Genomic DNA, 57671 nt, shown 5'->3' on the forward strand with positions numbered 1-57671 from the left:
TGTATTATCAAATCTTTAAAATTTTATAAATGTCTAACTTTTCTATGGCACTTCAGTTAGAGCATTTATGCTCTTTTTCTTTTTAAAAACATTATTAGATAGAAGACAGCTGTCACTAGCTGAGCCAGCCCTTCAAGAATAATGGCTGGACGAGCACCGTATTTTTTAACAATAAATCCTCCTAAAAATGATCCAATCGGAATCATGCAATTAACAATGCTGCTGTTAATCGTGATAATTCGCCCTAATAAACTAGAAGGAAAACTTTCTTGAACTAGAACCTTAAAATTAATGTTCATAATGCTAATCCAGAAAGTACTACATAGGGCAAATATTAGAATTAAAATAGGCCGGATTGGAGCAGCTATCACTTCTAAAACAATTGCTAATCCAGAAAGCATTAAGCAAGTGACAATTAATAGCCTTAGTTGACTGTCTTTCACGTAAAGTCGCTGTACGATAAGGCTGCCTAGTAATCCTCCAATTGAAGAGGCAAGTTCTAAACTTCCATAGCTAACTGCACTATTGTTTAAGTATTTGGTGGCAAAGTAAGGTAAACCAACAGATGATATTCCATAAAATAAGTTGGTTAGAGCAAAAGGTAAGATTAAAACTAAAATATTTTTATTAGTGCGTAATGCTTGCCAACCACTCACTAAATCTTTGAAATAGCTAGTATTACCTTCAGGTGATGAGGCAGCTGGAAGTTTAAAGTGTAAACGCGTGTAGAACAAAAGTGCAAATGCAAATACTAATGCTGAAATAATAATTGTATTTTTTATAGATAAAAAGGTAATTAGGATTGTTGCTCCAGCATTGAGAAATAAATCTAAAGTTTGATAAGACATCTGAAAAATCCCATTAACTTTAGGTAATTCTTTCTTTTCTACTATATTGGGCAGTATCTTGTCTTCAGCAGGATAGATTAATGTTGAGCCGATAGTTGACAAAACATAGACTACTATCAAAAATGTAATTCCTAAAAAGTGTAATTTTTGATTATTAAATAGTGGAATAATGATTATACTCAGCATTGCTTGAATAATTGTCACTAGTTTTAATGCTTTTTTGATATCTATGCGATCAATTATAGGTCCTAAAGTAAACGAAAACATATCAATGCTAGATTCAGCTATGAATATCACTGAAAGAAGCATTGGTGAATTAAAATGGGTTTTAAAGTACCACAATATTGCCATATAGAAAAGAGAGTCAGCAACATTTGTTCCGATCCGGCCAATTAAGAGGCTTATAATATTATAGTTATTTTTGTTAGTCATTTTCCCGTTCCTTTTTAATACTTAAATTTATTGAGTACATGAAAGTTTAGGGAAAAGATAGCTAGATTTTAGTTAACAAACCCCAAACTTTCATCAAATTTGGGGATATTTATTAAATATAGCTTAATAACTGAAAGAAAATAATTCAGTTTTAAGCTTAATCCTAAGTTATTTAGAATAAACACTTAGTAATCACCTCGATTTATCATAGATAAAATAAGTATAGCATACTTGCTAAGTCCGAAAATATACCACTTAGTGCATAAATTTGTCCGCTTATAAAAATATGATTGTAAATTAAAAAAATATTAGTATAATTAATAACAAATAAAAATAGGAGGGGTAAATAATGACGTTTAAAGAGTTGGTTAAAATTAATGTTCCCCGTTCAATATTGATTTTTTGTTTGTATATTTTATATGCAGTTGCGGGTTCAATGGGAGAATATCTTTTTAAAGATTCATTAAACAATATTCTTAAAGGTAATTTAAATGGATATCTTTTTTGGACTTTTATTCAGGCTGGGATGGAAATAGGGACGGCAGTTTTATTACCAATTGCAACAATTGCTTTCACAAGACAAACACAAGACTATGTTCATAGGATTAGAGAAGAAATTATTGAGCATTACTATGCTTCTTCAGAAGATGAAAAAACTTCCAAAATGCAAAATCAATTAACAGCAAATCTTAAGCTATTAACTACCAACTTTGCTACTCCATGGCTATCAATTTTGAGTGGAACTCTTGAAATTTTAATCGCAGTTGTTTTGTTATTTACTATGAACTGGAGCTTAATTTTAGTTAGTGCGATATTACTAGGAATTAATTTTCTTCTACCTAAAATTATGGAAAAGAAAACAGCTCAGGCAACTAAGAACGTAAATGATAAAAATGAAAAGTTGCTAAATACGATTGAGCATTGGTTTGGTGGACTGCAAGAGTTAAGACGCTTTAGTGCATATGAGAGATTGAGAAGACAGCTACATAAGGCAAGTGACGATTACACGAAGGCAAATAAGAAAAACTATCGGTACCAAACTACTTCCTACTTATTCAATGGTTTCGGAAATGCCTTAGCACAAATAGGAATATCATTTTTTGCAGGAATTTTATTCTTAAATCATGTGATTTCTTTTGGAGAATTCGCTGTAGCGGGTGGATTTGGATCAACTATCTTTTCAGCAGTTTGGGAAATTACCCATTCAATTACTTTAGTTAAATCAACCAAAACATTAAGAGAGGAAATTTTAACTTTACGCAAAAAAGAAAAGCAGACTGTAAAGACAGCTGCTTATGGTGTATCGGTTGAAAATTTGAAATTTACATACGACGAAGGAGAAACTATCACTTATCCAAATTTCACTATTAAACCTGGTGAAAAAGTACTTTTAACTGGAGATTCGGGAACAGGTAAGTCCACCTTATTTAAAGCATTATTGGGAAAAATTGAGACTAAATGTGGTAAGATTACTTATTTTGATAAGGAAAGTCAGCCAATAACCAATGCTAGCCTGGGTTATTTACCGCAAGATCCAATAGTTTTTCCGATTTCAATTAAAGATAATATAACGATGTTTGTTAAAAGAACAGAAAAACAATTAATGAATGTTGTTAAGAATGTCGAATTAAAAAGTGATTTAGATAAAATGCCTTCTGGAATTGATACAGTAGTTAATCTAAAGAAAAATAATTTATCGGGAGGACAACGCCAGAAAATTGTATTAGCTAGAAGTGAAATTTATAATCAGCCATTTGTATTGATGGATGAGGTAACTAGTGCAATTGATCAAAAAGCTACTGAAGAGATTATTACTGCTTTGCTTAAAACAGATCAGACAATTTTAATGATTGCCCATAATTTTACACCAGAGTTAAGAGCTAAGTTTGATCAAGAAATAAGATTAGCTAAGAAAGGGGAAGAGGAATAATGAATTTAAGAAATTTTATTCGAATTAATAGGGCACGTTTTTTTCTGTTTTCAATTTTAGCTATTCTTTCTCCTCTTTTAACAATTGCGATGACGGCCTTAGTTCAAATAGAGACGAATATTATTCTTTCAAGAAATTTACCAAATTTTTTGATAATTTCAGCTATTAGTTTAACTGTGTGTATAATGTTTTATGCACTATTTAGTCTGACACAATATCTACTTCTTGCTCAAACGCAAGATTTAAATAATAGTGTAAGAGAAAAAATAGTAGATCATTATTTCCATGATGATAGAGATCATCCGGTTTCAAAAATTCAAAATAGACTAACTAATGATTTAGAATTAATTAATGATAATTACTATGGCTCTCTTCTAAATCTAATTTTTGGAGTTGTTCAACTTATTGCAATTATCATATATTTAATTATGTTAAATTGGGTTCTATTAATTACAATTTGTATAATTGTAGCCATTTCTCTAGCTTTGCCAAAATTGATTGAAAAACCACTCCAAAAAGCTAATAAACTTATTTCGACTAGCAATGAAATATATTTAGATACTTTAAACGACTGGCTACGCGGTTTAGATCAATTAAGACAATTTGCAGCTGGTGCAAAGCTATTTTCTGTCACTCAAAATGCTAGTAAAAAACTTGAAGACGCAACTGTTAAGCAAACTACTTATACTAAATTACTTAATGCGATTAACGGGATAGCTTCTGCATTGTTTGGGTTGATCATATTTGTTTTGACCGGATTTTTAGTCAAAAATGGCTTAGTACAAATGAGTACTCTATTAATAGTGGGAAATTTTAGATTTTATTTAAATCAAGCAATTAATCAAATCTCTCAGGCTAGGGGAGAAATGAAGGGAGTAAAGAGTCTAATTGAAGAAGTAAATGAAGCAGCGGAAAAAGTTCAAGTTTCAGATAAGCAAAAAACAAATATGCCTACTGTAATTAAAACAGAATCATTAAGACTCGATTTTCCAAATGGCGAAAAACTAAGTTATCCGGATATTCAGATTAATCAGGGTGAAAAGATTCTCTTAACAGGAGATTCTGGTACTGGTAAATCAACTCTATTTAAATTGATATTGGGAGAATTAGCACCTAGTGCTGGAAAGATTATTTTTGAAGATAAGGATGGAAATGAAATTAATCCAGATTTGAAAGCAATTGGATACTTACCGCAAGATCCGGTTATATTCCCAGCCTCCATTAAAGAAAACATTACTATGTTTAACAATAAGCTCGATAATAAAGTTGAAAGGTCAGTAGAAGAAGTAGATTTATCTTCTGATCTGCAAAAATTTGATGAGGGCATTAATAAAAAACTGGATCTTGATAAATTAAACATCTCTGGAGGACAGAGGCAGAAAATTGTTTTAGCAAGGGCTCAAGTTCATGAGAGTGATATTATTTTAATCGATGAGGGGACGAGTGCGATTGATCAAAGTGGAACCATTGATATTTTAGACAAATTATTAAAAAGTAAAACGACAATTGTATTTATTGCCCATAATTTTACTGAAGAAATGCATGAATTATTTGACCGCGAAATTCATTTGATAAAAGAATAAAACCAATATCAATTGACTTTTGATATTTAGGAGAATGAAGTTCATTAATTAACTTTTGGTATAGATCAAAATTTGATTTAATGAACTTTTTTACTTTTATATTTAAATTAATAAAATTGTTACTTTAACATTAGTATCATAAAAAAATAAAAAGGATGGCTGCTGTAAGCAGCCATCCAAAGAAATAGCACTAATTATAGAGTTGTCGAGTGAAATTGTAAAGATCAGTATCCAAATAATATTTAACTTCATCGGCTTTAGAAATATGATCTAAACCAAATAGAGCAGTTAAAAGTTTTAATTCATATTTTAAGTTTTGAATAGCAGCAATTAAAGTCTCAGAATCTTGACTAGCAAACTGCAAGAAATAGTTTGCTATACCAACATACTGTGCTCCTAAAACTAAAGACTTAAAAATATCAAGTGCATTTGTAATACCACCAGCCGCAATAATAGTCTTATTGACGGGGATAGTACGTGCTGCAAGCAGCGTTTTGACAGTAGAAAGACCTATATCTTCTAAAAAGTTTAATTTTTGAGTCTTTCGTCTTTCATTTTCAATTTGGGCAAAATTAGTTCCGCCGCTTCCACCTAAATCGATAATTGAAAAGTCATTGATTAAAAGGGTACGAAGAGATTCAGGATCAATTCCCATTCCAACTTCTTTAATAATAATTGGCACATCGACTGTATCTCTAATTTCTTTTAGATTGTCTATCCAATGAAAATCTCGATCGCCTTCAGGCATTACAGCTTCTTGAACACTATTAAGGTGAATCTGTAATGCATTTGCATCTAAAGCGTCAACAATCTTTTGAGCTGCTTTTGGATCAGTAGTTGGATTAACATTTGCAAAAATTAGTCCATCAGGATTTTCTTGACGTGCAACTTCAAAGCTCTTTATTTGATCAATTTCTTTTTCAAGAATGCTAGCGGATCCTAAAGCCATCGGAATGTTTTCTGCAGCAGCCGCTTTAGCTAAACGTTGATTGATGGTATAGGAAGTATCAGAGCCGCCAGTCATTGCATTAATAAAGAAGGGAGCACTAATTTGGTGACCAAACATTTCAGTTGAAATACTATCTCTACTTACTGCACTTTCTGGAAGAGCAGGGCGGATTAAATGAACATGATTAAAATCATTATCTTTATTACTATTAAAAAACATCTTAGCTAATGCTAGATGTTCTTCTTTTCTTTGAGATCTTTGTGACATAATTTTTCCCACTAAGCAATTGAGTGAACTAGAAAGTTCAATGGCATAATTCCATTTTTACGCCAATTATTTTTCATTTCTTCGATATCAGTTTTTTCATCTGCAATCACAATACCACAATCGCCATTTCCTGCACCAGAAGTCTTAGCAGCGCCATTAAATTGTTCGGCAATATTAATTAATTTAGTTAAACGTGGAATTTCGATAGCAATATGGTTAAGAGAAGCAAAGTCTTTTAATAACTGACGATTTAAACGAATTTGTTTTTGAATTAAAGAAATATTTTTTTCATTAAAGCCCCTAATCATATCAAGAACACATTTTCGGGATTCATCTAAAAAGGTGTCGTATTGCGTCCTAATGAACTTTTTCTTTGCATTAGTCTTATCAACTAATTGAGAAGTTGAAGCAGGCTTTTGACTCCAACCAATTACTAGGTTTAATCCTTCGGGAGGAGTTAATAGTTGAATCTTAAGACCAGGCCAAGCTTCATTTAAAACTTCGCTAAGAGATTTAGTAGCTAATTCTGTCTTAAGCCATGCTTTATCAAAAGTTTGATAAGCAAGCCAACCACCATAAACACTTGCTGCAATATCACCAGCAGATCCATTACCTTGAACGCTGTAGTGAGAAATAGCAGAAAGTTTAAAAATAAGATCTTTTGTACAGTGTAATCCATAGAAATTAAGGATAGCCTTCACTGTAGCAACTGTTACAGCAGCTGAAGAGCCAAGACCATATTTCTTACCATCGGCTGAATCAAGATCTGAATTAACATGTAGGTCGTATAAAGACATTGGAACTTTTTGTTCAAGACAAAAACGTTCTGTAAATTTAATAGCAGATAAAATGTATTCAAACGGATTATCACGATTATCAATAACCATTTGGTTACCTTTACGGATCCAGTGAATTGAATCTTGAGAATACTGTTTAGAATGAATTAACCCACTTGTACCTGTACTTTTTGCAATTGAAACACGTACAAATTCATTTACTGCTACTAAAATGGCAGGGCAGTTTTGCTCAAGAACTGCATACTCTCCCGCAATATACAACTTTCCTGGTGCTTGTTCTGTAATCAACGAATATTCCTCTAATCTTTTTATTTTCAAATTACTAAAGCAGAGTAACGCCTGGGCCGAAACTCGCAACGACTATTTTAACATTAGTCAAGGTTTTCTGAACAGCTGAAATAATATCTTTTCTATTTCTTAAGGTGCAGATAATTTTTACGTTTGGACCGGCATCAATTGTATAGTAACACTCGATGCCATTTTTTCTTAATTCTTCAACTAATTTAATAATTTTAATGGTTTCCGGTTCAAAATAAGTAAACGGTTCTTTAGCGGTTAAATTGCAAGCGTGCATTTCGTTAGCACTTAGTTCGCTAAGTTCACCAATCTTAGTAAAGTCATTATTTTGAATAGCTTGCTTGATTTCAGTAATTTCTTGTTCGTTTCTAGCTAACCAAGGCTGATAAAAAGGAGAAGTTTGAGCTAATTGCATTCCTTTTGTTGAAGAAATTTTTTTCTGCTTTGTATTAATTTCGATTGCTAGGAGAGAAAGATCAAGATCAGGATTTTCATCAATTGGAACTGCATAGGAGCTCTCATCATCAAATCCTTTTTTCCATTCAACAAAGCCACCATAAACTGATCTAGTCGCTGAGCCTGACCCAAGCCGTGCAAGTCTTGAGAGTTCTTTTTTAGAAAGATCTAATCCATAGCTTGCAGCAAAGCTTGTTGCAAGAGCCGCAAAAGCTGACGCTGAGGAAGCAAGACCAGCAGAAGTAGGAACATGGTTTGTAGACCGAATTGTAAAGTGGTCAGTCATGCCAAACTTTTCTTGTAATAAATGAATATAATTAAAAACTCGCTTGCTGTCTTCTACTGATTGTTTTTGATCATTTAAAATAAATGTATTTTCAGTTAATGAAGAATCATGTTCAAATGTAGTATCAGTATAAAAAGCATCTAATGTCATTGAAAGACTAGACATTAACGGTGTCTTTAAAGCTTGGTCAGCTTTTCCCCAATATTTAATTAAGGCGATATTAGTGTGGGCACGAGCAGTTTTTTTCATTAAATTTCCTCAATCCAGTCATTATCAAAATTAGCTTTAGCCTTTTCGGCAATTTTTTGAGCAACTTCTTGATTAGGACATAGGGCAATTACAATGCCACCTAAGCCACCACCAGATAATTTAGCTCCTAAAGCGCCATTTTCATTGGCAATTTTACAAATATTATCGATTCTTTCAGTTGAAAGCTTAAAGGAGGCAAGGATGTTTTCGGCTTCATTAAAAATCTTTCCGATCTCTTCTGCATTTTGGTTAAACCAATTTTGTCGTGTTGCGGTAGCTAATTCTCCAAGCCGTGCAATTTGTTTCTTTTTAAGATCACTTTCATCCATTTGCTTTTTAACTGATTTAACTGCGACTTTGGTATTTCCAAGTTCACCCGTATCCATAATTAATAAGGTAGCACCTAATTTTTGAGAAAGCTGTTTTGGTCCATCTTGTTTATTGAAGAAAACTAAGTAATCGGAATTTACGGTAGCAGCGTCAAGGCCGGAAGCTTTTCCATGATTAATCATTTCTGCATGATTAGTGATTTTCATGATCTCAGATTCAGAAAGAGTTAATCCTAAAAACTGTGAGACAGCCTTGGTAGTTCCTAAAGCTACAACAGCACTTGATCCAAAACCCCGTTCCATAGGAATTTCACCAGTATAAGTAATTTTGAGATTAGGAGCGTTCTTTACTCTTTCAAGTAAAGTTTTCACAATATATTTAATACCATCATATTCAGCAGGTGCATCAAAAAAAGCACCATGATAATGAGTTGTATCCATCCAAGTAGGACCATCAGTTTCTTCAACAGTTGTGGTGATATTTAAGGCCTGGATTGGAAGAGCGAGGGCATCATAGCCATAAACTACAGAATGCTCACCAATAAGAATTACTTTTCCATGTGCTTTGACTTCTATTTTTTTATTCACAATTATCCTTCCTAGATTATAAATTTCATTAAGTCTAATTGCCTTGTCTCATATGCTAAAATATTTGCTAAGGAGACTAGAGACTTATGATTAATGTAATTACTGGTAGACAAGTAGACAACTTGCAAAATGAAATAATTGATCAAGCTGTTAAGTCATACTACCAAGATAAAAGACACGATGTTTTTATTATTGTGCCAAACCATATTAAGTTTACCACAGAAGTACGCGCACTTAGCAAGCTCTCTGTTTTAACAAATAAAAAACAAGTTGCAGTAAATAAATTGCACATCCTTTCTTTCTCACGGTTAGCTTGGTATTTCTTGAGAGATGAGGCAATTAAACTACCACAAATTCTAGATGATGCCGCTAGTGTCATGCTACTAGAGCAAATTGTTAAAGATCATCAAGGTGAATTAAAACTATTTCAGAATCAAACTCAAGTTACATCCGGTGCCTTAAGACAAATGTATGAGGCTATTTTATCTGTACGAGCCGGCAATATTGAGTTAGACAATATTGATGAAAAGAAATTAAATGAAGAGACCAGCTATAAAATTCATGACTTAAGAATTATTTATGATGAGTTTATTGAACGTTTATCAGAAAAATTTGCTACCAAAGATGAAATGCAATTATTGCTTAATGAGTTCTTAGCAAAAAGCAATAACTTGAGCACGATGGAATTTTATTTTTCTGATTTTTCACATTTTTCTTTGCAAGAGTTAACCTCGGTTCGTTTAATTTCAAAAAAAGCAAAAAATACAACTTTAGCTTTTAAGACAAAAATTGGCAAAATTGATAATAATGCTGAACCAGGTGACTATGACTACGTAGTGCAACGTACAATCGGCCAATTAGAGCATTTTTGGCAAAATCAGCAATTAGATTATCAAACTCAAGAGTATCCACTTACTCAAACAAGTCCTAGCTCTTTACTAAATGGGGTTTGGACAAAAACGAGTGGGTTTGATGAACGTTTAAGTAAGTTTTTGCAGCCAGTCAAAGCAGATTCGCGGTATGCAGAAGCCTATTTTGTTGCGCGGACAATTTACCAACAGGTAGCCTTAAATAACTATCGCTATCAGGATTTTCTAGTTTTAGCACCTAATTTAAGTGAATATGAAACATATTTAACTCCAATTTTAAGGCAAAACCAGATTCCTTTCTTTAATGATTTGCAAAGAGAAATGAAATACCATCCCCTAGTAGTTGTTGTTGAAAATCTACAGCAAATTTTTAAGCGTGGTTTTCAAACAGATAATGTAATTGCTTTAATGAAGACCCAGTTATTCATCCCTGACTGGTACAAAAATTCTGCTCGCTATCAAAATGATGTTGACCTACTTGAAAATTTTGTCTTAGCTCATGGTATCAAAGGTAAGCTATGGACTAAATCACTAAAGAGTTTTGTAGATGCAGATGTAATTGCCTTAGATAAATCTGAGAAAGAAGTAGAAGAACTTGATCGACTACGAGAGTACTTTATTGATGCTTTAACTAAGTTTTTTGAGCAACTTGATAAAGAAGAGGATCCCCAAGCTGGAGTAACAGTTTTCTGGAATTTTCTAATTAAAAATCATGTTGCAAAACGTCTAGAAAGTTGGCGCAAAGAAGCTAATGATACTGGTGATTTACAATTAGCCCAGCAACCAGAGCAAGTTTGGTCAACTTTAACTGATTTATTAAAGGACTACTTACTGGTAGCAACTAAGTTTTCTATAGATCAATTTTTTGATCTTTTAATCAGCGGCTTTAGCGAGGCTAATTTCTCGCAAATTCCGTCTACTCTTGATGCAGTTAACATTTCTGAATTAGGTATGGTTCAAGGCCAAGGATATAAACGAGTTTTCATTATTGGTGCAACTAGTACTAACTTGCCCCAAATTGAAAAAATACCAGGTTTCTTTAGCTCTGAAAATTTAGAGCAGCTAAATGAAGGAAATGAAGCTAATGGATACTTAGAAGATCAGCAAAAGATCAATAACTTAGATCAAAATTACCAATTTGGAAATGCTTTGAGCTTGGCTAGTGATAAGATTTATATTTCTTATCCAGTAATTAATACTGCAAATGAACAATTAGAGCCTTCAATTTTTTATAAGCAGCTATTAAAGTTGACCCGCGCTGATGAATTTTCCCAACATGATTTACCTCAGAATAATGGAGATGTCTTAACTTTTATAACTAATCCAGAAGCAAGTTTAGGTTATCTGACTTACTTAAAGAATAAAGCAGCTACTGATATAGAGTCTCTGCTAGATATGACGGAAGAAAAAATTGGTGAAATCGCGAAAAATGTGCTTGAAGGGAGCAGTTTTAAGAATATACCGCAAGATCTTTCGCCTGATCTAGCCCAACAGCTGTACGGTGATCGGATTGAAACTTCTGTTTCACAACTAGAAACTTATTATCAAAATTCTTTTGAATACTTCCTAAATTATGGCTTACATTTGAAGAAACGCTTTGAAAATGAACTTGATGTAATTCAGGCCGGAAACTACTACCATGAAACTTTTGATTATCTAGTTAAAAGAATTAAAGAAAAGAAGTTAAACTTTGCTGATTTAACAGAGGAGAAGTTAGGCGAGCTTTTAATTGAAGTAAGAGAAGAATTAAAAGAAAAGGGCAGATATCGTCAGCTTTTAAATGATCCATTCAATAAATACCTATTCCATAAGTTAGATCAAACTACAGCTAATGTAGCTCATTACTGGCATAGCAATGTAAATAAGACGATTTTTAGACCGCAGTATTCCGAATTAAGTTTTGGTAAAAATCAAAAGGTAAGTGGTCTTTCATATAGCTGGAAAGATGATAATAATAAAAAGAAGATTGTAGATCTTCGAGGAAAGATGGATCGAGTTGATTTGGCTCAAGTAAATGATCGAGTTTTAGGTGAAGTGATAGATTATAAGTCATCCGCAAAAAAATTTGACCTAGGTTTATTTGCAAACGGAATTTCAATGCAGATGATTTCCTACTTAGAAGTTTTAAAAAACAATAACAAGTTTTTTGCTCAAGGTAAGGATTTAGATGTTTTAGGTGCATTTTATCAAAATATTACCAGTAGTCTTGAACGTTTGAGTAGTGAAAAGATGATCTTAAGCAATTATCAAATTAAGGATTTAGCTAAAGAGAGTACTAAGAAATTGATGTATAACGGCATCTTAATTGCAGATGAAGAAATGCTGGATCTAATAGAACCTGGAATGGAAAAAGATCGTGCTGTCTCTGATCTATATACCAGTGTTAAACGAAAAGTAAACGGCGATATTAGCTGGCCACAAAACCAGAGTTTTACTCCGGATCAACTAGACTTGCTATTAGCTTATAACTCCTACCTAATAAAAAATGCCGGTAATGAGATTTTGTCAGGAAAGATTGAGCTAGATCCTTATTCTTATGGTCAACAAACATCCCTTACTTATTCTGACTTTAAAGATATATTCTTCTTTGATGCAATGCTTAAAGAAAATAATTATCATAAGATTAAATCTATTGATAAAAAGACACTTTTGACCCTAATAAAAGAAAAATTAGACTTGGATGGTGAAGAATAGTTGACGAATTTTACTAAAGAACAAAATCAAGCAATTAACGATTATGGGAAAGATATCCTAGTTTCAGCATCCGCTGGTTCAGGAAAGACCACAGTATTAGTTGAACGTGTTTTGAAACGCGTTTTATCTGGTACACCAGTTTCGTCGCTTTTGATCATCACTTTTACTAAAGCTGCTGCTCGTGAAATGAAGGAACGAATCAAGCAAAAAATAAGTGATCAAATTGAAAAAGAGCCGAATAATCAATTTCTTCGTAGCCAATTACTTGATGTGGATACTGCTAATATATCTACAATTGATTCTTTTTGTTTAGATGTAATTAGACGTTTTTATTATGTGATTGATCTTGACCCACAATTTAGTGTTTTAACGGATGAAACCCAAGCTGAGCTTTTAAAAGAGCGTGCCCTCCATGAAATAGAAATTGAGTACCTTGAAAAAAATGATCAAGATTTTCAGGATTTTTATGATAATTTTTCTGGTGACAGGGATGCGGAAGGAGCTCGAAATCTTTTATTGCAGTTGTACAATACTGTAGTTACTGAGCCTAATTATGAAAAATTTCTCAATAATTTACCCAATTCTTATCAAGTTCAAGATGATTTAATTGAATCTGATCTGTGGCAGACTCATATTAAGCCGCTTTTAGTAAAAGAGATCGGGGATCTGCAAAATGAGATAAAACAGCTATTTGAAAATCCTCAAATGGAAAATCCGGATTTAGTAAAGGTTAAAGAAAACTACGATATTTTTGCCAGCCGCTTGGAGCAATTGTTGAATGCTTTAGAAGATAATCATTCTTATAACGAAATTCGAGCTAATTTAATGAATTGTAAGTTTGAAAAGAATATTCGCAAGTCTAAAAAGTGGTCAGAGGAAAGTCTTGAAACTTACCAAGAAAGTCAAAAACTAAAATCTGATTTAAATGATCAACTTAAGAAGATTTTTGCTAACTTTTTTGTAGTAGAAGAAAAAGAACAGGTAAATATTCTCAAAAAGTCAGAAAAAATAGTTAAGACCATTGTTGATACCGAAAAAAAATTAATTAAGAGATTTGGTCAATTAAAACGAGAACAGAATTTAATTGACTATAGTGACATGGAGCAATTCGCTTTTAGCATTCTTACCACCGATACTTCAAATGCTCATATTGCACAAGAATACTATCAAGAAAAATTCAATGAAATATTAATTGATGAATATCAAGATGTTAACGCTTTGCAGGAAAATATCATTGCAGCTATCAAAAAGAAGGGACAAAACAACCTATTTATGGTTGGAGATATAAAACAATCTATTTACGGTTTTAGACAAGCACGTCCTGACTTGTTTTTAAGCAAATATCATGCTTATGGACAGAATGATGATAGTGAAAAAATTATCTTATCAGATAATTTTCGGTCAACAAAAAGAGTTACTAAGACAGTTAACTCTTTGTTCAATCCAATTCTAACTGCAAATTTTGGTGGAATTGATTATAAAAAAGAAGGACAATTACAATTTGGCGCGACTTATTATCCTGCTGACTTGCCTACTGCAAGTGAATATATTTTCACGGATAAAAAACAAACGCAAGCTTCATTTGAAGAAAATTTCGGAGACGAAATGGACTTCAGTGAAATTCAAATGGTTATTGCCAGAATTAAGCAACTTAAGAAAGAAAATTTTCAAGTCTGGGATCGAAAAACACAGCTTAAACGCCCGCTAGAATATTCTGATATTGCGATTATTACGCGTACTAGAAGTGACAACTTACAAGTAATGCAAGAATTTGCAAAGGCAGATTTACCTTTATTTGTAACTGATGCTCAGAACTATTTTCAAACATTTGAATTAGTGATGATCATGAATTACTTAAGATTGATTGATAATCCACAACAGGACATCCCTCTAGTGGCGGTCTTACGTTCACCGCTTTTTAACTTTAAAGAGCCAGAATTAGTGCAAATTAGGGTCAAAACTAGATCCGGAAATTTTTATAATGCTTTAACCAGCTTTGCATCAGTCAATTCGGATCTTGGTCAAAAATGTAAAAACTTCCTTCAGCAATTAGAATCTCTGCGCTCATTTGCGGCAACCCATCGAATTTCTGAGTTAATTTGGAGTATTTACGAAAGAACTCACCTGTTAGAAATTGTGACTGGCTTGCCTAATGGACAACAGCGTAGAGTAAACCTAGAATCTCTATATGAGAGAGCCACTTCTTACGAAAGTGCTGGTTTTAAAGGATTATATCAATTCATTAGTTTTATCGAACGTATGCGTAAAAATCAAAAGGATTTAGCACAACCACTTTTAAGTGATAAGGCTGATAATGCTGTAAAACTAATGACTATCCATGCTTCTAAAGGTCTCGAATTTCCAGTAGTGTTTGTCATGGGACTAGGGCACAAGTATCAGACACGTGATTTAAGTGGTAATTTTACGATTAGTAAAGATGGACTAGGATTAACAATTAAAGAAAAAGATTATCGGATTGATTCACTAGTTAAATCTTTAGCCGATGTCGAAAAAAGACAACAAATGCTTGAAGAAGAAGCTAGAATCTTATATGTTGGTTTAACACGTGCTCAACAAAAGCTCATCTTAGTTGCTAGTGTAAGTGAGATGGAAACTAAGCAGAAAAAATGGAAAAGTGAAATTGATCAAAAAACGAACATCCTTCCATTAATAAGAAAAATCAATGCCCAGTCTCCACTAGATTTTCTAGGACCTAAGCTAGAACAAAAGCATGAATTTGATCAAACGATTGAAGACATGACCTTAGCTTTAGAAGAGCAAGATAAGATATATTACTTAAAGTTTGCTGTGCAGTCAGATATAGAAGAAAAGGATGAACAAAAAGATGATACTCAAAAATTAAGTTCCAAAATGAATGATGTAGTTAAAACCCTTTATAATTTTGAATATCCATTTGCGGATGCCACTAAGACTACAGCCTATCAGTCTGTTTCTGAAATTAAAAAAGTATTCAATGATCCTATGGATACTGAACTTGAGAATTCACGTCTTATTTCTTCAAGTAATCGATATTTACAACCGATTGATGAGACTCCCGTATTTTTAGAAAAACAAAAATTTACTGGGGCAGAGATCGGAACAGCGATGCACCTAGTTTTACAATATTATGATTATCAGGGTGATAAAACTGAGTTAAATTTAGAACAAGAAATTGAAGAGCTTGTAGAATTAGGTAAATTAAACCCATTGATGGTGCCACATTTATCAAAAGAAGCTTTAAATTGGTTTGTAATGAGTGAATTTGCAGCAGAATTTTGGCAAAAACCAGAAAAATTACATAGAGAAAGTCAATTCTCAAGCTTAGTGAATGCTAGTGAACTGTTTAATGATTTTTCTGACTCAGCAGCTAAAATTCTAGTTCACGGAACAATTGATGGATATTTTGAAACAGACAAAGGTTTAATTTTATTTGACTATAAAACTGATTTTGTTGACAAAACTCATGAAGAACAAGCTATAGACAAGATTAAGCAAAAATATACTGGGCAACTACGTTTATATGAACAAGCATTAAACGAAATATCGGAAAATAAAAAGGTAATTGGAAAATATTTAATTTTGCTTGACGCAAGGAAAGTGGTCCCAGTAGACTAGAAACAGAATAGAAGGGAGATTATTATGAAAAAAGCCTTTACAGATGATGTTTTTGCGGTCGTTGATCTTGAAACTACGGGCACCCAGCGTAATCAAGGCGATCATATTATTCAATTTGGCTGTGCAATCATCAAAAAGCGTAAGGTAGTAAAAACATATTCATTCTTAATCAATCCTCATCGTGAAATCCCTCAAGCTGTTGAAAACTTAACTCATATTAGTAATGAGGATGTTGCTAAGGCTCATGATTTTAGCTACTATGCACCAAAAATACGAAAAATTTTAGAAAATACAATTTTTGTTGCACATAATGTAAACTTTGATCTTCCGTTTTTAAACTATGAGCTTGTAAATGCAGGCTTAGAGCCACTAACTGGAAAAGCAGTGGATACGGTAGAACTAGCACAAATTGTTTTTCCAACTTTTCCATCTTATAAATTACGAGATTTAACAGCTCGTTTGAGAATTAAACACTTAAATCCGCACCGAGCTGATTCAGATGCACTAGTAACGGCAAAATTACTACTAAAAGCAATTAAGAAACTGGAAAATCTTCCTCAGGCAACTCTCAATACTTTGACTTCCTTATCAAAAGGATTGCTACGAGATACTGACTATATTTTTTATGAAATTGGTCAAGTTGCTCGGCAGACTAAGAGACCGTTGCCTAAAGATTTGGTTCAGGTAAAACATTTAATATTGAAAAAGCAAAATATAGCTCCACGTCGTAATGATGTAGCAAGTCCTGGATCATTTCCTCAAAGCGATAATGAAAAGAAAGAACTATTTAAAAAGAATCTCCGCTTTAGACGGGGACAAGTTAGTTTAATTAATAGACTCCACGACTTTGTTTACAGTGACTCAGATAACTCACTAGTTGTTGAAGCACCAAATGGTAGCGGAAAAACGTTTAGTTACTTAATGGCTTATGCATATGAGCTATATTCTGGGAGAAAATTAGTCGTAGCAACGCCCACTAAGGTTTTACAGGAACAAATTCTAAAGCAGGAAATTCCACAACTTTTACGGGTTACTCGTTTAGACTTAGATGCCCAAATTGTTAAATCAAGCAGTCATTATTTAGATTTAGATGGATTTTACAATTCTCTTTATCAGACTGATAATCCGATTCAGCAAACTTTAATTTTACAAATGGGGATTTTGATCTGGCTTACTGAAACAGAAACTGGTGATTTAGATGAACTCCAGTTAACTAACTATCAGGCACCTCTCTTTGCAGCAATTGAACATCCTGGAGATGCGAGAATTGGAACATCTTTTGCAGAATATGATTTCTGGAATTTAGCACGTAGTAGACAAGAACAAGCTGATATTTTAATTACTAATCATGCCTATTTAGCTAATCACTATATGGACTCAATTTGGGGCCAGAATCCGTTCCTAGTTGTTGATGAGGCGCATCGTTTTGTTGAAAATGTAGCAAGTTCAAGAAACGATTCACTCCAATTTGAAAGTTTCTGGGGAATGTGTAGTCACTTACGTAACTTGCTTTTTTATGCCGAAGATAGTGCTAAAGCACGTTTTGGTAATAATTTAGAATTCAAATTGATCTTAGATAAACTTGAAAAAGATACAAATGATTTAATTCATTCTATTAACAAGATCCAGCAAGCCCTTTATGATAATCGAAAATTTGCTACCAGTTGGGAAGAGAAGCGCCAAAATGCTATTAGTCTCGGATTTCAGGGACAGGATTTATTCAATAATATTAAGCACTTCAAGCATTTGTTAAATCTTATGCAAGATAATATTGAAATTGTGCGCCAAGAGACTAATCAACTCCTCTTTTTGCTATATCATCAACAAAATAATCTTTTAACGAGCGATGATGTTTTAATAAGAGATCTTCAAGAAGAAATAGATCAGTTAGATTATTACTCAGAGCAAAACTATCTTTTACTTGATCAATTAAGTGACCCTAAAAAGTTAGATCATGAAGGATTCGTTTTAGAAATAAGCAATGAAGATGATCCATTATCTACTAATTTAACTTGGTTAACACTTGATCCTGAAGAAGAAGTTAAACAGTTATATCATTACTTTGATAAAAAATTATTTATTTCTGCTACTTTAGCAGAACAAGACGACTTCTCATATACTATCAAAAACCTATATTTAGATCCTAAAAAAACACTTACTTATCGAGCAAAACCTTCTTTCAAGGTTGAAAAGCATTTAAAAGTATATGCACTTTCAGATAATAATGCGCCGGAGGATCCAAACAGTCCTGAATATGAAACATTTATTAGTAATTTACTTACTCAAATTAAAGACTATAGACATGTGTTAGTTTTATTTACTAATTTAGATGTTATCCGGGATGTTTTTAGCAGATTAAGTGAAAACAGTAATGCTTTAAAGGACTATGAAATTTTAGCTCAAGGCTTAACTGGTTCTAATGAAAAAATTGCTAAACGTTTCGGAATTGCTGAAAAAGCCATTTTACTTGGAGCAAATAGTTTCTGGGAAGGAATTGATTTTAAACATAATGGAGTAGATCTTGCAATTGTTACGCGTTTACCTTTTGAGTCCCCAGATCAACCTGAGGTAAAATTACGAACAGAATGTTTAAAAAAGCAAGTTGGAGCTGATAAAATTTTTGAAGTGGATACACTTCCACGAGCAATTTTAAGATTTAGGCAGGGCTGTGGGCGCTTGATCAGAAATGAGCGTGATCATGGAGTCTTTGTAGTTTTAGATCAACGAGTTTGGAATAAATCTTATGGCGAACAGTTTTTATCAGGACTACCTGTGAGTGCTAAAAAGGTTAGCAAGCAACAACTACTAAATGTTTTAAGGAATAGTAAACAGAATGAATAAATATGTAAAAAAGGGACTTAAAATCACTGGAATTGTGGTTGGAGTTTTGGCAGCAATTTATCTATGTCTTTGTATTGTATTTTATATTGCAACTAAGCTAGCAAGTGATACAGTTAAAGAAACTAATAAGATTGCCCTTGAAAAGACTCCAATTACTACAGTTAACAAGAACTACCATTTAAGTCGTAGCGTTGAGAGCAATAGTTTAGAAGGAATGAGTAAGAAGGGTAAAAAGTATTACTTCATTTATCTTCCAAAAAGTAAAAAAGCTTACCTTTATCAAGCAAATAAAGGTAAAAGTGAAGAACAGATTTTAAAGACTTTTAATGATGAACATCCTGGACACAATAACCCTAAGTGCCAGCTAGGTTGGTATAAGGGGATGCCAGCTTGGGAAGTAACATATAAAAAGAAAAATGGTAATTATGGCTATGTTCTTTATGATTTTAGAAATGGAAAAGAAGTAGTCTATGCGGACAATTTATAAATTTGTTAAACTAAAGAGTGATTTTTTAGTATAATAAAATTAAATTTAATTAAAAAGGTTGGTAAGTAATGACAGAATTAATCTCAATTAAAGATTCTTCTAAACATGTAGACCAAGAAGTTAAAATGCATGTTTGGTTAACTGATAAACGATCAAGTGGTAAGATTATCTTCTTACAATTACGTGATGGAACAGCATTTTTCCAAGGTGTTATTCGTAAGAATGATGTTTCTGAAGAAGTTTTTGAAGCAGCTAAATCTTTGCGTCAAGAAGCTAGTTTTTACATCACTGGTACTGTTCACGAAGATAAGCGCTCACACTTTGGCTATGAAATTCAAATTTCAGATTTAGAAATTGTTTCTAACAATGAAGGTTACCCAATTGGTAATAAGGAACATGGTGTTGATTTCTTACTTGATAATCGTCATTTATGGTTAAGATCTAAGCGTCCATTTGCTATTATGCAAATTAGAAATACTATGTTTAAAGCAACTATTGATTTCTTCGAAAAAGAAGGATTCATTAAGTTTGATGCGCCTATCTTTATGCACTCTGCTCCAGAAGGTACTACTCAATTATTCCACGTTGAGTACTTCAACAATGATGCTTACTTGTCACAATCTGGTCAATTATATGGTGAAGCTGGTGCGATGGCTTACGGAAAAATCTTTACTTTTGGACCAACATTTAGAGCAGAAGAATCTAAGGGCCGTCGTCATATGACAGAGTTCTGGATGATGGAACCAGAGATGGCATGGATGCACCAAGACGAATCTTTAGATATCCAAGAAAGATACTTGGCTTACATGGTTAAACAAGTTCTTGAAAATAATGAATATGAATTAAAGATCTTAGGTAGAGATCCTGAAAAATTACGTCCAACTACTGAAGGTAACTTTACTCGTCTTTCATATGATGATGCTATTAAAATGCTTCAAGAAGCTGGTCGTGATATTAAATGGGGTGACGACTTTGGTGCACCTGACGAAGGATATATTTCAGAACAATTTGATCGTCCAGTCTTCATCGTTAACTACCCAACCACAATTAAGCCGTTCTACATGAAGAAAAATCCTGATAATCCTAAGGAATACCTATGTGCTGATGTAATTGCACCTGAAGGATATGGTGAAATTTTTGGTGGTTCTGAACGTGAAGGTAGCTACGAAATTTTGAAACAACAAATTGAAGAAGCAGGTCTTAACTTAGAGGATTACCAATGGTACCTTGACTTGCGTAAATTCGGTGGTGTTCCTCACTCTGGATTTGGTATGGGATTTGAACGTACAATCGCTTGGATTTGTAAGTTAGATCACATTCGTGAAGCTATTCCATTCCCAAGATTGATTAACAGAATGCAACCATAATTGATAATCTAATATCATAAATATAAAAAGTTGAACTATTTTAGTTCAACTTTTTTTGAAAGGAAAATTATATGGCGTCTTTTTCGGCTATTCAAAATGAAGGTTTTACGGTTATTTCTAATAGTCTTTTACGTTACTACCCCTCTTTAAAAATATCTGAAACTGAAGTAATGCTATTATTGCAGCTAGAATCTTTCAAACAGGAGAAAAAGTTTTTCCCTAGCGATAACAATTTATCAGAGAGAATGAATTTATCTCCGATTGAAATTTCCCAGCTAATTCAAAACTTAATTGATAAGGATTTAATTGAATTGGGGCAAAAAAGAGATAGGGAAGGCCGCATAACTAATTTCTATGATTTAAATCATTTATATCAGAAATTAGATACGCTTATTGATGAAAGGGAAGAATCTTATCAAGATCAAGCTACTTTTAAATCCTCTACATCTACTCAACAATCCGCAAATCCAATTCAAGAGTTAGTAAGGCAATTTGAGATAGAATTTGGCCGTTTATTGAGCCCAATTGAAAAACAAGAAATTGCTGCTTGGATTAATATTGATCACTATGATCCAGAAATAGTCAAACTCGCTCTTAGAGAAGCCATTTTAGCGCAGGTATATAATTTTAAATATGTTGACAGAATCCTACTAAATTGGCAGCGCCATGGCCTTACTACGCTAGATCAAATTAAAAATTTTCTTCAAAGAAACTAGGTAACTAATTATGGAAGAATTATTATCAGATGATGAAGCACGGTTGGTTTTAAAAAGAATTCTTTCTTTATATCCAGATGCTAAAGGGGAATTGAATTGGGACACAAAGTTTCACCTATTATGTGCTGTTTTAATGAGTGCCCAGACCACCGATAAAATGGTTAATAGAACTACACCTAAATTCTTTAAGGACTATCCAGATAGTGCCACTTTGGCCCAAGCAAATATTGAAGATATTGAAAATCACATTCGTACAATTGGTTTATATCGTACAAAAGCTAAGCATTTAAAAGAGACAGCACAAATTATTACCGAAAAATTTGATGGTCAGATTCCGAAAGACAAAAAGATTTTGATGACCTTACCTGGCGTGGGGGAAAAGACAGCTAATGTTGTTTTAGCAGAAGGCTTCAAAGTACCAGCAATTGCAGTAGATACACATGTATCTCGTATTTCTAAAAGATTTAATATCGTTAGTGCAAAAGCGACTCCTCATGAAGTAGAGAAGCGGCTTGAAGAATTGCTTCCAAAAGAAGAATGGATTCATACTCATCATGCTATGATTTTATTCGGCAGATATACAATGCCCGCTCGGACTAAAAATCAAGATCCATATTCTTTCTTACCACCGTTAAACTAATAAATAATATAAAAAAGATCCCAAAAGTCATTAAAACGACTTTGGGATCTTTTATTTTAGTTTAATTTCAATTATTGATTATTATTGGAGTTATTTCCCTGATTTTGTTGTTGATTTTGATTGTTACCCTGATTATTTGTATTCTGATTCTGTTGTGAATTATTGTTATTATTTTCTGGTTGTTTTTCAGTCTGGCGATTATTATTTTGAGTTTGCGTATTGGAGTTGTTGTTAGAAGTAGAAGAAGATTGTCTTTGACTTGAAGATTGTTCAGCACGACTCGATGATGAAGAACTACTGCTTTGGGAACGAGATTGTCCCTTAGAAGAAGTATCATCTTCTGTATCAACTCGTGTATCAATATCGTCGTCTTCCTCTTTTCGTCTATCAACAGTCACATCACTATACGGATTACTTGGTGCGTGACCTTTAACAAATAGTTGCCAGCTAGAATTACTTGCATTCGGAGAAACGACTTTATCTTGGGTACCATTAGCAATTCTGCGTCTAACAACTGTGCTTGGTTTTGACCAGTCTTTATTAGCTTTATCACTCATTAAATATGACATCATTTGCTTATATAGAAGTTGAGCAGACAATGAGCCAACACCTGAAGGAGTACCATCTTTAAGATTATCATACCCTGTCCAAATTCCCATTGAATAGAGTTTGGTATAACCAACAAACCAAGAATCTTTTGGTGAATTTTTGTATTGAGGATATCTTACTAACTCTTCATCAGAATATTTAACTGATCCTGTTTTACCAGCTTCATATAAGTTTCTAATACGTGCCTGTGTACCTAACCCCTTAGTCAAAACACCTTTAAGCATATCAGTCATAATGTAGGCAGTTGATTCCTTCATTACTCTTGTACCAGTACTATCGTAGTTTCTAGTCAAGCCATCTGGAGTTTCAATCTTAGAAACAAATTGTGGTTTGTGGTAAATACCGTCATTAGCAAATGCACCAAATGCGCCTGCCATTTGAAGAGAGGAGGCATTAGCACCAATTGCAACTGAAAGGCCGGAATCAGAAGGAACATTAACCCCAAGCTTTCTTGCAAAAAGGGAAGCTCTTGCAACTCCAACCTTGCTTAAAGTTTTAACAGCTGGAACATTTCTAGACTGTTCGAGAGCGTAACGCATAGTCATTTTACTCTCATATTTATTATCCCAGTCATAAAGTTGAATGTTAGTACCAGGGTAAACATATTTAGAGTCATCTAACATATGAGAAGTTGGCCAGTTAAGATACTCAATTGCAGGACCATAATCTAATACAGGCTTAACACTAGAACCAGTTGAACGACCAGTTTGAACAGCACGATTTAAACCTAATTGAACTGCAGGAAGTTTACGGCCACCAATAATGGCAATAACATGGCCAGTTCGAGGATCAATAATTGTAGCTCCAACTTGCATCTTATCATTAGTAAATGGAACAGAACCATCATTTACTAAATCATAAAGCTTTTGTTGAGCATCTTGATCAATATTAACCGTAATCTTCAAATTATCGTTGTATGGATTAAAGCCCTTACTCTTAACTTCATTAATTACTTCTTTGATGTATGGATCATCTACTTTTCGTAATTCAGAAGTAGATTTACTCTTCTTAGGCTGCAAGCCTTGGGTAATTGGCTCATTAACTGCTTGTTTATATTGAGCTTTTGAAATTTTATCGTTTCTGAGCATTGCTTTTAATACAATATCTCGTCTATATTTTGCTTTTTCTGGATAAACATATGGATCATATGTAACCGGGGCATTCGGCATCCCAGCAAGTAGAGCAGTCTGAGCTAAATCAAGATCCTTTAGATCTTTACCATAGTAATAGTCAGCTGCTGTACCCATCCCATAGTTACCATAGTTCATATAAACTTTATTAATATAAAATTCCAAGATTTGTTCTTTGCTAAATTCTCTTTCTACCTTCATTGAAAGCCATGCTTCTTGAGCTTTTCTACGAAGGGTTCTTTGAGAAGCGGCAGTGGAGAAGACCGATAACTTAACTAATTGTTGAGTAATAGTTGATCCACCAGCAGCTACGCCTTTACTTTTAGCATTAACTAAGACAGACCCAATAATTCTAATTGGATCGAGTCCAATGCCTTCTTTATAAAAACGCCTATCTTCAACAGAGACAATGGCATTTTTAAGTTCTTTAGGGATTTCATTATTATCAACATAGGTTCTTTTTTCTGACCCTAGAGAAAGAAGAAATTTTCCATCACGAGTATACAGACTACTTGTACCACCACTTTGAAGTTGAGCCTGGGAGATGCTTGGAGCGTCTTTAGCATAGTATGCAAATAAACCCACTCCAGAAACAACTACTAACATTGCTACGATAAAGAACCACTTGATTATTTGTAGCCAAATTCGTTTACGAGGCTTACCTTTTGGGTGAAGCTTAGCCATTCTAGAATTACTTGGCCTTTGATTATTATCTGCCATTCTTTTGTTCCTATCTATCTATAAAATTATCGATTGCATCCAAGTATGGGAGAGTTGGGCGAAATCCACTTTTAATCTCAATTGAATTATCAATTAACTCTTGCAAGGTCATTGAACTCTTATATGGTGTCTTCCAAGCTTCAATCACAAAACTAGCAGGAGTTACAAAATATCGATTAAGAGTTACAAAGCGAATAATCGTAAAGCAAATTCCTTTTTGCTTTAAACATCTTTCAAGATGAATAATTTGGTGTTCATGGAAGTTCTTTAAAGGAAATAAGCTCTTATTTCTCGTTTCCTTAGCTTCAAAGTCCAAATAGCGTCCTTGATATACGCCATTATAGTCAGTTGTAGAAGCTTGCCTGAAGTAGGCTTCTTTTATAACTGCACGGGATCGTTTAGGATAGTCTACTTTAACAATCTGGACTGGGGTTGGCTTTTTATGAACAACGGCAATATCTTCAAGAAGATAATACTTATTAGACTCATTGATTTGTTGTTCTAGGCTCATTCCACGATCAGAAAATACAACATCTTTACGATGTTTTTGCTTTCTTGGATGTAAAAGGTCAGTTTGATCTTTAGTATAATGTGTTAAACTGCCTGTTGGATATTTTACCATCAAAATCACTCCTGTTTAGCATTATAGCAAAGATTTTAAATCATTTTTAGAGAAAGGAAGGATCAGAATGAAGCGACTATGGGTTACCGGATATCGTTCTTATGAATTGGGAGTTTTTAGCGATAAAGATCCAAAGTTGACCATAATTAAGTATGCTCTAAGCAATTATCTAAAGAGTTTACTTGAAGAAGGAAAGATTGACTGGGTAATTAGTGGAGCAAACCTTGGAACCGAACAATGGGGCCTAGAAACAGCAATTAGTCTGCAGAATGACTATAGTGTTCATACAGCTTTGATGACACCTTATTTAGAATTTTCAAAAAGATGGAATGATAGTAATCAAATGAAGTATCAAAACCTTACTGAGCAGGTTGATTTTACAGCTTCTACTTCTGACTATCCTTACATGAGGCCAGTGCAGCTTAAAAACTATCAAAATTTTATGTTAGAACACACAGATCGCGCTCTTTTACTTTATGATCCTGAACATCCCGGTAAGCCAAAATATGATTATGAGGCCATTAAAAAGTATCAAGAAAAAAGTGACTATCCACTGGATATAATTGATTTTTATGACTTACAAGAAGCAGCAGAGAAATATGAAGAAAATCATCAAAAGAATTTTTATTGAAAATAAATTTGCTCTTCATTTTTTATATACCTAAGACAATAAGATTTTGTTTAGATAGTATTCCTATTATTGCTTGAAGGATACTTATAACTTATACTAGTTGTATACGATAGAATGAGTGCCATTAAGCTATCAACTAGCTAACATTTTATCGCCTAAATTAAAACAGACATTAGTCTGTAACTAAGGAGTTTAACGAAACCAATGGCAAGTTTAAATGATATTCAATTAAATCCACAAAGTATTTTAAAAAAGCAATTTAGAACAAAAATGAAGGGATATGATTCTGATGAAGTAGATTCATATCTTGATACAATTATTTCAGACTACAGTACTTTTGCGACTATTATTGAAGATTTGCAAACACAAATCAGTGATTTAAAAGCTCAACAAAAACAGCAAACGGCTAAAAGTACTGCACCCAAGTTAGATTTTAAGAATGAAGAAATTGAGGATGATGTTAAGACTTATACTCCTCAGAAAGTACAAAAAGCTGCTGTAAGTAATCTTAATGAAGACAAAGAAGCACCGGAATTAACTACTAATGTTGCTATGATTCAACGTATTTCTACTTTAGAGCGTAAAGTTTACAACCTTGAACAAAGAATGAATCAACAAGATAGAACTTACCAAGCTAATTAAAACTATGGTATAATAATTATTGCAAATTTCGAGCGATCGCGGTTAGCTTATGCTAGCTGAGGAAAGTCCACGCACGCACAAGCTGAGATGCTTGTAGTTTTTGTACTCAGCCCAATAAGCTGGGGAACTTGTTTTTACAAGTTACGGCGGAAAAAGCACTAAATCATTTTTGACATGTGTGACTATCCTGAAAAGTGCCACAGTGACGAAGCAGTGAAGGAAACTTTGCTGGTGGAACGAGGTAAACCCTGCAAGCGGGCAACCCAAATTTGGTAGGGGCGCTTTCGTCTAAGTAAATGAACTAAAGACGAGGTCATTTTTAATGAAGATAGATGGTCGCTGAAAATAGGAATTAACCAAATCCTATTGGAACAGAACGTGGCTTATAGAGATTTGTAGGTTAGGGTTGAGCTTTGGCTCAGCCTTTTTTTATAGAAAAATTTATATAGATAGAGAAAATATAAAATGAAAGAATATACATTATATGCAACAATGGGCGCTGGATTTGAAAGTGTAGTTGCAAAAGAATTAAACAATTTAGGTTATGAAACAACAACTGAAAATGGCCGCGTATTTTTTAAAGGAACCCAAAAAGACATTGTAAGAACTAATCTATGGCTTAGAAGTGCTGACCGCGTAAAGATCTTACTAAAAGAATTTAAGGCCACCAGTTTTGACCAATTATATGATGAAGTTTATAGCTATGATTGGGTAGAATTATTACCGGTAGATGCTCAATTTCCTGTAAAGGGAAGAAGCGTCCGTAGTAAGTTACATTCTGAACCTGATGTTCAATCAATTGTAAAAAAGGCTATTGTAGATAAGTTGACCGATCAATATCGAAGACGTGGATTTTTACCAGAAAGCGGAGCCGAGTATCCGCTAGACATCCATCTTTACAAAGACACTGCACGTTTAAGCTTAGATACTACTGGTCAAAGTTTATTTAAACGTGGCTATCGTGTCGAGCATGGTGGAGCTCCTTTAAAAGAAAATTTTGCAGCAGGTTTGATTGAACTAACTCCTTTTGATGGTTCTCATCCCTTTATTGACCCTATGACTGGATCAGGGACAATTGCAATTGAAGCTGCCCTTAAGGCAAAGAATGTAGCTCCCGGTATTTGGAGAAAATTTGCATTTGATAATTTTGATTGGTTTGATAAGAAATTACATCCCGAATTAGTAGAAGAAGCTAAAGCACAAGAAAAAAAGGAGCATGCTCCAATCTTAGCGAGCGATATTGATCAATCAATTTTAGAAATTGCTAAAGTGAATGCTCATAATGCAGGAGTACTGCAAGATATAAAATTTAAGCAAGTCGCTGTAAAAGACTTTTCAACTGACTTAGAAAATGGAGTTATTGTTGCAAATCCTCCTTATGGTAAACGGCTTAAGGATCGAGAAGCAGCTGAAAAGATCTATGAAGAAATGGGACAAACATTGCGTCCTCTTACTTCTTTTAGTCAGTACTACCTTACATCTGATCCTCAATTTGAAAAATACTTTGGTGCAAAGGCTACTAAGAAGAGAAAATTTTATAATGGTAATTTACGTACCGACTATTATCAATATTGGGCTAATAAGAGATAACAATTATGTTAACGCAAGATAAGAAGACTAGTTTTTGGGTTATTAGTGATACTCATTTAATTGCAGATAGCTTACATGATCATGGACAGGCTTTTTCACAGATGCAAAAAACTAGTCAGGGTAAAGATCTATACTATCAAGAAACTGCTTTAAGCGCATTTGTAAGAATGGCGCAAAAAAAGAAACCGGCCGCAATCATTGTTACGGGGGATGTAACTTTTAATGGTGAAAGAGTGTCAGCAGAAAAATTCGCTGAGATTTTTAAACCTTTAGAAGAAACACAGCTTTTAGTTCTTCCTGGAAACCATGATATTTATGATGGCTGGGCCAGAGAATTCCGCGGAAAGAAACAATACTACGCTGGTCAAATTAGTCCTAGAATGTGGCGTAATATTTTTAAAACATCCTATAAAAATGCAGTTAGTGTTGATGATAAATCTTTAGCTTATAGTGTTCAGCTTAATCCGAATTATTTGTTGATTTTAGCTGATTCTAATGACTACGGTAAAGAAGAAGCTACTACTGCCCCTGCTACAGCTGGCTTTTTAGGAAGAGAACAACGACGCTGGATTAAGGCACAACTTCAATATGCTAGTGAGAATAATCTTCAAGTGATTTTTTGTATGCATCATAACCTCTATGCCCATAATCCAGCTGTAAACAAAGGATATGTTGTTGATGATTATCGTGAACTGCGTAAGTTATTAGCTCAATATAATGTGAAATTAGTTTTCTCTGGTCATATTCATGCTCAGAATATTATGTTGCCACAAGATCCTTGTCCAGCTACCGAAGTTGTAACTGCTAGTTTTTGCTCCAATGATCAAGGCTATGGGGTAGTTAAGGTTTCGCCGAAAGAAGTTAGTTATACTTGTTATCATTTTAAGATGAAGGACTATTTAACTGACAAAGAAAAACAAAACTGGACTTTAACTCACTTTCATGATTATTTAGAAAATATTCAACTAGGAACTATTTCGGCAGAATTAATGCAGAAAGATCTTTATCAAAATCATTATGATCTAGATACTGTCAGAAAAATGGGACGTCTTTTCGGCGAAATGAATTATCATTTTTTTACTGGAAAGAATCATATTGAAAGTGAAGAATTGCAAAAACTTAAAAAGTCACCAATTTATCAACGTTTAATTGCGGACAACCCACATTATGAATTGTATTTACAAACGTTATACGATATGTCAAATCATGATAACCTACATGTAAAAATTAAATACTAAAGATAAAAAACTCTGACAACTGCTCCTAGTGGCAATTTTCAGAGTTTTTTTAGATATATAGGTGGGTATTTCTAGCTATCATTTTCTTTACTTTTTCTTTACTTTTGTCCACCACATATGTAAAAGATATGCAGATGAAAATGATAGGATCCAGGTTAATAACCAGCAACCAAATAAGGTTAAAAATGGATGGAACTTTGCATGATATTGCATATTTAATCCGCGCCAGACTAACTGATTCCAAAAGACATTAGCAAGATAGGCTCTATAAGCATAAATAGCTAAAAAATGGAATATTCTCAAGTTATTTATTTGTCTTTTACGAACTTGATATAAACAGAAAGCAGCAATTAAGCAAATTACTGCCAAACAGTAAAACGTCATTGATGGTTTATAGTAAGGCGCATTATAGAAATTAAGAGGATAACCGAATTGACTTAATTCATAATTAGTCCAGATGAAGCAAAGAATAAAGATTACTACAATTAACCACCAAAACTTAGTTATAAATTCATTAAAGTACGATCTAAATTGCCAGGCTAAAACACCAAAAACAGCATAAATAAAAAAAGAGATAAATACTCGATCTAATAAATACCAGTTATTTTGATGAACACCATGAAAAACATAATAGTCATAAAATGCTAACCAGGCTAAGTAAAGAATTAAAGTAACAATTGCCACTGCAAAAGCACGTTTAATATTACTTCTTACATAGCGACTAATTGACCAGAAAAACGGCATTAGGATAATAAACTGTAGCATCATCGTGTTATACCATAAGTGAGGGGCTGCATTACCATTAATAAATTGCCAGCAAAAAGTACCAAAGCTATTAAACTTATTTTCTTGCTGAAGCCATGGCATCCCTAATAAATAAATTAAGGTCCACCAAATCGTTGGTACAAAGAGATTGGACCAATTCTTTTGTAGATGCTTGAAGTAAGAGAAATGACCATTTAAGTCACTATTCCTAATAGTCGTGTATAAAATACCAAAAATAAAGGCCGGAGCAGTATATTTAACTAGATTATAAAGAATACCAAAACCAACTTGCGTTTGCTGAGACTGGTGCATATTATTAATAATGCTCATAATTGGTTGTGACATGACCGCCGTACAAGCAAAAACTTTTAAATAGTCACCAATATCTGCAATCTCGTAACTAGAATATTTATATTTTTTCATAATTAGCACCCTTAAGGTTATAAATTAAAAAGAGAAGCAAATTTAATAAAATTCTTGCTTCTCTTAATTATATTAGTTAAATAGTATCAATCTTCAACAACTTTTGACTTAATATCCTTAATCGGCTTGCCATTTTCATCGAAATAAGAATCTAAATCTCTGCCCCAAATCATAGCCATAGTATGTTGTCCTACATGAACACCAACTACCGGTCCGATAATACTTTGATAAATTTTGACCTTAGGAAAACTACTTTCATAATCACTAACCCATTCATTTTCTCTTTCTTCATCATCAGCATGAAAAATTGTCAACTGAATTGGATAGGGCATATCAGAAGTTAAACTATCAAAGTCCTTTTTAATATGATTATAGGCACGCTTATAATGTCTCTCTTTGGCAATCGCTGAAATTTTACCCTCATTTTGAACGTCCATAGATAAGATTGGCTTGATCTTTAAAATAGAACCTACGAAACTAGCGGCATTTGATAAGCGGCCTGTTCTTTTTAAATGATTAAGATTGTCTACCATAAATCTAACATCGGTAGTGTTTCTTAAATCCTTTAAGTCATGCATGATTAAATCAATGTCAGCCCCGGCCTTGACTAGTCGACCAGCTAATATTGCAGCATTAGCTTCTCCTGCACAGGTTATTTTACAATCAAAGGGATGAATATTAATTCTGCTTTCTTCATCAGCTACACTTAAAACATTATTGTAAAAGCTAGAAATACCGCTTGAAAGAGTAATGATAATTAGATCGGTATAACCTTCATTAATATATTTATCAATATATTTTTTTACGGTTCCAGTTGAGGGTTGAGAGGTAGTGGGAAGAGTAGAAGAAGTGCTTAGCTTTTCATAGAATTCATGGAAACCAATATCAATTAAATCCAGATATTCTTTATTATCCCAGATAATTGGAATTGGTAAGACATCAATTCCATATTTCTCGCATTGTTCTTTAGTTAAATAAGATGAACTGTCAGTTAAAACGCCGATTTTCATGTTGTTATTTTCCTCCATATTCTTGTTTAATATTATAGTCTAGAACGCTATTTTAAACAAAAACGTAAATCTGCTTGATTTTTGTTACAATAGAAGTAATTAACAAATAGGGTGTGACCTAAATTCTAAATTATGAAAAAACATTTTATTTTTTTAGGCGCTGCTGGTGTAATTTATTACTCCTGGCTCCTAACACTAATTTTTGTAGCCTTTATTGTCGGGTATGAAAGCAATAAAGCAATTAGCTATCCTGCACTTAGCTTAGGAGCTATTTTTGTGGTTATAGTTATTTATACCTGGTTTAATTCTTATTTTCAGAAAGAAGCAAGTGTTTACTGGCTAAAACTACCATATCGCCAGAAACTTCAGCTTCAAAATTTAAAGATTAAGTGGCAATGGAAGGCATTTGTTGTATATGAAGCAAAGAGTAAGATTAATACTTACTTGCTTTTAGCACTTAAAAGAAAGAAGAAATAAATTTGAAGTCAGATATTAAAATCGCACAAGAAACTAAAGAATTACCTATTACAGAAATTGCAAAAAAAGTTGATCTTCAACCAGATGAAATTGAACTTTATGGTAATGATAAGGCTAAGATTAGCTGGAAGGGAATTAACAGAATTAAACAAAGTAAAGAACTGGGTAAGTTAATTCTTGTTACTTCAATTAGCCCTACACCGGCTGGTGAAGGAAAATCTACTATTACCATTGGTTTAGGGGATGCAATCAGCAACCAACTTCACAAAAATACTTTAATTGCATTAAGAGAACCCTCAATGGGTCCTGTTTTTGGATTAAAAGGTGGTGCAACTGGTGGTGGATATGCACAGATCATCCCAATGGAAGATATTAATTTACACTTTACTGGTGATATGCACGCATTAACTAGTGCAATTGATACTTTGGCTGCTTTAGTTGATAACTATATTTATCAAGATAATAGTCTAGAACTAGATCCTAATCGTATCTTATTAAAACGTGGAATTGACGTTAATGATCGTACTTTAAGAAAAATCACTATCGGACAAGGTTCACGTTTTAATGGAATAGAACATGAAGCTAGCTTCGCAATTACTGTAGCTAATGAATTAATGGCTATTTTATGTTTAGCAACTGATATTGATGACTTGAAAAAGCGCATTGGAAATATGCTAGTTGGCTTTTCTGTGAAAGATGAACCTGTTTATGTTAAAGACTTAGGGTTTGAGGGAGCAATTGCTGCGCTTTTATCAACCGCATTAAAGCCTAACTTAGTTCAAACACTTGAACATACCCCAGCAATTGTTCACGGCGGTCCATTTGCTAACATTGCTCATGGTGCTAATTCAGTAATTGCTACTAATACTGCTTTACACTTAAGCGACTATGTTTTGACTGAAGCTGGTTTTGGAGCAGACCTCGGTGGCCAAAAGTTTATGGATTTTGTTTCTAACCATTTAGATAAACGTCCTGACGCTGTAGTAGTTGTTGCAACCGTAAGAGCATTGAAGTATCAAGCAGAAGAGACAACTGATCACTTAGATGAAGAAAATATTCCAGCTTTAGAAAAAGGTTTTGAGAACTTAAAGCGCCATATGGAAAACATGGCTCATTATGGTGTACCTGTAATTGTACTAATAAATAAATTTGCTAGTGATACTGAACAAGAACTATCAAGATTGAAAGAACTTGTTAAAGCTGGTGGTTTTGAATGTGAAGTAGTCTCTTACCATGATGAAGGATCAAAGGGCGGAATTAAGGCCGCAGAAAAAGTGGTTGAGTTAACTAATAAAGCTAGTGACTTTACCTCAGTATATGAACCTATTGACTCTGTAGAAGAAGAAATTAGTAAAATTGCCCATAATATTTATCATGCCAAGGATATTGAATATTCTGATAAAGCTAAGGATCAATTAGCAGAAATTAAGAAAATGGGTAAAGACAACTTACCAGTAATTATGGCTAAAACACAGTATAGCTTTACTGATAAAAAGAGTATCTTAGGAGCTCCAGAAGATTTTACACTTCATGTTAAGAATTTAGCTCTTAAAAATGGAGCAGGTTTTATTGTGGTAGCTACGGGATCTATTTTAGATATGCCAGGATTGCCAAAACATCCAGCTGCCTTAGATATTGATGTAGATAATAACGGAAAGATTTCAGGATTATTCTAATGAGTAAAGCTAAACAAGCCTTATATCTAATAATTTCTTTATTAGTAATTATTGCAGATCAATTATTAAAGAATTATATAGTTACTAATTTTAAAATTGGTGATGAAAAGACTATTATTCCTGGTGTCCTTTCATTTACATATTTACAAAATGATGGAGCAGCTTGGAATATCTTCAGTGGACAAATGATTTTATTTTATTTAATCAGTATTGCCGCTATTGCAGTTGTAATTTACTATCTTTTTAATCCCAAATATAAAAATGGCCTTTTTGATACAGGATTAGCCTTAGTTTTAGGTGGAATCATTGGTAACTTTATTGATCGTTTGCATCTAAAATATGTAATTGATATGCTGCAACTAGATTTTATTCAATTTAATATCTTTAATATTGCGGACAGCGCAATTACAGTTGGAATTATCTTAGTTTTTATCTATCTAATATTTATAAGCGAAAAAGACTAAAGGACGAAGAGTAAATGACTAAAAATTATAAGTTAGTAATTGATGGAGAAAAAGGACGTTTAGATAAGGTAATCGCTGAGAAAATTAAAGATTTAAGTCGAACTAAGATTAAGGAATTAGTTAATGATAAAAATATTTTAGTTAATAATAAAGCTGAAAAAGTATCTTATAAAGTACAGTCTGGGGATGTAATTGATGTTACTATTCCGCCTGTTAAACCATTATCATTAGAAGCTGAAAACTTACATCTTGATATTGTTTATGAAGATTTGGATGTGATTGTCGTTAATAAGCCTCAAGGGATGGTTGTTCATCCCTCAGCCGGCCATCCAGATCATACCTTAGTCAATGGATTACTTTATCATACACGTGATTTAGCTGATAGTCCTGAAGGGTTTCGTCCAGGGATTGTGCATCGAATTGATAAAGATACCTCTGGTTTATTAATGATAGCTAAAAATGATAGAGCACGTGAAAGTTTAGAAAAGCAATTAGCAGAAAAAATAAATAAAAGAGAATATTTGGCAATTGTTCATGGCAACTTTGAAGTAAAAAATGGCGTAATCAATGCTCCGATTGGTAGAAATCCAAATAGTCGAAAGCAAATGGCGGTTAATCCAAAGGGAAAAGCTGCAGTTACACACTTTACAGTACTAGAGCAATTCAAAAATTATAGTTTAGTCAAATGTGTACTGGAAACGGGCAGAACGCATCAAATTAGAGTGCATATGAAGTACATCGGTCATCCATTAGCTGGCGATCCCTTATATGGCCCAAAGAAAACCTTGTCAGGTCATGGACAATTTTTGCATGCCAAGACTTTGGGGTTTTATCAACCTTCTACAAATGAATGGTTGGAATTTTCTGCACCATTGCCAACAATTTTTGAAAAACAATTAGAGAATTTACGACAAGAAATGAAGCAATAGATTATGAAAAGATATTTAATTCTTGAAGACGGAACTGCATTTTCGGGGCACGGTTTTGGTGCTCCCATTACTGCTACAGGGGAGCTCGGTATTCAAACAAGCAATTTTGGATATCAGGAAGCAATTTCAGACCCTGCCAATTTTGGTAAAATTTTGGCTTTTACTACTCCAATGATTGGTGGAAGTGGTATTAATGCAATCGACTATGAATCAATTGATCCAAGTGTACGTGGCATAATTGCGAATGATATTGCTTTTCATATTTCTGCCAATCCAACTTTTCAAGATTTAAATGATTTTCTAAACGAGAAAAGAATTCCGGCAATCTACGGTGTTGATACCCGCGCTCTAGTTCAAAAATTGAAGAATAAGCGAGTTATTAAAGCGTCTATTATGGATACAGATGATGCACATGCTTTCGATCAAATCAAGGCCCTAGTTTTACCAAAAAATAAAACGGCACAAATATCTACAACGCATCCTTATGCTGCCCCAAATATTGGAAAAACTGTAGCTGTCATTGATCTTGGTTTAAAGCATTCATTACTGCGTTCCCTTTCTTTACGGAAAATTAATAATGTGGTTTTACCATACAATGCATCAATTTACGATATTATTAATCTTCGAGCGGATGCAATTGTTATTTCTAATGGACCAAGTAGAGTAGAAGAAGTTGCACCATTTTTAAAACCAGTATTTGATAAGTTTTACGGAAAATTGCCTATTTTAGGAATTGGCTTAGGCTTTTTGGCAATTAGTAATTATTTAAACCTGGAACTCTTGGACTTAATTCCAGCCTATAATGGCAGCAATTTTCCAGTTATTGAACAAACTAATAATCGAATTTGGCAAACTGCAATGAATATTGATCAATTAGTAGTACCTGATAGTTTATCTTTGAATCTTTCACGTAAATATTTTGATTTAAGGTCGGAGTTATTAGCAGGCTACAGTATCAAAGAAGATAAAGTTTTAGCAACTGCCTTTAATCCAGAAGGCTCACCAGGTAATTTTGATGCAGCCAGCATTTATGATCAGTTTTTAAATATGATGGAGTAGACTATGCCTTTACATAATGAAATTAATAAAGTTCTTGTTATTGGAGCGGGGCCAAGTATTGTTGGAGAAGTATCAGAGCTTGATATTCTTGCTAAACAAGCATTAACAGCTTTTGAAGAAAGTAACGTACAAGTTGTATTGATTAATCCTAATCCTGCAACAGTCACAACAGATCCGCATCCTAATGTAAATGTATATCTTGAACCAATGACGTTGCCTTTTGTGAAGCGAATTATTCGGATGGAGAAGCCGGATGCTATTATTCCGGCTTTTGGGGGTAAGCCAGCTTTAAAACTTACCAGTGAATTATTAGAGTCGGGCATCTTGACTCAAATGAATATTGAGTTACTAACTATTAACAGCTTGGCATTGAGTCTATCAGATCCTCATAATTTCTATAGTTTTCTTAAAGCAAATAAGATTGCGGTGGCCAATCAATGGCTATTAGAAAAAGAGGAGGACTTAAGGCGGGTAATTGAACATGCTCATTTTCCTTTGCTTTTATCAAAAAAGCAGCATTATCGCCCCGATAGCATGATCTCTTTAGAAAATCTAAGTCAATTAGAGCAATACTTCTTAGACGGAGAAGCCGATGATCATTTTAATTGGAAAGATTATCGTTTAACTGAAGATTTATCGAATTGGGAAGAATTAATTTTTGATATTGTTCGGGATAATAATGGAAATTTTGTATTTGTAGGAAATATTGGTAGTTTAGAACCAGTTGGTATTAACTCTTCAGATTCTTTATTAGTAACGCCGATTTTAACTAGAAATAATAATCAAATTCAACGCTTAAGAAATTGCTGTCGAAAGATTGCTAATTGTCTTAATTTACATGGAGCTTTAAGTATTCATTTTGCTGTTAAGCAAAGTGGGGAAGACTTTAATTTTAAAGTATTAAGTATTAAGCCACGTTTGACTCAGAGTAGTTTGCTTTCTTATAGAAGTGGCGTATATTCTATTGGATATGTAACGGCCAAAATTGCACTTGGCTATAATTTAAATGAAATCACTGATCCACAATCTGGAATTTCTGCCGCTGTTGATCCTGTTCAAGATGCTTGCTTTGTAAAATTACCTTATTGGTCTTTCACAGAAGCTGGTTATAATCACTACACTCTTAATAATAAAACCACTTCCGGAGGCCAAGCTTTAGGAATTGGTCGTAACTTTGAAAGTGCATTTTTAAAGGCTCTCCAGTCAACTACTGGTTTTTCTAATAATGTTAAGACCTTTAAAAAGGAATATAAAAAAAGCGAAAAAGAATTATTGCAAGATCTAGCAAAGCCTAATGAAATACACCTAATTACACTATTGGCTGCGATAGCAAAGGGAATTAATTACCATACTCTTCACCAGCTTTTACATATTCATTTAGTATTTTTGCAGAAGTTTAATCATATTTTGATTTTATTAAAGAAATTACGTAATGATGAACTTACGGCTGATTTAATGCTGAAAGTAAAGAAAAATGGTTTTTCTAATCGATTAATTGCTGAAATTACGCAGCAAGATGAAAAATCAATTGCTGATTTATGTAAAAAATGGTCAATTAAGCCTAGCTATATTGAAATTGATGGAACAGCTGGGTTAATCCATCCTAATATTCAAGCTGTTTACAGTAGTTATGGAATTGAAGATGAAATAATACCGCTATCTAATTCGAAAAAATGCCTTCTTTTAGGATTAAAACCATTTCAAGTATCTCTAACTGGTGAGTTTGATTATATGCTCTACCATGCTGCTAAGACCTTAAAAGAGCAAGGAATTAGCCCGGTGATTATTAGTAATAATCCAGAAAGTGTGAGTGCAGCTTATGATGTATGCGATCGAATTTACTTTGAACCAATTACTTTAGAAAATATTCTTGAAGTTGCATGGAAAGAAAATATCAAAGAAGTGGTAACGCAATTTTCTGGCAAACAGATTAATGAGTATCGCAGTTCACTCTTAGAACATGGTCTAACAATTTTAGGTCAGCCTAATTTGAAGGAAATTCTAAGGGAAGATCATGCAGATGAAGTATATCAGGCTGGCGTTAATCCAGTCCCAGCTCTTCAATGCGATAATGAAGAAAGCATTTTAGCTTTTGTTAAAAGAAATGGCTTTCCAGCTTTAATTGGTGGTACAAGTAACGGTAAGAAGCAAAAATCTGCTGTTGTCTTTGATTTACCAGCTTTACAAAGATATATTGCTGAAAATTCATTAGAGCATATGAATGTTTCGAAGTTTATTGAAGGCAAAAAGTATGAAGTGACTGCTATTTCTGATGGTAAAAATGTTACTATTCCCGGAATTATTGAACACTTTGAACAAACCGGTTCACATGCCAGTGACTCCATAGCTGTCTATCGTCCACAAAATCTATCAACTAATGATCAGCGTAGATTACGTGATAGTGCAATTAGTATTGCCACTAAACTTAATTTAAGAGGACCAGTTAACTTACACTTTTTACTAGCTAATGATCAAATCTATTTATTACAAATTAAAAGTTACTCTGGACACAATGTAGCTTTTCTAACTAAAGCACTAAAAAAAGATATTACAGCTATAACAATGAAAGTTTTGTTAGGAAGTACATTGTCTGAATTAGATCTTCCAAGCGATATTTGGCCATCAAATGACTTGATTCACGTTAAAATGCCAGTCTTTTCTTATTTATCATATAGTAGTGAAAATACCTTTGATTCTAAGATGAAGACCTCTGGTAGTGTGATGGGCCGAGCCAAGCATTTGCCAACTGCATTGTTTAAAGGATATGAAGGCAGTGATTTAATGATTTCAACATATGGTACTGTCTTTATTTCGGTTAAAGATTCTGAAAAACATAGTGCAATTAAAATAGCTGTCCGCTTCCATCAGTTAGGTTTTAAACTGTTAGCAACTGAAGGTACTGCAAATGTATTAGCTGAAGAGGGAATAACAACAGGAATTATTGAAAAAGTTCAAGAGGGAAGTAATAGCTTACTTGAAAAAATAAAGCAGCACCGAATTAATCTAGTAATCAATGTAACCAGTTTATCCGACTCTGCTAGTCATGATGCAATTATGATTAAAGATGCAGCTTTAAGCACACATATTCCTGTTTTTTCTAGTTTACAATCAGCGCAAGATGTTTTAATAGTACTTGAAACTTTAGCAATGACTACTCAACCTTTGTAAAATTAAATATTATTTATTATGTAAATTTATAGAATATATAAAAAGCGCTCATTTTGATATGAACGCTTTTTTCTATATTCTTTTTTCTAAAATATCTTTTTCATTGGGAGTAACTTCGATTGAATTCTGACCAGTATAAATGACAAAACCAGGCTTAGCACCATTAGGTTTTTTAATTCTTTTAACTTGCACATAATCAACTGGGACGTGACTAGAATTCTTTCCTTTAGAGAAATAGGCAGCAATTTCAGCTGCTTCTTTGATATCTTCATCACTTGGATCATTGTCCTGCAAAATGACATGAGAGCCAGGCATATTTTTGACATGGAACCAGTAATCACGTTTGTCTGCCTTTTTTAAAGTTAGCCAATCATTTTGATAATTATTTTTACCAACTAATACTTTTTTACCATCACTTAGTTTAAAAGTATTCAAATTTTTTTCGCTAATCTTTTTCTTACGGCGATGATTATGATTTTGTTCTTTTAGATAGCCTTGATTAATTAATTCATCGCTAATTGCATCAATATCTTGTGGATCAGCGTTATCAATTGCAGTTTGGATAGAATCAAAGTAATCTAAATTCTCATTTGCTAGTTTAATTTGTTCATTAACATGTTTAATTGAATTACGTAATTTTTGATAACGAGTAAAGTATTTTTGTGCATTTCTAGCAGGTGAAAGTGCGGGATCAAGTTTTATTTTTAAGGGCTTATTATTTTCATAATAATTTGGTAGATCAATACTTGTCATCCCAGCCTTTACTTCATGAAGATAAGCATTAAGCAATTCACCCTTAATTCGATATTCTTCAGAATTCTCGGCTTGATCTAGTTGCTTACGTAGCTTAATAATCTTCTTTTTAAGTTTTTTAAGCTCATTATTAACAATATTTTCAATTCTTTTAGATTTTTGCTTTACCCATTCACGATTAGCCTGATCACGATAAAACTCGTCTAATGTTTTATTGACATCGTCATTAGAATAAATCAAATTTAATTCAAGATGATAGGGAAGGTAAGTATATACACGATCCTTATGCTTAATGGTTTGTAATACATATCCTTTTGGTCTATTAAATTGATTAAAAAATGTCTGTAAAGAACTATATGAAAAATCGTCTTCTAAGTAACCAGTAAATTCTTTTTTATCGTCTCCGTCTAAACCATTAAATTGTCTTACAAAATCTGCTGGTTCAGGATACTTTTCCTTTAAGTCATTGAAGCTGTCAGCAGAAAAATCGAAGCCATTGATTCCTGGAAGAAGAGGAGGGAGTTCATAAGGGGCATGTGGAAGTAATAAGCGAGCGCGGTTTTCATCAGGATTGATTCTTTTAAGCAAATCAATAATTTTATTATCATCTGCATTATATAAAATCACATTACTGTGTCGGCCCATCAATTCTACTGATAAAATAAGTTGCATTTCATCTCCTAATTCATTTCGATTAGAAAAATGAAAATTAACTATTCTCTCAACACCGATTTGTTCGATTTTTCGAAGAACTGATCCTTCTAAATATTTCCGCAAAACCATGACAAAAGTAGGAGCAACGTCAGGATTTGCAATTGTATCATTTGTAATATAAAAGCGTGGATTTTGAGCATTAGCAGAAATCAGCAACCGCTGATTCTTTCGATCTTTCCTAAAATTTAAAACTAAATCTTGTTCAAATGGTTGGTATATTTTAGTAAGTTTTCCTCCAACCAGAGTAGGGGAGAGATCTTGCAGAAGACTATGAATAAATAAACCATCAAAAGCCATAAATATCCTCCTTTAAAACAGCATATTTAATTATACTATTTAATCCCTTGAATTTCCTTGTTAAATAAACATGTGATTTTTTCACGAATATTGTTAATTTTTCACGAATCTTGTGAAAAATTAAATTATGTCTTAGAATTATTGTTGATTAGAAAAAATGGGACAATTAAGTATAGGTGGTAAATAAAATGAATGTCTTAATATTTAATAGCGTTAGTGAGAATATTAAGCGAGTGATTAATAAAAAGTGTGGATTAAACCTCTCTCAAACTCGCTTATTACTATTCTTTGATCATCATCAGAACGAAACTTTGACGATGGGAGAATTAGCACAGGCATTAAGTATATCTCTTTCGACCCTAAGTAGACAAATCAAGCAGAAAAAAACTGCTTCTTTAATTAAAGTAGAACGTTCAAAGAAGGATTCTAGCAAATATTTAAATTTAAACAATGAGGGATTAGCTAAAGCCCAAGAATTAAAAAAAGTTCTTTCTCAAATTGAAGCACAAATTTTTTCTAGTTGGAGTGAAGAAAAAATACAGGATTTTGATAGTAAATTACAAATTATTGTTAACAATCTTGTAACAGATAAAGTATAAATCATCGATTATGTTTAAAAAACATCGGATTTTATGATATAATTTCAGTTTGATAAGTAGTATTGCAGCATGCAACTTAATGCTGCCATTTTAATTTTAAGGTAGGTTTTCACACGTGAAGATAGCACTCATTACAGATAGTACTAGTGATATAAGCCCAGAAGAAGCCAAGGCCAATGATATTACAGTAGTACCTATTCCGGTTATTATTGGAGATAATCAATACATGGATGGGGTAGATATTACTGCAGAGAAGCTTTTTGAGCTAGAACGCGATGGAGCACCTTTTCCTAAGACTTCGCAGCCTAGTCCGGGTACTATGCTTGAATTATGCCAAAAATTGAAAAATGAAGGTTATGAAGCTATTATTGCTATTCCCTTAACATCTGGTATTTCTGGCTTTTATAACAGTTTAGTTACTTTAGCTCATAATCATCCTGAATTTAATCTTTATCCTTATGATCCAGCAATGACTGTTCGTTCAATGGGAAATCTAGTGCTAGCAGCTGCTAAAATGATTAAAAATGGTTGGGAACCTAAAGAAATTCTAGCTAAGTTAGACGAAATTAGAGATACAATTGATGTTCTTTTCGTTGTAGATGATTTAAATAACTTAGTGCGCGGCGGCCGTTTGAGTAATGCGAGTGCTTTTATTGGTACTATGCTTCAAATTAAGCCACTTTTAACATTTAAAAAGGATGATTATCAAATCGTAAGTTTTGATAAAGTTCGTTCCATGAAGAGAGCTGTTAAGAAGGCTGAAAATATCACTATTGAGCGAATTAATAATTCGCCTATTAAGGATAAATTGTCATTAGCAGTTTATAATTCTAATGATTTAGAGCAGGCTACTAAGGTTAAAAATGATTTTCAAGCTGCTTTCCCTAATATGACCATTAAAATGTTCAATTTTAGTTCCGTAATTGCTACCTATTTAGGAGAAAAATCTCTTGGTATTACTTGGATGGCAGACATAGATAAAATGGACTTTAGTAAAAAATAATCATATCAAAAATAGGAGAGCTAAAGTTGCTTTCCTATTTTTTTAATAAAGTAAATTATATGAACTTAAAACGAGAGTGATTAAATGAAAAATAAGTTTTTAAAAATATTAGGGCTAGTCGCTGGTATTGGTCTAGGACTGGTAATCGTTTTTCAAGTTATATTAGCTATGAACACAACTGCTATTAAAAATAGTAGTCCTACCGCTGTTAATTCTGCTACAAGTAATAGTAGTGACAAAGAAATTATTGCAGAAGCACTCAATACCGATTTCAAAAGCTATAAATTTAATGTAAAGAATTCACCCGGAATTCAAGCTACAAGAACTTGGACTGGGGAATATCAAAATGATCCACTTAAGGCACAAGCTAAAGTTGATAAGACATCTATGTGGCTAAATGAAGACAAAGTATATCAAAAAATGTGGGATAATACTGGTAGTCCAAAGTGGAAAGCTTCTTCTACTATGACTCCTAATAAAGTAGTTAGCCAATTCGACCCAGCAATTATTTTAAGCGGAAGTAAAGCAATTAAAGGCGATATGAAACTTAAGAAATCTGGTTCTATCTATCGCGTTAGCTACAGTGGTAATAGTCTAAAGTTCTGGAATAAGACCCACAGTAAGCTAATTAAAAAGCTTAAAGGTAATGCATCTGGATTAGACAATGAGGGAGCCCTTAAAAAGTTAAAGGTTGAATATACCTTAAAAGAAAAGGGCGGCCACTTAGTCTTGACGAGCTTTTCATTCTACTTGCGTTTTGCTTATGCTGGATACGATATTTCTCAAGAGGGGACATATACAGAAATCAATGCAATTAAGGTAAGTACTCCAAAAGCATTGAGAGCTAAGACAGCAACAAAGAAGAATCATAGAGTATACCATCCAAAAGCCGATGATAGTTTTGATATTGATATTGGTTCTGGAAATTCAAATACTCAGTCTAGTCAATCAAGTGAAAGTTCTTCAAGCAGTAGCCAACAATCCAGTTCATCACAAAGTAGCAAATCAGAAGAACATAATGATGAAGGTCAACATTCTCAAAGTCAAAGTAGTACATCAACGCAATCCTCTGACAATAAAGAATCTAGTCAACAATCACAAACCAATAATAGTAACAACAGCTCAGATACGAACCACAATAATCAAGGACAGGCACAAAACAACCAACAATCTGCTGCTAGTCAGCACAGTCATTAATTAAAAAACGATTTGAAAATCTTTTTTAGATCTTCAAATCGTTTTTTTTATATATAAATTAATTTTTACTTTTTATAGAATCTCGTATCAGTTTAAGAAATAGACTTGCAACATTTGATAGTTGATTTCTTGAACTCCAAATCAAACGATTATGGTCAATAATTTTAGGCTCAAGTGGTAAAAAGCATAAGTTACTCTTATCTAAAGGAAGCAAATCTTTATATATCAATAGGCAATAAGGTCCCTTGTCTATGAGATACTGCAAATTATCAGGTAAGTTAAATGTAGCCACGATATTTAACTTTTGTGGCTCAGTATACCAATCTCTAAAGTTATCAGAATCAGCCGTATGTTTCGACATAATGATAGGATAATTTTGTAAATCTTCGGCAGTAACACAGGAATGATCAGCTAATGGGTGATTTTTACTTACAATCACACCATATTCATTAATTTCAGGAAGGGTCAGAATATTAAAATTTTGAGTAGTATCATATTGGCCCATTGTAATTCCAAAGTCTAATATTCCACGCTCAAGCTTGCTTTCAATCATGGATGAATTTCCATTAAAGAAGTGAATTTTTACTTGAGGATAGTTCTGTAAAATTCGATGTATAATATCCATTACACGTTTAATTGCAATACTTTCGCCTGCTCCGATGTATAATTCACCAGATATAATTTGAGAGCGTTTTAGATTTTGTTGTGTTTTATTGGTCAAAGAAATTATTTCTTCTGCATGTTCCTGAAGATAATATCCTTCTTGAGTAAGAGTAATTTCCTGATGTCCACGATAAAACAACGTTACGCCAAGTTCAGCCTCTAAATTTTTCAATTGGCGTGAAAGCGATGGTTGACTAATATGAAGAGCTTCAGCTGCCTTTGATATATTTTTTGCTTCACAAACCGCAAGAAAATATCTTAAAACTCTTAATTCCATGAAGTGTTCCTTCCTTTTTACATAAAGTATACACTTTTATTATAGGCTAAATAATAAGATTAGAGTTGAATTAATCAGAAGATTTATATCTATTTATTTTATTTAGTGCCGCTTTTTGTTTTTTTTGATCTACATGAGTATATAAATCAGTAGCTGTTGTTCCTTTCTGACCCAATTGCTGTGCTACTAGCACTTGATCCTTAGTTACTTCATAAAGTTCACTAGCTAGCGTATGGCGTAATTTATGGGGAGTAAGAGGTTTCCCAAAAGCTGCAGAATACTTGTTAACCATTTTCTCAACTGCATTAGTGGTTATCCTTTTAGTCTTTCCATGCCATCTAGTTAAAAAGAAAGCAGTATTTTCTTTTTCAGCATGATACCGATCGGCACGTATTTCCCTATATTTCTTTAAATAAGGAATCGTCCATGCGGCAATAGGAACACTATCTTTTTGACCACCTTTACGTGTAACATCCAGCATAGCATCTTTTAAATTAATATTACGCATATTTACGCCAACACATTCAGAAACTCTAATTCCAGTTCCTAAAATTAATGCAATAATCGCCATATCTCGCTCGTGATTCTTTTTAAAGGCAGGTAGGGACTGCTTATTACATTTATGTACATATTCATTTTCAATAAAATCTAAAAATTGGTATTTTAAATCTCCCATATACATATGTGACTCTAAAACATGAGCTCTATAATTTAAGGTTTTAGTATCATTTAATGAGTTAATCTTTAGCATGACATTACGATCAAAATATGGTTCACCATGATTATTGTCAGAAGTAATCGTTAAGAACTTATAGAGGGAGCGTAGAGCATTAATAGAACGATTAATGGTAGTTGGCGAATTTAAGCGACCTTGTTGGTTTTTAGTATGTTTAAGATGATGAATGTATAGCATAACATCATTTCTTTGTAGATTTTCCAACGTCGTTACTTCAATTTCTTTATTAGAAGAAACCGAAGCAATATTATTTTGTCTTAGCCAGTCGAAAAAACGTCGAATTTCAGTTAAATATTGATAGGTTGTAGTTAATGAATGAGAAGTTCCTAGATTGTATTCCTTTACAAAATCTGGCATATTAGCCAATTCTTGCTTAATAAGTTCTAAGTATTTATTAGTTTCCAAATTATAGTCTCCTCGAACGTAGGTTTGTATAATATTATATCTTATTTATTGACCTAAAAAAAGTTTTGTTACTGTCCCCTAGCCGGAAAGAGGGGAGACAAGCTAGTATACTATGGAAAAGGCTGGTAATTAGTTATAAAGCGTATAGAATTTAGATCAATTTACAACTAATAAGATCCGAACAATAAATTAATCCAAAAAGAACAGATTTTTAGTATAAATAAAGGTAATTTAAGAAAAATCATTAAGTAAAAAGCAATTATTGCTGTAAATAAGCGTAGTTTCAAAGCATGAATAATAAAATTAACTATAATGTATGAGAATTTAAGATTAAATAGGAGATAAACATAAGCTGAATAAAGGGTATTAAAGGAGAATAAAAGTATTAGTTCAAAAATGATATAGTAAAATATTTAAAATATTGGACTGAATTACATATGGTTAAAATAAATTTGTAGCTGTTGGGAGCAAAACAAATTTTTAAAGTTAACTTTAAAAGAAAAAATAGATCAATTTGAATGAATTAAAAAAGCTATATTTTATAGGATATACATCTACACCTTTCATTAAAATTATTGTTTTAATGAAAGGTGATTTTAATGAAAAATCATGTATTATTGCCCCAGCTAGGAGTAATATTGTCCTAATTTATTACTCTATGTATTACCATGATCATATTCAGTAAGAACTATGAAATCTAGCAATCTCTTATATTTCAATTATTTTCAAAATATCATAAGTTCAAGATAAAATACTTATCCTATCTAAGCTTTTATCTGAGAATACTTATTACTTGTACAACTAGCTTAAATCCACAAATAAGCTCTAGCAATATCAAACATTTAGCATAGAACATATAGCAGAAAATTTAAATCAAATGATTAACTGCTAACCAATAATTATTTTAAAAGCCATAGAATGGCCGTCACAGCATCACAAAGTTATAGATAAGAGATAGACATAGCTATAAAAATTTTTATTTAAGCTTACAATGAAGATTCAAAATAAAAATCCTTAACTTATATTTTTTAGTCGGTAAGAATCTAATTAACTCAGAAAAATTATTTTAGATATGTTGATAAAGATTTAACTGCCTAAAACATAATTCATATGAACAAGGTACTTTTGATATATTCTATACTTTTTATATGCTACTTTACATAATATATATTATACGAATTTATGCTTTTATGATTTATTAGCTCCTTTTCTCTAATTCTTACCACTTATTTTTTCTAAATAAAAAATCTCACTAGATAGAACTGCGGATTCAATGGTTCAATCTAGTGAGATTTTTAAACATGTACTAAAAATTTTAACGACTAGTCATTTTTAAAATTTAATTTTTTCCGTTTACTTAATGAAATTGTATAAACAACATTAATAGTTCCCAGAAGTAATACTGCAAACCATATAGTTTTTAAGAAAAATACTTTTTGAAGTAATGCTGACACAATAGCACCAAGTGCAAAAGCAATAACTAAAAACATATAGTTAACAGCTGCATTATGCTGAGATTTATCTTCACCAAAGAAATATGCACTCCAGGCAACGACAGATTTTTTTAAATTACCAGTTGTAAATGCATTATTATACCCCATACCTTCGATCTTACTAAAGGAAGCATTTTGAACAGCCAGTCCAAAGGCAATTACGGGCACGACATAATAATTCGGGACAGTTTTAGGAACAAAGCCTACTCCTAAGCAAATAAGTAAAATTGGAAATAGACAAAATACCCGCCAATAATTACTTTTAACGTATTTATGAAAAAGACCTACCAGTAATAACCCTAAAGTAAATGCAATAAATGTAGTTGCTCTATTTAACATACCAGCTATATTGTGATCAGCAAATGCTGAAGCAAAGAAGATAATATTTCCTGTTTGACCTGCAGATAAAGTATGTCCTCGTTGAATATAAGTATAAGCATCAATAAAACCAGCTGAAAAAGTTAAGGATGTAGCTAAAATACGTGATTCTGATGGCCGATACTTATCATTAGTAAATATATTCATATTTAAACCCCTATGTTATAAGCCCAAATTAAAAACATGATCAAGGTAGACCATGTTTTTAACTGAATTAATCTTCAATCTGAATGTTCTTAATAATTACATCTTCTTTAGGCTTATCATTTGCCTTATCCCGTGGAACCTTTGCAATTTCATCAACGACATCCATACCATCAATTACTTGACCAAAAACTGTATGACGACCATCTAACCATGGGGTTCCACCCTGTTTATATGCTTTTACAATTTCTTTTGGATAGCCAGCTGCATCCATTTCCTTAATCATTCGTTTAGGCACATTCTTATTTTGAACAATAAAGAATTGACTACCATTAGTATTAGGACCAGAATTAGCCATGGAAAGTGCACCACGTAAGTTAAAGAGTTTATTTGAAAACTCATCTTCAAAAGGATGTCCCCAGATACTTTCACCGCCAGTACCGTCACCCTTTGGATCACCACCTTGGATCATAAAGTCACTAATTACACGATGAAAAGTAGTATTATCATAGTAACCCTTTTTAGCTAAACGAACGAAATTTTCTACAGTCATTGGAGCATCTTTTTCAAATAATTGAACTTTAATATCTCCATGATTAGTTTTAATTACTGCTTTTGGACCTTTTACATTTTCCAGGTCTAATTGTGGATATTCCATTTTAGTCCTCCTATTTTTAATCTGTTCTAGTCTATTCTACTATTTATTACTAGACACTTCATTAATCTATTTCTTCTTTCAAATATTTCCTAATAGTATCAAGCATAATTTGCCCATATGCTTTTAATTTTGCTTGACCAACACCTGAAATATTCAAAAAGTCTGTTTTTGTTTTAGGTTTTTGAAGTGCCATATCTCTTAATGATTTATCAGAGAAAATATAAAATGCTGGTATTCCCTGCTCTTTAGCTAACTCTAAGCGTGTTTCCTTTAAACGCAAGAATAGGTTATTTTCCTTTTCTGAAATTTGATTAGTAAGTTGTATTGATTTTATGATATTTTTTGAAATTTTTTGACTTACTTGCTTTTTATCATCTAAAACGTCCCATCCTAAATTAGTTACATGAACTACAGGATATTGAGTATCCGTTAACTCCAAGTAGTTATGACTGATTAGATAATTAATTAAGTCTAAGGCAACCCTCTTCCCTAACTTCAAACTACCATAATTTTTAAAATTAGATGCCCGAATTTCTCGCATGCGCTGATTATTGGCACCTGTAACTACATCGGCAACTACATTTTTGCCAAAGCGTCCATCAAGTTCATAAATTGTTGAAATAATTTTTTTGCTTTCTGCAGTAATATCTTTTTCAATAAATGTTCCCAAACAATTAGAACATTTGCCACATGGAGAGCAAGTCTGACCAAAATATCTGACGATAAATTGTTGTAAACATTCCGTTGTATTGACGTACTTAGTAATTGCAGCTAATTTCTGATATTGAATTTTTTGGTATTCATCATCTAAATCAGATTGTTCAATAAACCAACGATATAGTCTAATATCTTTCGGATGATAAATTAATATTCCTTCACATGGTTCTCCGTCTCTGCCTGCTCTCCCGGCTTCTTGATAATATGATTCTAAATTTGGAGTACTATTAGCGTGAATTACAAATCGAACATTTCTTTTATCAATTCCCATACCAAAGGCATTTGTTGCAACAATCACTTGTACCTTATCGAATTGAAAGGCATCTTGTACATCAGCTCTTTCTTTATTAGATAGCCCAGCATGATAACTCGCTGTTAAAATTCCATTTTGAGCTAAATAGTCAGTCAACTCTTCAACATTTTTTCTTGTACTCGCATACACAATCCCTGATTGATTGGGATGCTTTTTAATATAATCTAAAAGATATAAGTTAGTATTTTTAGGATTATCTACTACCTTGAAGCTCAAATTTGGTCTTGCAAACGAAGTAATAACATAATTTTCAGCCGGAATCTTTAATTGATCTGCAATATCTTTCTGCACTGAAGGGGTTGCCGTTGCTGTTAAAGCTAAAATATTAGGCTGGCTTTTAATTGACTTTACTCCCTCCATAATTTGGCGGTACGCAGGTCTAAAGTCATGTCCCCATTGAGAAATACAGTGGGCTTCATCTACTGCAACTAAAGAAATATCCAAAAAGTTTAATTGATAGCGAAAATAATCCATTGCTAACCGCTCAGGAGTTATGTATAAAAGTTTTATTTTCCCTTCATAGGCTTGTCTCAAGATTGGATTTACTTCTTCTTGAGGAGTTGCTGAATTTAAGGCAGCAGCATTAATGCCATTTTGTTTTAGAGAGTCTATCTGATCCTTCATTAAGGAAATTAAAGGAGATATTACCAATGTTACACCAGGGTTAACCAATGCTGGTATCTGATAACACATTGACTTTCCTGCTCCAGTTGGCATTACAGCTAAAACATTTCTTCCTTTAAGAACTTGCTCAATAACTCGCTCTTGTCCAGGACGAAAAGTTGTATAACCAAAAACATTATTTAGTACTTCTATTGATGATTTCATTTTCCTCTACTAAATAAAAAAACAAGTATGAAAGGATCATACCTGTCTTTTTCTAAATTAAACCAAATAATTAAGCTTCAAAAGCGTTAGTTAATGGAGGAACAACTTGTTTCTTTCTTGAAACAACGCCTGGTAATTTAACTTCTGAATCTGATAATTTAGCGTTAAATGCTTTTTCAAATTTAGCTTTTGATTCATCACTACCTACTACTAAAGCTTCTGAATCTGAGTCAAGAATGTTGGTAATTAAAAGCATAAACATATCGTAACCTTCACGCTTAGAAGCTTCATCCATAGCCTTTAAGAAAGCGTCTTTACGTTCTAAGGCTTCTGGTAAATCAACAACGTTAATTTGTGCTACACGAACGTTGCTACCGTTTAATTCAAAACTCTTAGCATCTAAATCAATTAGGTCTTCTTCTGACTTGTCAGCAATATTAGTACCAGCTTTAAGCATCTTAAGACCGTATTCTTTGTAGTCAACACCAGCAATATTTGCTAAAGATACAACAGCTTCTTTATCTTGGTCAGTAGTAGTTGGTGACTTTAAGAGTAAAGTATCTGAGATAATAGCTGAAAGCATAATTCCTGCAATATCTTGTGGAATTTCAATTTCTTTTTCGTTGTACATTTGCCACATAATGGTACTGGTACAACCAACTGGAGCTGCACGGTAGTATAAAGGATCAGCAGTATTGAAGTTCATAATACGGTGGTGATCAACTACATGAGTTACTTTAACCTTATCAATGTCAGAAACACTTTGTTGAGGTTCGTTATGGTCAACAAGCATTACTGCATCAACTTCATTTGAAGCAGTTTTAATAACACGAGGTGCAGTAAAACCAAACTTATTTAAAGCATACTTAGTTTCATCATTAGCTTCACCTAAAGCAACAGCTTCGGTATCGTAACCTAACTTATTTTGTAAGTATGAGTATGCAATTGCTGTTCCGATTGCATCTGTATCAGGATTTTGGTGACCAAAAATCAATTCTTTTGCCATTATATAGAGCTCCTTTAAAATTATATCTACCTAATTATTTTAGATTAAAAGTTAAACTTAAGCAAATCTATCACGCATTAAAAAGGCATCCTTTTGCTATAAAAAGAATGCCTTAAAACTAAATATTAACTTTAATATCCTCTAGTCTACTATCATAATCTTTCTCTTCAATAAACTTATCCCACTCTTTTAGGAAATTGACTAGTCTAGGTATTTCACTCTTATTTTTACGATAAATAAAACAGCTTTCAAAGTTTGTCTCACTCTTTGTCTTTACTGGAGATAATGCAATTTCAGCCTTGTGTGCCTTATAAAAACTCTTGGAGACATAGGTATTATAGTCAGTTTGTTCAGCAAATTTGATTAATTGATACGAAGCAGTAAAGGTTACCGTAGTATTTAGTTCATTATTTGGAAACTCACTAATTTGTTTTGCCATATACTGTTTCATGTTCTTCACAGTTGAATTATGATCTGGCATGTAAAGAACTGCTAAATCTAATTGATTATTATCTAGTCTATCCCAAAGCTCTGTCCTATTATTAGAAACCCACATGTAATGTTATATCAGGATATTTATGGTTGAATTTAACTAAGAATTGATCAATTACTCTTGCTTAAATAGTAGATAATATTCCTAAAGAAATAGTTCCGGTATCTGATTTAGTGTATTGCTGAATACTGTCTACAGCATTATTAACTCTTGAAAATAGTGCTTTTGCTGCCTCTTCCATCTTTAGGCCAGCATCAGCTAAATATAATTATTTGCCCATTTGGCCAAATAATGGTGACCCAACTGCTCGTTCAAGTTTTTTTAATTTGTTGCGTTAAAACCGGCTGAGTAATACCTAAAATTTGAGCTGCTTGCGTATAACTCATATTATCAATTAATTGAAGAAAGTAACGTAACGATTTCGCGGATAAAACCGCATCAGTATTTGTTTTAATAATTGAATACCTCTTATATAAATCTGAAATAATAGCTAATGAATAAGATTTTTAAATACAACTAATTATTTTCTGATAGTCCTTTATTAAAGCTTAATATTCATCTCACGCTTTTTATAATAACGCCTGTGCCAATAATAAAAAATTTTGTATAAAATGCATACTATTTTCCTATAATTCTTATTTTAATAAAAAAACTAAGGATAACAGTTAAATCATTATCCTTAGTTTTTAACTAATTAAAATAAATCTTCAGTTTTATCTCTTCCATCTGCGATTGGCTGACCAAGCGTTAATGAGACAGGAGTCCCATCTGTCATTGGGTCTAGTACAAAAGATCCATTTGAATAGCGATCGCCCAATGGGAATTCAGAAGTATTAAGCTCAATATGACGATTACTAGAAGTATTCAGATGGAGAATATGATTTTCACCATAACTACTGATTGCCATAATTCGATGAGGCTTAGTCTTAAGTTCACGTAGTACAAGGACACCTCGTTTTGCACGCGTAACTTTATTTATAAGGTTAAGTTTGAGTTGCTTAAAGGCTCCCCGTTGAGTGATGATTCCAACCTTAATTAAATCAATATATTTAGGATCAGCTAAAACATAATTTACTATGTAGTCATCATCTTTAAGGTTAACGGATTTAACACCAACTGCTTTTGAGCCAGATGTAGGTATCTCACTAATATCAAATCTTACTGCATATGCTTGATTAGTAATTAGAGTAATTTCTTCTTTACTATCAGGTTGCACTTGATCAATACGGACAACTTTACTGTCATTACTCTTAAGCTTAATAGCAGTAATTGCACGAGACTTATATGTTCTAGTAGGTTGTAAATCTGCCAATGTAACTTGTTTAATATATCCATTGTTAGTAGCAATCAAAAAGTTTAAATTGGCCTTTAAATCATTAACTTCAAACACCCGAATAATTTCTTCATCACTATCAAGACCAATTTCTTGAGACAGGTGCTGACCTGTTTCTTTCCATTTTGTTTCAATTAATTCATGTACTGGACGATAAATTAGGTTTCCTTTATTAGTAAAAATATAAAGGTTATCCAAGGTAGACATTGTTTTTTCAAACACAATCTTATCACCAGCAGGCAATCCATTATCTTCATCATCGGTTGATTGAAATGAACGGAGAGATGACCGCTTCAAATAGCCGTCTTTACTTACTAATACTCGTACATCTTCATCAGCTACTAGAGCTTTTTCATTAATTTCAATTTTAGCTGCTTTAGCAGTAATTTCTGTTCTTCTTGGTGAACCAAATTCTCTTTTTACCGCATTTAATTCTTTAACTACAACTCTTTCAAGAACCTTATTATCACTTAATATTTCATTGAACTTTTCGATTTTTTTATTTAAATCTGCTTGTTCCTTTTTAAGTTGGTTAACATCAGTATTAGTTAAACGGTATAACTGCAAAGAAACTATAGCTTCCGCTTGATTAGTAGTGAAATCATACTTAGCAATTAAATTCTTTTTAGCATCTTTTTTATCTTTAGAAGATCTAATAGTTTTGATTACTTGATCTAAAATATCTAAGGCATGAATAAGACCTTCAACTATTTCTAGACGCTGTTTAGCCTTCTTTAAATCAAATTCTGTTCTCTTAGTTACAACATCTTTTTTATGTGCTAAGTAGGAAGATAAAATACGCTTTAATCCAACTTGTACGGGAGTCATACGATCAATAGCAACCATATTGAAATTGTATGAAACTTGTAAGTCAGTGTTTTTAAATAGATAGTTCAAGATGTTTTGACTATCAGCACCCTTTTTAAGTTCGATTACAATTGAAAGACCGTGACGATCAGTTTCATCTCTTACTTCTGAAATACCGTCAATTTCCTTATTTAAACGGATTTCGTCAATTTTCTTAACCATCATTGCTTTATTTACGCCGAAAGGTACTTCGGTTACAACGATTTGCTGACGATGTCCTTTAATTTCTTGAATTGTAGTCTTAGACCTAACTTGAATTCTTCCACGACCAGTTTCATAGGCCTCTTTAATGCCCTTAGTTCCTAGGACAATGCCACCTGTTGGAAAATCAGGTCCCTTAACAAATTTCATCAAATCATCTGTTGTAGCATCAGGATGCTTTAGTAGGTAAACAGCTGCTTCAATAACTTCAGCAAGATTATGAGGTGGAATTTCAGTTGCATATCCAGCTGAGATACCTGTTGATCCATTAACTAATAAGTTAGGAAAGTGAGCCGGTAAAACTGTTGGTTCATACTCTGTATCATCAAAGTTCAAAATCATTTGAACAGTTTCTTTATCAATATCTTGTAAAAGTAAATTAGAAATTTTACTTAAACGAGATTCGGTGTAACGCATGGCTGCTGGACCATCCCCATCCATTGATCCATTATTACCGTGCATTTCAATTAACGGTTCACGCATTTTCCAATCTTGCGATAAGTGAACCAAAGCCCCATAAATAGAACTGTCACCATGAGGGTGAAAGTTACCCATAACATTACCGACAGCTTTTGCCGCCTTCTTATAAGGCTTATCATATGTATTATTATCTTTATACATCGCATACAGAATACGACGTTGAACTGGTTTTAAGCCATCTCGAATATCTGGGAGAGCACGTTCTTGGATAATATATTTTGAATATCGTCCAAATCTTTCACCCATAACTTCTTCAAGAGGTAATTCCCTAATTCTTTCATTTGTTTGTGTCATTTAAAAATATAACCTCTTAATCTCTACTTGTTTCTAGAATTGATCCGTCTTCACCCATACGGAATTTAACGTTTTCATCAATCCATTTTCTTCTAGGAGCCACTTTATCTCCCATTAAGGTTGTTACACGCTTTTCAGCAAGTTGAGCATCGTCAATCTTAACTCTAATTAAGGTACGAGTTTCAGGATTCATAGTTGTTTCCCATAATTGATCAGCATTCATTTCACCTAAACCTTTGAAACGCTGCAAAGCAAAACCCTTACCCATGTCTTTAGAGTCTTCGCTCAATTCTTCATCAGTCCAAGCATATTTAATTTTTGCTTTTGCTCCGTTACCTTTTTGTAATTTGTATAAAGGAGGCAGAGCAATATACACACGACCCGCTTCAACCATTGGGCGCATATATCTGTAAAAGAAAGTTAAAAGCAAAATTTGAATATGGGCACCATCAGTATCCGCATCTGTCATGATGATGATTTTATCGTAATTTGCATCCTTAATCTGAAAATCTGATCCAACCCCTGCACCAATAGTATGGATCATGGTATTGATTTCTTCATTTTTAAAGATATCTTGTAACTTAGCTTTTTGCGTATTTAAGACCTTGCCTCGTAATGGCAAAATAGCTTGGAACTTTCTATCTCTTCCTTGTTTTGCGGAACCACCAGCTGAGTCCCCTTCGACTAGGAATAACTCATTTTTCTTTGGATTACGTGATTGAGCAGGGGTTAATTTTCCTGAAAGAATCTCCTTCTTTCGTCTCTTTTTGCCACTTCTGCTTTCATCTCTGGCCTTTTTAGCAGCTTCACGTGCATCCCTTGCTTTTTGTGCTTTCTGAACTAAGCTTTGAGCAAATTCTCCGTTTTCCATTAAATAGTATGAAAGCTGTTCATAAACAATGCTGTCTACAACACTTCTAGCTTGCGGAGTTCCAAGTTTTCCTTTAGTCTGTCCTTCAAATTCTAGTAATTCTTCTGGAATCTTAACAGATAATACTGCACTTAAGCCTTCACGATAATCGCTACCTTCTAGACCTTTATCCTTATTCTTTAATAACCCTTGCTTTTTAGCGTAATCATTAAAAGCCTTTGTAAAACCACTACGTGCTCCAGCTTCATGACTACCACCATCAGCTGTACGAACATTATTTACAAATGAAACAAAGTTTTCGGAATATCCATCATTGTATTGGCCTGAAAATTCAACTTCAATTCCATTTTGTTTACCAGAAAAGTAAAAAACATCTCCCATTGTATCTTTGTCTTCGTTTAAATAAGATACAAATGACTTAATTCCATCTTCATATAGAAACTCATCATGATGTTCTGGTTCTCGTTCATCAGTTAGTGTGAACTTAACACCCTTTAATAGAAAAGCTGACTCACGAATTCTTTCTTGAATGGTTTCGTAATTATATGTGGTAGTAGAAAAAATAGTTGGATCTGGTTTAAAAGTAATAGTAGTACCATTTTTATCTTTAGTCTTGCCTAAATGTTTAAGCGTACCAATTGGATGACCACCATTTTCAAATTCTTCTTCATATGCTTGACCGTCTCTGACTACTCTTACTTTTAAGTAAGAAGATAATGCATTTACAACAGAAGAACCTACTCCATGTAAACCACCAGAAGTTTGATAATTCTTTTCGGTAAACTTACCACCTGCATGTAACACAGTAAGAATAACTTCAATAGTTGGAATTCCTGATTCATGCATTCCTGTTGGCATCCCACGCCCAAAATCTTGAACTGTAACTGAATTATCTTTATGAATAGTTACATTGATTTCTTGACCATAACCAGCCATTGCTTCGTCAACTGAATTATCGACGATTTCATAAATCAAATGATTTAACCCATGCCGATCAGTTGAACCGATATACATTCCTGGACGTTTTCTTACTGCCTCTAGCCCATGAAGAATCTGAATCGAAGAATCATCATATGAACTGGTAGTTTTATTTGCTTTAGCCAAATAAATGCCTCCATTTTTAACAGACAATCAAAATCAACCCCACAGCTATTATAATCTTTGTTAAAATAGCTTTAGATTTTAAATGGGGTTGAAAAGTGAATGTCTACGTTGAATTATTTACTAATTTTTATTTTAGCATACTTGATTGGATCCCTTCCCACAGGTGTGTTAGTCGGAAAGATATTTTTTCATGAAGATATAAGAAACTTTGGATCAGGGAATATTGGTACAACCAATTCATTTAGAGTAATGGGACCTGTAGCAGGCAGTGCAGTTTTAGTCATTGATGTATTAAAAGGGACACTTGCAACAGATTTACCATTAATTTTCCATCTAAAGGGACCAAAGTATTTATTACTAATTGCTGGTGTCTGTGCCATTTTAGGCCACACTTTTTCCATCTTTCTAAAGTTTAAGGGAGGAAAAGCGGTAGCAACTAGCGCCGGCGTCTTTC

41 protein-coding genes, 1 other RNA gene and 1 pseudogene (1 of these 43 running past the window's edge) are annotated in these 57671 nt (G+C 33.1%); 24 read left to right on the top strand and 19 right to left on the bottom strand.

What is annotated here, in order from left to right; genetic code table 11:
* Positions 1-65 precede the first annotated feature (65 nt).
* The gene (locus tag CP370_RS03945) at positions 66-1280 is read right to left on the bottom strand and encodes an MFS transporter (protein WP_087713006.1); all 1215 of its coding nucleotides are present in this window, start codon (positions 1278-1280) and stop codon (positions 66-68) included.
* Between the two features lie 349 nt (positions 1281-1629).
* On the opposite strand from CP370_RS03945, the gene CP370_RS03950 reads away from it, so the two are divergent.
* Together CP370_RS03950 and CP370_RS03955 are read left to right on the top strand one after the other, a co-directional pair.
* Positions 1630-3210, top strand: a complete 1581-nt coding sequence (locus CP370_RS03950) for an ABC transporter ATP-binding protein (protein ID WP_012846133.1) — start codon at positions 1630-1632, stop codon at positions 3208-3210.
* The gene (locus CP370_RS03955; RefSeq protein WP_087285148.1) at positions 3210-4793 is read left to right on the top strand and encodes an ABC transporter ATP-binding protein; all 1584 of its coding nucleotides are present in this window, start codon (positions 3210-3212) and stop codon (positions 4791-4793) included. The genes CP370_RS03950 and CP370_RS03955 overlap by 1 nt, the downstream gene beginning before the upstream one ends.
* A gap of 190 nt (positions 4794-4983) precedes the next feature.
* Here CP370_RS03955 and fni read toward each other — a convergent pair whose 3' ends face one another.
* From fni to mvk, 4 genes are read right to left on the bottom strand one after another with little or no spacing between them, the layout of a single operon-like run.
* Positions 4984-6009: a type 2 isopentenyl-diphosphate Delta-isomerase gene (gene fni, locus CP370_RS03960; RefSeq protein ID WP_087713005.1), complete on the bottom strand. Its 1026-nt coding sequence runs from the start codon at positions 6007-6009 to the stop codon at positions 4984-4986.
* A gap of 11 nt (positions 6010-6020) precedes the next feature.
* On the bottom strand, positions 6021-7094 hold the full coding sequence (locus tag CP370_RS03965; protein ID WP_012846136.1) for a phosphomevalonate kinase: 1074 nt from the start codon (positions 7092-7094) through the stop codon (positions 6021-6023).
* Positions 7095-7128: 34 nt separating this feature from the next.
* On the bottom strand, positions 7129-8094 hold the full coding sequence (mvaD, locus tag CP370_RS03970) for a diphosphomevalonate decarboxylase (RefSeq protein ID WP_087713004.1): 966 nt from the start codon (positions 8092-8094) through the stop codon (positions 7129-7131).
* Complete coding sequence (gene mvk, locus CP370_RS03975) at positions 8094-9011, bottom strand: mevalonate kinase (RefSeq protein ID WP_087713003.1); 918 nt, start codon at positions 9009-9011, stop codon at positions 8094-8096. The genes mvaD and mvk overlap by 1 nt, the downstream gene beginning before the upstream one ends.
* 86 nt (positions 9012-9097) lie before the next feature.
* On the opposite strand from mvk, the gene CP370_RS03980 reads away from it, so the two are divergent.
* From CP370_RS03980 to nth, 7 genes are all read left to right on the top strand, one after another.
* Positions 9098-12574, top strand: coding sequence for a PD-(D/E)XK nuclease family protein (locus CP370_RS03980; protein WP_087713002.1), 3477 nt, complete (start codon positions 9098-9100; stop codon positions 12572-12574).
* Complete coding sequence (addA, locus tag CP370_RS03985) at positions 12575-16189, top strand: helicase-exonuclease AddAB subunit AddA (RefSeq protein ID WP_087713001.1); 3615 nt, start codon at positions 12575-12577, stop codon at positions 16187-16189.
* A 24-nt stretch (positions 16190-16213) separates the two neighbouring features.
* Positions 16214-19030 (top strand): helicase C-terminal domain-containing protein, encoded by a 2817-nt coding sequence (locus tag CP370_RS03990; protein ID WP_087713000.1) that lies wholly within the window; start codon positions 16214-16216, stop codon positions 19028-19030.
* Positions 19023-19517, top strand: a complete 495-nt coding sequence (locus CP370_RS03995) for a hypothetical protein (protein ID WP_087712999.1) — start codon at positions 19023-19025, stop codon at positions 19515-19517. The genes CP370_RS03990 and CP370_RS03995 overlap by 8 nt, the downstream gene beginning before the upstream one ends.
* A 68-nt stretch (positions 19518-19585) precedes the next feature.
* On the top strand, positions 19586-20884 hold the full coding sequence (gene asnS, locus CP370_RS04000) for an asparagine--tRNA ligase (protein ID WP_087712998.1): 1299 nt from the start codon (positions 19586-19588) through the stop codon (positions 20882-20884).
* A 71-nt stretch (positions 20885-20955) separates the two neighbouring features.
* The gene (locus tag CP370_RS04005) at positions 20956-21600 is read left to right on the top strand and encodes a DnaD domain protein (protein WP_087285140.1); all 645 of its coding nucleotides are present in this window, start codon (positions 20956-20958) and stop codon (positions 21598-21600) included.
* A gap of 10 nt (positions 21601-21610) precedes the next feature.
* Positions 21611-22240, top strand: a complete 630-nt coding sequence (gene nth / locus CP370_RS04010; RefSeq protein WP_012846145.1) for an endonuclease III — start codon at positions 21611-21613, stop codon at positions 22238-22240.
* A gap of 71 nt (positions 22241-22311) precedes the next feature.
* Here the strand turns inward: nth and CP370_RS04015 are convergent, their stop codons facing one another.
* Together CP370_RS04015 and recU are read right to left on the bottom strand one after the other, a co-directional pair.
* Positions 22312-24699 (bottom strand): PBP1A family penicillin-binding protein, encoded by a 2388-nt coding sequence (locus tag CP370_RS04015; RefSeq protein WP_087712996.1) that lies wholly within the window; start codon positions 24697-24699, stop codon positions 22312-22314.
* 10 nt (positions 24700-24709) lie between these two features.
* Complete coding sequence (recU, locus tag CP370_RS04020; protein ID WP_087712995.1) at positions 24710-25321, bottom strand: Holliday junction resolvase RecU; 612 nt, start codon at positions 25319-25321, stop codon at positions 24710-24712.
* Between the two features lie 67 nt (positions 25322-25388).
* Here recU and CP370_RS04025 point away from each other — a divergent pair, with 67 nt between their 5' ends.
* From CP370_RS04025 to CP370_RS04045, 5 genes are all read left to right on the top strand, one after another.
* A complete protein-coding gene (locus tag CP370_RS04025) occupies positions 25389-25952 on the top strand; it encodes a DUF1273 domain-containing protein (RefSeq protein WP_087712994.1) in 564 nt (187 codons plus the stop codon).
* Between the two features lie 204 nt (positions 25953-26156).
* Positions 26157-26594 (top strand): DivIVA domain-containing protein, encoded by a 438-nt coding sequence (locus CP370_RS04030; protein ID WP_012846149.1) that lies wholly within the window; start codon positions 26157-26159, stop codon positions 26592-26594.
* A gap of 24 nt (positions 26595-26618) precedes the next feature.
* Positions 26619-26985: RNase P RNA component class B (rnpB, locus tag CP370_RS04035), an RNA gene on the top strand.
* 74 nt (positions 26986-27059) lie between these two features.
* The gene (locus CP370_RS04040) at positions 27060-28184 is read left to right on the top strand and encodes a class I SAM-dependent RNA methyltransferase (RefSeq protein ID WP_087712993.1); all 1125 of its coding nucleotides are present in this window, start codon (positions 27060-27062) and stop codon (positions 28182-28184) included.
* Between the two features lie 5 nt (positions 28185-28189).
* A complete protein-coding gene (locus CP370_RS04045; protein ID WP_087712992.1) occupies positions 28190-29422 on the top strand; it encodes a metallophosphoesterase in 1233 nt (410 codons plus the stop codon).
* A gap of 87 nt (positions 29423-29509) precedes the next feature.
* Here CP370_RS04045 and CP370_RS04050 read toward each other — a convergent pair whose 3' ends face one another.
* Both CP370_RS04050 and CP370_RS04055 read right to left on the bottom strand, forming a co-directional pair.
* On the bottom strand, positions 29510-30610 hold the full coding sequence (locus CP370_RS04050) for an acyltransferase family protein (protein ID WP_143445666.1): 1101 nt from the start codon (positions 30608-30610) through the stop codon (positions 29510-29512).
* 86 nt (positions 30611-30696) lie between these two features.
* Positions 30697-31620 (bottom strand): DegV family protein, encoded by a 924-nt coding sequence (locus tag CP370_RS04055; RefSeq protein WP_087712991.1) that lies wholly within the window; start codon positions 31618-31620, stop codon positions 30697-30699.
* A 132-nt stretch (positions 31621-31752) separates the two neighbouring features.
* Between CP370_RS04055 and CP370_RS04060 the strand changes: the two genes are divergently transcribed.
* The 6 genes from CP370_RS04060 to CP370_RS04085 are packed head-to-tail and all read left to right on the top strand — an operon-like array spanning position 31753 to position 39393.
* A complete protein-coding gene (locus CP370_RS04060) occupies positions 31753-32097 on the top strand; it encodes a hypothetical protein (protein WP_087712990.1) in 345 nt (114 codons plus the stop codon).
* The gene (locus CP370_RS04065; protein WP_180707248.1) at positions 32094-33773 is read left to right on the top strand and encodes a formate--tetrahydrofolate ligase; all 1680 of its coding nucleotides are present in this window, start codon (positions 32094-32096) and stop codon (positions 33771-33773) included. The genes CP370_RS04060 and CP370_RS04065 overlap by 4 nt, the downstream gene beginning before the upstream one ends.
* Entirely contained in the window at positions 33773-34237 is a 465-nt protein-coding gene (lspA, locus tag CP370_RS04070) for a signal peptidase II (RefSeq protein ID WP_004894860.1), read from the top strand. Before CP370_RS04065 ends, lspA begins: the two co-directional genes overlap by 1 nt.
* 14 nt (positions 34238-34251) lie before the next feature.
* Positions 34252-35166, top strand: coding sequence for an RluA family pseudouridine synthase (locus CP370_RS04075; protein ID WP_087712988.1), 915 nt, complete (start codon positions 34252-34254; stop codon positions 35164-35166).
* A 3-nt stretch (positions 35167-35169) separates the two neighbouring features.
* On the top strand, positions 35170-36225 hold the full coding sequence (locus CP370_RS04080) for a carbamoyl phosphate synthase small subunit (protein ID WP_012846158.1): 1056 nt from the start codon (positions 35170-35172) through the stop codon (positions 36223-36225).
* A gap of 3 nt (positions 36226-36228) precedes the next feature.
* The gene (locus tag CP370_RS04085; protein ID WP_087712987.1) at positions 36229-39393 is read left to right on the top strand and encodes a carbamoyl phosphate synthase large subunit; all 3165 of its coding nucleotides are present in this window, start codon (positions 36229-36231) and stop codon (positions 39391-39393) included.
* A 72-nt stretch (positions 39394-39465) separates the two neighbouring features.
* Here the strand turns inward: CP370_RS04085 and CP370_RS04090 are convergent, their stop codons facing one another.
* Entirely contained in the window at positions 39466-41157 is a 1692-nt protein-coding gene (locus CP370_RS04090) for an NFACT family protein (protein WP_087712986.1), read from the bottom strand.
* A 188-nt stretch (positions 41158-41345) separates the two neighbouring features.
* On the opposite strand from CP370_RS04090, the gene CP370_RS04095 reads away from it, so the two are divergent.
* The 3 genes from CP370_RS04095 (at position 41346) to CP370_RS04105 (ending at position 43956) form a co-directional block, all read left to right on the top strand.
* Complete coding sequence (locus CP370_RS04095; protein WP_012846161.1) at positions 41346-41756, top strand: MarR family winged helix-turn-helix transcriptional regulator; 411 nt, start codon at positions 41346-41348, stop codon at positions 41754-41756.
* 115 nt (positions 41757-41871) lie between these two features.
* Positions 41872-42759 carry a DegV family protein gene (locus CP370_RS04100; protein ID WP_004894848.1) on the top strand — a complete coding sequence of 296 codons (888 nt, stop codon included), beginning with the start codon at positions 41872-41874 and terminating at the stop codon, positions 42757-42759.
* Positions 42760-42843: 84 nt separating this feature from the next.
* Positions 42844-43956: a hypothetical protein gene (locus CP370_RS04105; protein WP_087712985.1), complete on the top strand. Its 1113-nt coding sequence runs from the start codon at positions 42844-42846 to the stop codon at positions 43954-43956.
* 58 nt (positions 43957-44014) lie between these two features.
* Here CP370_RS04105 and CP370_RS04110 read toward each other — a convergent pair whose 3' ends face one another.
* The 9 genes and pseudogenes from CP370_RS04110 to parE all read right to left on the bottom strand — a co-directional run bounded on the left by CP370_RS04110 (position 44015) and on the right by parE (position 57217).
* Complete coding sequence (locus CP370_RS04110) at positions 44015-44896, bottom strand: LysR family transcriptional regulator (protein WP_087712984.1); 882 nt, start codon at positions 44894-44896, stop codon at positions 44015-44017.
* A gap of 70 nt (positions 44897-44966) precedes the next feature.
* Complete coding sequence (gene xerS, locus CP370_RS04115) at positions 44967-46037, bottom strand: tyrosine recombinase XerS (protein ID WP_087712983.1); 1071 nt, start codon at positions 46035-46037, stop codon at positions 44967-44969.
* 1322 nt (positions 46038-47359) lie between these two features.
* Positions 47360-48055: a YoaK family protein gene (locus CP370_RS04120; protein ID WP_012846167.1), complete on the bottom strand. Its 696-nt coding sequence runs from the start codon at positions 48053-48055 to the stop codon at positions 47360-47362.
* Between the two features lie 67 nt (positions 48056-48122).
* A complete protein-coding gene (locus CP370_RS04125) occupies positions 48123-48710 on the bottom strand; it encodes a peptidylprolyl isomerase (RefSeq protein WP_004894833.1) in 588 nt (195 codons plus the stop codon).
* Positions 48711-48771: 61 nt separating this feature from the next.
* The gene (gene recQ, locus CP370_RS04130) at positions 48772-50568 is read right to left on the bottom strand and encodes a DNA helicase RecQ (protein WP_087712982.1); all 1797 of its coding nucleotides are present in this window, start codon (positions 50566-50568) and stop codon (positions 48772-48774) included.
* 70 nt (positions 50569-50638) lie between these two features.
* A complete protein-coding gene (locus tag CP370_RS04135) occupies positions 50639-51574 on the bottom strand; it encodes a manganese-dependent inorganic pyrophosphatase (RefSeq protein ID WP_004894829.1) in 936 nt (311 codons plus the stop codon).
* A gap of 118 nt (positions 51575-51692) precedes the next feature.
* Positions 51693-52522, bottom strand: a pseudogene (locus tag CP370_RS04140) (LysR family transcriptional regulator).
* Positions 52523-52761: 239 nt separating this feature from the next.
* Positions 52762-55242 carry a DNA topoisomerase IV subunit A gene (parC, locus tag CP370_RS04145; RefSeq protein WP_087712981.1) on the bottom strand — a complete coding sequence of 827 codons (2481 nt, stop codon included), beginning with the start codon at positions 55240-55242 and terminating at the stop codon, positions 52762-52764.
* A 16-nt stretch (positions 55243-55258) separates the two neighbouring features.
* Positions 55259-57217, bottom strand: coding sequence for a DNA topoisomerase IV subunit B (gene parE / locus CP370_RS04150; protein ID WP_087712980.1), 1959 nt, complete (start codon positions 57215-57217; stop codon positions 55259-55261).
* A gap of 99 nt (positions 57218-57316) precedes the next feature.
* Here parE and plsY point away from each other — a divergent pair, with 99 nt between their 5' ends.
* Positions 57317-57671, top strand: partial view of a glycerol-3-phosphate 1-O-acyltransferase PlsY gene (gene plsY, locus CP370_RS04155; protein WP_087712979.1) — the 5' portion only. The gene runs 302 nt beyond the window's last position; the window shows 355 of its 657 coding nt (coding positions 1-355); the start codon lies at positions 57317-57319; its stop codon lies off the right edge, out of view.

The organism is Lactobacillus sp. UMNPBX19 (assembly GCF_002553805.1).
GTDB lineage: Bacteria > Bacillota > Bacilli > Lactobacillales > Lactobacillaceae > Lactobacillus.

Excerpts from the sequence above, each read along its gene's own strand:
- CP370_RS03945 (WP_087713006.1), bottom strand. The coding sequence starts at position 1,280 with ATGACTAACAAAAATAACTATAATATTATAAGCCTCTTAATTGGCCGG.
- CP370_RS03950 (WP_012846133.1), top strand. The coding sequence starts at position 1,630 with ATGACGTTTAAAGAGTTGGTTAAAATTAATGTTCCCCGTTCAATATTG.
- CP370_RS03955 (WP_087285148.1), top strand. The coding sequence starts at position 3,210 with ATGAATTTAAGAAATTTTATTCGAATTAATAGGGCACGTTTTTTTCTG.
- fni (WP_087713005.1), bottom strand. The coding sequence starts at position 6,009 with ATGTCACAAAGATCTCAAAGAAAAGAAGAACATCTAGCATTAGCTAAG.
- mvaD (WP_087713004.1), bottom strand. The coding sequence starts at position 8,094 with ATGAAAAAAACTGCTCGTGCCCACACTAATATCGCCTTAATTAAATAT.
- CP370_RS03980 (WP_087713002.1), top strand. The coding sequence starts at position 9,098 with ATGATTAATGTAATTACTGGTAGACAAGTAGACAACTTGCAAAATGAA.
- CP370_RS03990 (WP_087713000.1), top strand. The coding sequence starts at position 16,214 with ATGAAAAAAGCCTTTACAGATGATGTTTTTGCGGTCGTTGATCTTGAA.
- CP370_RS03995 (WP_087712999.1), top strand. The coding sequence starts at position 19,023 with ATGAATAAATATGTAAAAAAGGGACTTAAAATCACTGGAATTGTGGTT.
- asnS (WP_087712998.1), top strand. The coding sequence starts at position 19,586 with ATGACAGAATTAATCTCAATTAAAGATTCTTCTAAACATGTAGACCAA.
- CP370_RS04005 (WP_087285140.1), top strand. The coding sequence starts at position 20,956 with ATGGCGTCTTTTTCGGCTATTCAAAATGAAGGTTTTACGGTTATTTCT.
- nth (WP_012846145.1), top strand. The coding sequence starts at position 21,611 with ATGGAAGAATTATTATCAGATGATGAAGCACGGTTGGTTTTAAAAAGA.
- CP370_RS04015 (WP_087712996.1), bottom strand. The coding sequence starts at position 24,699 with ATGGCAGATAATAATCAAAGGCCAAGTAATTCTAGAATGGCTAAGCTT.
- recU (WP_087712995.1), bottom strand. The coding sequence starts at position 25,321 with ATGGTAAAATATCCAACAGGCAGTTTAACACATTATACTAAAGATCAA.
- CP370_RS04025 (WP_087712994.1), top strand. The coding sequence starts at position 25,389 with ATGAAGCGACTATGGGTTACCGGATATCGTTCTTATGAATTGGGAGTT.
- CP370_RS04030 (WP_012846149.1), top strand. The coding sequence starts at position 26,157 with ATGGCAAGTTTAAATGATATTCAATTAAATCCACAAAGTATTTTAAAA.
- CP370_RS04040 (WP_087712993.1), top strand. The coding sequence starts at position 27,060 with ATGAAAGAATATACATTATATGCAACAATGGGCGCTGGATTTGAAAGT.
- CP370_RS04045 (WP_087712992.1), top strand. The coding sequence starts at position 28,190 with ATGTTAACGCAAGATAAGAAGACTAGTTTTTGGGTTATTAGTGATACT.
- CP370_RS04050 (WP_143445666.1), bottom strand. The coding sequence starts at position 30,610 with ATGAAAAAATATAAATATTCTAGTTACGAGATTGCAGATATTGGTGAC.
- CP370_RS04055 (WP_087712991.1), bottom strand. The coding sequence starts at position 31,620 with ATGAAAATCGGCGTTTTAACTGACAGTTCATCTTATTTAACTAAAGAA.
- CP370_RS04060 (WP_087712990.1), top strand. The coding sequence starts at position 31,753 with ATGAAAAAACATTTTATTTTTTTAGGCGCTGCTGGTGTAATTTATTAC.
- lspA (WP_004894860.1), top strand. The coding sequence starts at position 33,773 with ATGAGTAAAGCTAAACAAGCCTTATATCTAATAATTTCTTTATTAGTA.
- CP370_RS04075 (WP_087712988.1), top strand. The coding sequence starts at position 34,252 with ATGACTAAAAATTATAAGTTAGTAATTGATGGAGAAAAAGGACGTTTA.
- CP370_RS04080 (WP_012846158.1), top strand. The coding sequence starts at position 35,170 with ATGAAAAGATATTTAATTCTTGAAGACGGAACTGCATTTTCGGGGCAC.
- CP370_RS04085 (WP_087712987.1), top strand. The coding sequence starts at position 36,229 with ATGCCTTTACATAATGAAATTAATAAAGTTCTTGTTATTGGAGCGGGG.
- CP370_RS04090 (WP_087712986.1), bottom strand. The coding sequence starts at position 41,157 with ATGGCTTTTGATGGTTTATTTATTCATAGTCTTCTGCAAGATCTCTCC.
- CP370_RS04095 (WP_012846161.1), top strand. The coding sequence starts at position 41,346 with ATGAATGTCTTAATATTTAATAGCGTTAGTGAGAATATTAAGCGAGTG.
- CP370_RS04105 (WP_087712985.1), top strand. The coding sequence starts at position 42,844 with ATGAAAAATAAGTTTTTAAAAATATTAGGGCTAGTCGCTGGTATTGGT.
- CP370_RS04110 (WP_087712984.1), bottom strand. The coding sequence starts at position 44,896 with ATGGAATTAAGAGTTTTAAGATATTTTCTTGCGGTTTGTGAAGCAAAA.
- CP370_RS04120 (WP_012846167.1), bottom strand. The coding sequence starts at position 48,055 with ATGAATATATTTACTAATGATAAGTATCGGCCATCAGAATCACGTATT.
- CP370_RS04125 (WP_004894833.1), bottom strand. The coding sequence starts at position 48,710 with ATGGAATATCCACAATTAGACCTGGAAAATGTAAAAGGTCCAAAAGCA.
- recQ (WP_087712982.1), bottom strand. The coding sequence starts at position 50,568 with ATGAAATCATCAATAGAAGTACTAAATAATGTTTTTGGTTATACAACT.
- CP370_RS04135 (WP_004894829.1), bottom strand. The coding sequence starts at position 51,574 with ATGGCAAAAGAATTGATTTTTGGTCACCAAAATCCTGATACAGATGCA.
- parC (WP_087712981.1), bottom strand. The coding sequence starts at position 55,242 with ATGACACAAACAAATGAAAGAATTAGGGAATTACCTCTTGAAGAAGTT.